Source organism: Pseudarthrobacter linnaei (assembly GCF_055412825.1).
Genome location: NZ_JBVAYX010000012.1, coordinates 57,672 through 105,864 on the forward strand (window position 1 = coordinate 57,672; position 48,193 = coordinate 105,864).

The following is a 48,193-nucleotide window of genomic DNA, read 5'->3' on the forward strand; positions in this document are numbered from 1 at the left end:
ACGACCCAAAAGGTAAGCACTCGGTGAGTAGTCCCTCAACGCTTGCCGGCGAGGTTGATCCCGCTGTCATCGCAGTAATGATCTCCTATGCGGCACCGTACGCTTCGGCGCCGAAGGGCAAGATTGGGTTTACAGTGCGTAGCCAGAAGAAGGCAACTGCCGCGATCCTCTCCGCGGGTGATGAAGGCTACAACCTCAGCGACCACGAGGCCAGGCTCGCCGCCGGCTAAAGCTGCACGGTGTGTGGCGGCCGGCGTGCCGCCACACACCGCAAGTTGCGTGGCGACCGCGACGCGCAACCGGGACGTGCCTTCAACGTAACGGATCTCCCCAAGTGAAAGGATCTCCGTGGACACTCACCTCAAGAACTTGCAGCAGGTCTTTCAGGCAGGTCAACGCTTACTGGTTCCTCTCTTTCAGCGGCAATACGTCTGGAACGAGGAGCGACAGTGGGCGCCCCTTTGGGAGGATCTCGAGCGCTTAGCGGAGGCCTACGAAACTGAAGACGCGAAGGTCGAACCGCACTTTCTCGGCGCTGTTGTGCTCCAAAACGTGGCAGGCTCGGCCATGATCCAAACTCGCACGATCATCGACGGCCAGCAACGCCTGACGACACTCCAGCTGCTGCTACATGCTGCCTGGACCGTTATGTCGGCACGAGGCATTCCAGAAGCGCCATATCTGCGGTCACACTTCCGGAACAACGAGGACTACCTATCGGATTCTGACCGTTACAAACTGACACCCACGACGCGGGACCAAGATACGTACCAGGCGATCATGAACGCAACATCTACTAACGAATTCCACAAGTCACACTCAGCAAGCCTCCTAGCGAAAGGTCACCGATTCTTCGGCGAATCCATTGAGAAGTGGATACTATCGGGTGACCCGGTCCTGCGCTCTCGAGTTCTTGTGTCTGCACTTCTCCATAAGGTCACGGTGGTGGCCATCGAACTCGAACACGATGAGGATTCACAGCTGATCTTCGAGACTCTCAATGCCCGAGGCACGCCTCTAACAGGGGCTGATTTGATCAAGAATTTTGTGTTCCAGAGACTCGAGCTCAATAAAGCCGATACTGAAGCCATGTACACCAAGTATTGGTCGATGTTTGAGACGCCGTTCTGGGAGGCCGAAGTGAAGCTCGGCGGCAGCTCCGCTCCTCGAATTTCAAACTTCTTGGCCCAATGGATAACGGCGCAAACTGGAAGAGATGTTCCCAGTCGCGAAGTTTTCCGAAAATTCAAACAGTACGCGGAGCATTCAGCCGATCGACCTATGGCGGCGCTTCTTCCCGCTTTGGATGCTTCGGCTTCCCGCTATCAGGGGTGGACAATCGAGGCTGAGACTAAGGATGGCGACCTCGATCTACTCGCGCTGTTCGCATACCGCACGTCGGCGCTGGGAACTCAGAGTGCTGGGCCGTTGCTTATCTGGGCGACTGACCCGTCGAAAACCCCTATCCCCAACATGCAGATGAAAAGATTCGTTGCGTCCCTCGAGAGTTGGCTTGTCCGTCGTGCACTCATGCGATCTGGCAATGCGGGGATCGGATCGTTTGTCGCTGACCTCATCAGTCAACTCAACGATTCATCGCGAGACTTCGCAGGGGACGTCCTGACAACGCTTCTGGCGGAAGTCGGCACCACCAACTTTGCATGGCCCACGGACGACGAGTTGAGGCACGAGCTAAGAGACTTGGCCGTCTACTCACGATTTCGAAAGCCTCTGATCCGGCTGGTGCTGGAGTCCGTGGAAGACCACTATCGAGGCTACGGCGGGTTCAAGAATTCCTATTCTGAGGGGCGCGTCACCCGCGGCAGACACTCCATTGAACATTTGATCCCACAGAATTGGACTGAACACTGGGGAGTTGGATCCGACACCGCTAGGCAGGTCCGCCGAAGCGATCATGTACATCTCTTGGGTAACCTAACCCTGGTCGCTGGTGGACTCAATAGCAAGATTTCCAACGGTCCGTGGCTCGGCAGCCCTGGAAAGCGCCAGTCACTTAACGAACACAGCATCCTTCTCATGAATCAGCGCATTGCTGAAGAAGGCAGGGATGGGTGGGATGAAGACGCAATTCGGCTGCGCGGTGAACTGCTCATCACGGCGATTCAAACGATCTGGCCGGTACCAGTCGAAGCCAAGGGCGCGACGAAGGCTGGACACGCGAAGAGCCTCGATCACGAGGTTGGCCTCGCCGATCTTATAGACGCCGAACTTCTCGCACCTGGACAAACTTTGCTGGCACGTAGTACCGATCCTTCTGGTCTCGCAACAGTTTTGCCCGACGGTGCGCTTCTAATGAACGGTCAACGGTTCGAGTCACCATCGGGCGCCGCTAAAGGGCTGCGCCAGAAGGCAATAAATGGCTGGAAGTTCTGGTTCGTAGACCGAGATCGCGGCATCACACTCGATCATCTGCGCCGCAAGCTAATTGACTCCAGGCTAGAACTCTTCGATGCACCAGAGACGGAAGTGGCCGAACTCTTCTAAGGACTTCGGGCATTTCGTCAGCCTAAAGCGCATCATGTCGCGGGCTGCAGAGATGCCTAACCAAACTGCCTAAATGATGTCGAGTGTCGCGATGGCTGTAACCATTGGCTTTCGGTTCCATTCGGTGAGGTGATGCGAAACTGTGGTAATGACAAACCGCGGATCCTCGCGACGGGCTTCATGTAGCTGCTCCTCCAGATGGCGGCGGACCGATTCAAGCGCCTGAGCGGGACTCTCCGCAAGATATCCAGAGACTGATGAAATGACGCGCTGCAAGTGTCCATTGTTAGACTCCACGATTTCCTTTCATGGAAGGATTGACCCGAAGACATCGCCGATCATGGGAGTCATTCTACGAGAGTGCACGTTGTACCGCTCAAGCAGATTGACGGTTCCTTGTGAGAGGCGGACTCTCCCATCCGAGTTCAGGAATGCCACGTGCTCCGCATCGCGAGTCAAATGCCAAGCTCCGTCAGATACTGGATCCGCGGTCACAAAGTCCCAGGTCGCTTTATCGCCCACCGTAATCGCCATAATGTGCGCCATCGCTCGATACATGATGGTCCGCTCCGTCGTAGCCGCCGCATGCTTCCTGACGGGGAGCCCCAATTTGGCTTCAAGGTCTTCGACGATCTTTCGCTTGTCATCCGCAGCAAACATCTCTGCGGCATTGACCACTTCCATTTCTCCAACCCGGACGGAAGCACGTCGCGAGATGTGAATGGGAGCTCCCGAAGAACTTACCAGTCGAAGGCCATGGACTCCGTCCGCAATTAGGACATAGTGAGGATGGCGGCGAGCAAGCTCGCCTGCAAGCCAAAAGGCCGCAGCGTTTGTGTGTCGAACCGAGAGATTCTCGCGAGCCGAGCGCGTTGTTGCTGGTCCACAAGTCGACGACAGCCGGCGTACAGGACCGCGCAGCTTGCTGTGGCCCAAGATGTGGGCTTCATGGGAGCCTGAATACCAGAGTCCGGTCAGCTGGGACCTCGAGAATGTGCCAAGGTTGCCCAACGGTGGTGCGATCACTGTTACTTCGACTCTTGGGTTCTCAAGCTCAGCCGCAATACTGTCGCCAGCAGTTTGAAGTTGTGTGTGCCACGCTCTCATTGCATCAAGCTTAAGAACGACCCTTCGACGATCGTCCGTCTCGATGAATGCGGGCAGGCGAACGTTTTCTGGCATTTCTTCACCGCACATCTGCCACTGCAAATGGACTTGTATATGAAGCCCACCGCAGCCCGCGAAAATTTGAGCGCTTTCCCGCTCCTCGAAGATACGGCTGAGTTGACTCCCTGATGTGCGCGGTGTGAAGCCAAGACTCCCTGGAAACTGCGGAATCCAGTCCATCTGGGGATGTGAGAAATACATGAGCGCGGAAGGACCCCAAACGCGCGCCAACAACGATAATTCGGGCGTCGTCTGCGGCATGCCCATGAGGATCCAGCGCGCCACGCCCATGGCGGGATCTGACCATCCAAGCGGCCCCAGTGCGAGGTGTGGAAGTGGTGTCCAGTAGCGAACCCTGTCCAAAAGTTCATCTTCGAACATCTCCGGTGCCATCAACCATGCTGAGTCCCAACCGCCGAGAGTCTGGAACATGGGACCAATCCCCCATGTCCATGGCGCGCAGTCGCCGAGAAGGGCTGGGTCGTGAGCGTTCCAGTCACTTGATATCGGAGTACAAACCTCTGGTGGTTGAGTCTCCCTCGGTTTGGAAACGAGTGAATCAACCAACCGTCCGATTTCGCGCCATGCCTTGTCCAGCACTCCGCTGCAGAATAGGTCGGAGATAACCGGGGACGATGCCGTGGACTTTTCAATTGCGAGGTTGAGCAGACCGACAGCAGCACGGACACTGTGTGAGTCGCCCTGCGGGTTTGCCATAATTCCAGACAATTCTCCCATTGTCTCGTTGAACGAATTCAGCCGCCCCCTGCTTACCGCCGAGGGCAGCACAAGCCCCGTCACTCGCAGCATGTCATTGAGCATGTCGAATCCCCTCGCGACTTCGCGGGCGATATCTACTTCCCCGCGCAGACGGTACTGCACAGCCCCCCATGTCTCGATCGCCGCGTTCAACTCATCGATCCTGTGCTTCGCCGCCAACGACAGAATTGCAGCTGACTCCAGAGTCAGAAGATCGTCATCAAGACATTCGAGCGGCGTCCAGGCATCAAAAGACATAACTCGACCTTATTCGGTGCTTCGTTAATTCTGCGCCAGTGTTCGCCGTGGTTTGGCGGGGACTCTTTAAACCGGTGTCACTGGGACGGCTGCGCCAGGAATCGGCGAAGCAAAGCCCTTGAAGGTGGATGAAAGACACTGCTACGGCTACGTCGTCTGGCTAGAACACATTGGTCCTTCAGACGAGGCGCCCATTTCATGCCGCGCCCCGCACCCACAACCGTGACGGCCTCCCCCGTGTCCCGTCGGACATCTGCCCGGTCCCCGCCAGCTTCGGCTCCATGAACCGCCGGAACGTGTCGCGCATGAGCGCTTCGCCCGCCACAGCCTCGTGGAGCTCGCGGAGATCCTTCAGCGTGAACGGCTCTTCCAGGAGCTCCCCGGGATCCGGGGCCTCCGCATAGGCGGCCCGGAGCCACTCGACCGCCTTCGCCACAATCTCCGCATGGCCGTACGGCAGCCCCGCGATCAGCTCCGGCTCCCCGCCCACCGAAGCCAGCCGGACGCCGTCGGACGTCAACGCCTCCTCCAGCGCCGCCAAAGGCACCACATCCACATGCGCCACGGACAACACCCAGCCGCGGTCGTCGCGCCCGGGCTCGTCGAAGACCTGCAGCTGGCGCGGCACCCGGCCGGAGATGCCGGCCTTCTCCCGCAGGGACCGCAGCACCGCGTCCGCGAGCGTCTCGCGTTCGCGCAGGAACGTGCCGGGCAAGGCCCACCGTCCGTGCTGGTCCGGTTCCTCCCGCTTCACGAGGAGCACACACACGCTGCCCTCTGACACCGTCAGCACCGCCGTATCCACCGCCACCGAGGGGCGCGGGTAGTCGAGCAGGGACGTTCCGGGGCCGTTCTTCGAATCCTTCACATCATTATTTATCGCAGTCTTGCGCTAAAGATGCAAGCCGTGCATACTGAAGTCAATTAGCGCAGAAGTGCATTAAATCAACGGGAGGTCCATCATGAAGGTTCCACAGCTCCACGTCGGCGCCGGCGCCTGGCTCGGGCCGCTTAGCATCTTCCCCGTCTGGACCTCCGGGTCCGGCAGCCTGGGCATCAGCACCGGCACCCACGCCGACGTCGCCGTCACCGAGCTCGCCAGCGGCCCCCAGGTCGCCCGGCTCACCGTCACCAACAACGGCCCGCACCCGGCCCTGCTGCTGGAAGGCGAGCTGCTCGAGGGCGGACAGCAGCACCGGACCTGCGCCCGCGACGTCGTCCTGGGTCCCGGCGAAACCCGCGACATCGACACCTTCTGCGTCGAGGCCGGCCGCTGGGAAGCCGGGGAAACCAGCCACCGCCGGCAGGCACGGCGCGCCCCGCTGAACGTCTGGTCCGAGCTGGCCAACGGCCCCGGCGGCCAGCGCGGCGGCAACCGGCAGGACCGCATCTGGGAGCGGGTCAGCCGCTTCGACGCCGCCCGCGGCGCCTCGGTGAGCAGCTCCCTGCTCGACTACATGGACCTCTTCAAGGAGGGCCGGAACGTGCGCAACCGTTTCGACGCGGCGGACGCCCCGGACGCCATGGAAGGCCAGCGCGGCGTCGTGCTCGGCCTGGGCCAGCAGCCGCTGCTCCTGGAGGTCTTCGGCACCGGCACGCTCTTCCGCCGGCACTACCGCCAGCTGATCGATTCCGCGCTGCTTGATCTGGAACTCCTCTCGCCCCAGGCGCTGGCGTCCGGTCCCATGCCGGGCCAGCGGGCCCGCGACTTCGCCGCCCAGGCCCAGGCGATGGACTTCGGCACGTTCGACGGCGGCGCCGCGGCGGTCGAGGTCCGGAGCCACGGCTCCTTGCGGAGCCGCAATGTCTCACGCGCCGCCGGCACGGTTTCGGCGGCCGGCGTCGCCGTCGAGCTCCCCAAGCGCCGCCCCCAGCTGGCCCACCTGACCGGCTGGAACACCCGACACCCCCTGATGGAGATGGCATGAAACTGACCCCCTTGCAGAATGACCGCGCGGCTGGCGTCCTCGTCGCCCTGGCCGCCGGTGACGCCCTCGGCGCCGGCTACGAGTTCGGCGCGCCGCTGCCGGACGGCGCCGAGGTGACCATGAAGGGCGGCGGGCCGTTCGGGTTCGCGCCGGCCGAGTGGACCGACGACACCTCCATGGCCATCCCGATCGCCCAGGCCTTGCTGGCGGCGGCGTCCGACGCCGGGTCCTCCTCCCCTGCGGCGCTCACCATGATCGTCCGCGCCTGGACGGCCTGGGCCGCCGAGGCCAAGGACGTCGGAGCCCAGACCAGTTCCGTCATCGCGGCCGCCCGCCGGCTTGCCGCGGCCATCGGCCGGAGCAAGGTCCACGCGGCCGACTTCAGCGCCGCGGCCGCGGACTTCCATGCCCGCACGGGCCGCAGCGCCGGCAACGGCTCGCTGATGCGCACCGCACCGCTGGCCCTTGCCTACCTGGACCGGGACCCGGCCGGGCTCATGGCCCAGGCCGGGGTGCTCAGCGCGCTGACCCACGCCGATCCGGACGCGCAGGAGGCCTGCGGTCTCTGGTGCGTGGCCATCCGCGCGGCCGTCCTGACCGGGCGGTTCGACGTCCGGGCCGGGCTGCCACTGCTGTCCCCCGCCCGCTCAGCGGTGTGGCTGGAGCGGATCGAGGTGGCCGAGCGCTCCCGGCCCCGGGACTTCACCAACAACGGCTGGGTGGTCGAGGCGTTCCAGGGCGCCTGGAGCGCCATCCACTACGCAGGCTTCTCGGCGTCCGGCCCGGCGCACCTGCGGGCCGCGCTGGAGGAGGCCGTCCGCGGCGGGCGGGACACCGACACCGTCGCCGCGATCGCCGGCGGACTGCTGGGTGCCGCCTACGGCTACACAGCAGTGCCCTTCGAGTGGCGGCGGGGCCTGCACGGCTGGCCCGGGCTCCGGGTCCGCGACCTGATGATGCTCGGCATGGAGCTGGGCCGCGGCGAGGGGCGCCGGCCCGCGTCCTGGCCGCGCGCCGAGCGCCAGGACTACAGCAGGTGGGGCCGCACCGATGTCCTCGTCCAGCACCCGCACGACGCCGGCGTCTGGCTGGGCGGCGTGGGTTCGCTCGGGCGCGTGCCGGAGCTGGGGATCGACGCCGTGGTGTCCCTGTGCCGGCTGGGGACTTCTGATGCGCCTTCGGTGGCGCCGGACGACCATGCCGCGTTCTGGATCGTCGACTCCCCGGTCGTGGATGACAACGCCCATGCCGCGTTCGTGCTGCGGGACGCCGCAGCCGCCGTCGAACGCTTCCGCGCGGAGGGCAAGACGGTGCTGCTGCACTGCGTGCGGGCCGAGTCCCGGACGCCGACCGTGGCGGCGCTCTACGGGGCGCAGGCTGCGGGGATTACGCCGCTGGAGGCGCTTGAGGACCTGCGGCGGGTCCTGCCGGGGGCGAATCCGAACCCGCTGTTTGTTCGGCTGCTCGGCGCGGTGCCGGCGGACCGAGTGAATAGTGTCACACCGGCCACGTAGTCTGCTTTCACGAGCTTGAACAGTCCAAATGGGGGATGAATTGACTGACCTGATCCACGAGGTGATGAATGGGGACTCCGAGCCTGCCGCGGCCGCTTCTGTCCCCACTTCTTACGACTACGCCTTCTTGTACTCGTGGCAGCAGGAGGCGCTTAAGGCCTGGCACTCCAATGCCCGGCGCGGGGTCGTGGAGGCCGTCACCGGATCAGGCAAGACACGCGTCGGCATCGCTGCTGCATTTGAAGCTGTCCGCCAGGGAATCAAGGTATTGATTCTCGTCCCCACCGCGGAGCTCCAGCGTCAATGGCTGTCCTCGATCCAGCGCGACCTCCCCCGGGTCCGCCGGGGCGCACTGGGCGATGGCCGCACAGATTCACTGGACCATGTGGACATCCTGGTGGCGATTGTCCACTCGGCGTCCAATCGCGAGACGCTGCGGAGCCACAAGGCCGGGCTGATTATCGCGGACGAATGCCACCGCTACGCCGCCCCCATGTTCACGGGGGCGCTTCAAGAGGGATTCGCCTGGCGGCTCGGGCTGACCGCCACCTACGAGCGGTCGGACGGAGAGCACGAGACGGTCTTGTCGCCATATTTCGGCGGAGTCGTCTACAAGCTCTGGTACGACCGGGCACTGAAAGACAATGTCATTGCCCCGTTCGATATCGCCCTCGTCGGTGTTGAACTCACGCCCGCGGAGAGGGTCAACTACGACGATCTCTCGAACACCATGCTGGAAGCGGCGCGCAACCTGGAGACCTACGCCGGAATCCCCCGACGCCCGTTCCACCAGTTCATCGCGGCAGTCGCCTCGCTCGCTGGGTCAGATTCCATCACTCGGGAATCGACGATTGCCCGGAAATACATGCGGGCGATGGCGTCCCGGCTCACGTTGCTGGCGGAGGCCCGGACCAAGTACCACGCCCTGGCCGCGCTCAAGGAGACCGTGGACCAGTCCCGCGGCACGCTGGTGTTCACCCAGACTCAAGAATCTGCCCGGCGGGCCCAGGAGCTGTACACGGCAATGGGTTCCAAGGCTTCGGCAATCTTCAGCGGGATGGCCAAGGATGAACGCCGGCAGGGCATGGAGGACTTCCGCAACGGCACGTCGCAGATCCTCGCCGCGCCGAGACTGCTCGATGAAGGCATCGACGTCCCGGAAGCTGACCTCGGCATCATCGTCGCGGCCAATCGCAGCCAGCGCCAGATGGTCCAGCGCCTGGGACGCGTCATCCGCAAGAAGGCCGACGGACGGGCCGGGCGTCTCGTTGTCCTGTACTCGAAGGACACTGTCGAAGATCCCAATGTCCAGGGCGAAGAGTTTCTGGGCCGGGTGCTTCCGTTCGCCCGCAACGTCGAGTTCTTCGAGATCAAAACAGACTTGGACCGGCTGCAGAGCTTTCTCCACCAGGTTGTGGCCGAACCGAAACCTGAGCGTCCGCCGTCCGGCGAGGTAGAGCCGATTGCCGGTCTGGAGCTGCCTCAGGTGTTGCCCGAGCCGCCCGCTGAAGAACCCCAGGACGATGCCGAGCCGGTGGGTTTCGATTTGGAAGACGATGAGTGGCCTGAACAGCTTGCCGGCAGCGAGAGCGTCACCGACGACGCCGTCGCGGACTACCTCCGGCGGCTGAGCCGGTACGAACTGCTGACCGCTGAGCAGGAGGTGGAGCTGTCCCAGGAGATCGAGGCCGGGCTCTTTGCGGCGCATCTCCTGGGCGAAAAGGAGTCGACCCGGCCGCGGCGGCAAATCCGGGAACTGGAGTTTCTTGTTCTGCTTGGCAAACGAGCGGTCGAGACGCTGCTGAATGCGAATCTTCGTTTGGTCGTGTCGATCGCGAAGCGCTATATCAACCAGGGGCTCGACTTTCTGGATCTGATCCAGGAAGGCAACGTGGGGCTGCACCGGGCCGTCTGCAAATTCGATTACTCCAAGGGCTTCAAGTTCTCGACCTACGCGACATGGTGGATCCGCCAGGCCATCACCCGGGCTCTGGCCGATCAAGCACGGCTCATTCGGTTGCCGGTGCATGTGGTCGAGCAGGTGCAGGTACTTCAGTCGGCGCAACGAACTGCTGCAACGAATGGATCCTCCTGCACGAATAGAGATCTTGCCCGGCTCACGGACACCTCAATCGAGAAGGTCGACCACCTCTTGAACTTGGACAAGGCGATCTACTCGCTGGATCTGCAGGTGCCCGACGGTCGAGGAGGAACCGAAGCTTTTGCCGAACGGCTGGCCGATCCGTTTGATCTGGATGTGAATGAGTCGCTCTTTCAGGAACAAATGAAAGAGCAGGTGCATGCCGTTCTGGACACACTGGAGGAACGTGAGGCCGGCATCATTGCCCTGCGCTTCGGCATGGCTGATGGCCAGGAAAAGACCTTGGACGCCATCGGTCAGGTGTATGGCGTCACCCGTGAGCGAATCCGGCAGATCGAAGTCAAGACGATGAAGAAGCTTTGCCATCCATCACGATCACAGGTACTGCGGCAGTACATGTTTGACGGCTACGACTCGCAGGACAAGAAAGCTGTCGTGGAGATGGGAGCCGACACAGCCGAGAGTATCTAGGCGATGCCTTTCCGCGGCCGCGGAGGAAACCATCATCACCTGCCCAACAATGTCGGGCGCTACTGGTAGGAATGTGATCATGACTACAACTCCTGGGGGAAAATAACTTGCGGGCAGCCGAAACAACCCATTGCTTCCGTCCGCCGGAAACAATGCGCAGTGAAATGGCAAAAACCGCTTATGCCGCCGGAGAACCTCTCCGAGCCACCGCCGCCAAATTGGGTTGCACTGTCGACGAGCTCTGCGATTTGTTGGCCAAGCTACCAACCACGGGCATCGAGCTTGAGCGCGCCCGTTGTGTTCGGCAGCGGAGCCTGGCTACGAACGAAGTCATGTACGAGAACCGCGGCCTGCTGTACCGGCTGAACGACGAGGGCATCGAATGGTCTGATACGCCGAAGGTTCTCAAGGCGCTCGAGACTGACATTGACGTCGAAGTCGCCGTCGAACTCGTCAACATTCCCGGGGTCACTTCCGATCGGATGGAGAGGGCACTGCCTTCGCGGACCTTGGGCGACCAGCTCAGTCTTTTGTACGTTGCAGGCAAACATCACGGAATCGAACCGGACTATCAGCTGGCGCTCGGCACCATGCCGATCCAGGAGTTGGCCGCACTTCGATCGCTCATGCAGCCCAACTTTCCGCCGCGTCGCCTGGCGGAGTTCGCCGCCGTCGCGGAAACCACCAAGCTCGCCATCCGCGCCAAGGCGGTACAGACCATCTCCTATGCGGACTACGCGAAGACGGCTGCGACGGTTTCTTCGCGACTGGGAAACACCAGAGTTGCCCCCGATGGCCAGTGGCCGGTGCCGGGATCCGTGCTGCTACGCCGTTACGGTCATGGCTTCTGGGACGATGCACTGCGGGCGGCCGGCCTGAGCCTGCCAAGTTCCGAGTCCAGGTTTACCGACAACGACTTTTTCGATGCGCTCGACGGTTTCACGGAGGAATGCATCGGTTTCGAGCACCCCATGAGCATTGCAATCTACGACCGGTGGGTTTACTCCGAAGCGTCCATGAGGAATGACCGCCCTTCGGCGGTGGAAATCGTCCGTCACTACGGCAGCTGGGCTTCCGCAATGGGGGTTATCCTTCCGCAGGAGGATGAGGATGAGGATGAGGATGAGGATGAGGACGACGACGTGCTCGAAGAGGCAATCGAGCCGGGCGTGCTGGTCGGCTTGCCATCCGCCGTCCGGCGCGCAATCCACCCGCCGCAACAATCACTGGGGTTTTGAGCGTGAGCACACCATCGTCCGAGGCTGACGTTCCCCCGCGCGACGTGATTGGGCAGGTGACCAGATCCTTCCTGGCCGGGGATCCACTGCGGCGCATCGCGGAAGCCGCGAACACGAGCAGCTGGGAGATTCTGCGCCTCCTCGGTAGTCGAGTCGCGGACCGGGGCGAGGCGCAGCGATCCAGGGCACTCCGGAATCGATGCAACGCCACGTTGGCAACCCTTTACCAGGAGCGAGAACGCTTCGAGCAGCTCAACCGAGCCGGTATCGATTTCGTGGATATACCCAAGGTTCTCGCCGCGCTCGGAGCACCCGTCGACGTCGACATTGCCGAGGAAATGCTCCGGACTACGCACACGTTCAAGGAACTCGCGCACCGTGCCTACCAACTACATAGGGGTGAGGTGGAGTTTGTTCCACCCATCGAAATGCTCAGCTTGCTCTATGTGACGGGCCGCCACCGCGGAGTCCAACCCGATTATGAAATGGCTCTGGGGATGATGCCGCTCTCATCGGTCGCCGAGATCCGGAACTTCCTGGGTCCGGGCGGCCCCTACGGCCAGTCAGCCGAAATCCTGGCGGTCATTGAAACAACAGCGCAGGCCATCCGCGCCGGCGATGACGCCGGAATCTCGTACTCAGACTACGACGAGATAGCGGAGGCAATCTCGGCCGACCTTGGAGACGAACTGCCCGGTCGCGGAGACCTTTGGCCGATACCGGCACGCACGGTGCGGCGCCACTTGGGCCAAGGGTTCTGGGACACCGCGTTGGCTTCCGCAGGGCTGCAGCCGGCATCAGACCCACTTAGCTTCAGCGCACCTGATTTCGTTGAGGCGGCCAGAGGATATGGAAACGATGGCCACTACTTCGGCTCTCCGAAGGACGTGGCGACCTACGACAGTTGGGTGACTGCCGAAATGGCCGCCGGCCGCCATCGCCCGTCCGTAGTCGCCATTAGAAGGCACTTCGGCGCCTGGGAGTCGGTGATCGGCGCCGTGATGCCGTCGGAAGTCGAGGATGAGTACGAGGGCCTTGACAACCACATCAGAGCCGGGAACGACATCCAGGAAGGCTGGGCGAAATCAGGCGAACTGATCAGCGAGCTCCTGGCCAACATGCCGTGGAACTCATTCCTCAGCATTCAGTACGCTGACGACGACACCGAAGGACTGACGCCGTATGCCCAGGCAGTTCCCAGCGCCGACGGGGTCTGGTTCGAAATCGTGTCCGAGAAGTATTTACCCGCGGACCAATGGTCCATAGATGCCGGCTACCTGACCGGGAATGGCTGGTCTGCTCCCAATAACGATTTTCCGAACTGGTACAAAGACGGTATCCCGCACATTGAAGCGGGGCACCAGATACTCGAAGGCTTTAGATATGGCCGGGACTGCGAGGACGCCAGCAAGCTTCGATGGCATACGGGCGAATTCCCAAACGGACCGGGCCCGGACGGTGGCGTCACCCTTGATGACGCACTGAAAGGTATTGTGCAGACACTTAGTAACGCTGCCTAGCCAAAATCTGAGTTGATGGAGCCCCGATGAAATGCATTCCGGAAGAACCCGAATTCGGCGATGGCCAGGTGGCCGAGAAAGCGGTCTGGGATGCGCTGAAAAACAGCCTCCCGGACGACGCCGTCCTTGCCCACTCAGTCCAGGTGCGCGACGGACGGGCAGAACACGAAATCGACATCCTCGTCCTGTGGCCCGGCGTCGGCATGGCCGCCATCGAGGTGAAGGGCGGGCGCGTCTCTGTCGAAAACGGGCAGTGGCTGCAATCCGACAGGTCCGGAGTTCACAAGATACAGAGCCCCGTTGCACAGTCGCAGGGATCGCTCCACGCCTTCAAGCACTGGATCGGCCGCCAGCTGGGTACACCGCTGACGAGCCGCTTCGCCTACATGGTCAGCCTTCCCTACACCGACGTGCCCCGTGACTGGGAGATGGCAGGCTGCCCGCGGTCCCTGGTTCTCGACAAGGAAGACACCGTGTCGGCGGCCGACCTGGTCCGGACCGCCATCGAGCGGGAAGGCGGTGGCGCTTCGTCGCTGGCGCCGGCGTTCATGGAACGAATCGTCCGAGTACTCAACGGGACTATGGGTCACGATGGCACCAAGCCACTGGACCCCAAAGAATCGGAAGACGTCCAGGACCATCTCACCGAGCGGCAGTCGGTGCTGTTGAAGGCCACACGGTCTCTCCCCCGGATCCGGTTCACCGGCGGGGCTGGAAGCGGAAAGACTTGGTTGGCCGTGGAAAAGGCCCGGCTGCTCTGCAAACAGGGCAAACGGGTCGGCCTGTTTAGCTACAACAAGGGTCTGAGCCAGTACCTGCAGGACCGGGTTTCGACTTGGCGTCATGCCCAACCCGCCTTCACCGGTGAATTCCATGAATACGCCCGGAGCCTTGGGGTGCCGGACGGCACGGGACCCGCCTATTTCGAAGAGGAACTGCCACAGCTGCTCAAGGATCTCGCGGTCAGTCTCCAGCCTCATCAGCGGCTGGATGCCATCATCGTTGATGAAGCCCAGGACTTCGCCCCGCTCTGGTGGGAAGCGCTGCTGGCCACCACCACGGGCGACGCCGAGATCTACGCCTTCCTGGACGACCACCAGGACGTCTACCGGCGTTGGAGCAATCCCTCGACGGGTGGCGCAAGCCCGCTGGAAGACCTAGTGACGATCCACATCGATGAGAACCTGCGCAACACGAGGAAGATCGCCGACACCTTCAAATCCTTCGCGGGCGATCATTTCACGCCCCGGGGCAGCACCGGACTGCCTGTCCGGCGGGTCCAATGCGCCACCGAGGACGCCCTCGACGTAGCGGGAGACTGCATTGATGCGCTGATCGAGGAGGGATGGGCAAACAACCAGATCGCCATGCTGACGACGAAGGAACGCCACCCAATACATAAGGAATTCTTCGAGAGCGGCACCACCGCTGACTACTGGCGCGAGTTCCATGCCAACGAAAACGAGTTCTACGGTCACGTTCTGGGCTTCAAGGGTCTGGAACGGTCCGTGATAGTCCTGTGTGTCAACGGTTTCAAAGACCTGAGCCGAGCAGCCGAGCAGCTCTATGTTGGCCTGTCCCGGGCTCGAAGTCTCCTCGTGGTTGTCGGCGACTCTGATTTGCTGGAGGAGGCCGGCGGCCGGGATCTGAAGATGGCCCTGTCGCGCGCCCAGGCTTGGGCGCCGGCGACGCCCGTCGATCGCTGAGAATGAGCGCGTGGGTGCAGCACTCTAGGCGGCCCGTCTTTATTGTCGGTGCGGCAGTGCATGCTTCTTTTAGCAGTCAGAAGAATTTCGCCTACCTGGGGATAGGCTTCCGAGGGTCTCAGGACTCAATGAAGAGTTCCACCGGCAGCACCAGCTCGGTGCCGAGCACAACAATTTGGGGGAAACATGACAGTTCCGGACATTCTGGATGATGGTCACGTCGACGAGGCAGCCAAACTGCTCGGCGCCTACTACACCGAACTCTTCGCATCCGAAATGCCGCGGACCGGTTGTCGATTCGACAGCTGGGCTGGTGGTGGGGACGCGCCGGGTGTGGCCAACCGCGTGACGGCCGATGACCTTGTCGCAGTGTCGTTTCTCTCCATGAAGATTCCGGGCCGCGCCGCTTTCGGTATGCTCGAAACGCATGCGCTTGAGATTTCTAAACATCTTGAGCAGTTGCCACTGAACGTCAACATGGCTGATCTGAGTCCCGTTGAATTCGAGCGATATTTGGGCAAAGGTAGTCCTGGCAACCGCCTATGGTGTGTCCTTCGAGCCGAGGAAACCGGACGATGGGGAATTGGCGAAACCAAGGCAAGTAAGATCATGGCACGAAAGCGCCCCCAGCTAATCCCGATCTACGATTCCGTCGTGGGTCCGCTGATGGGACTGCCCAAGAACTCCGTCGGTCAGTGGAAGAAGTGGCACTCGGCGTTGACGGATGGCACAGGCCTCCCCCAGCGGCTCCAGGAGATGCGCAGGGTCTCAGGACTCTCAGATCCCATCTCCGATCTCCGTGTCATGGATATCGTGCTCTGGATGTATGGCAAGCAGAAACTAGCTTCATGACCGGCAGCAAACGGGAGCCCGCGGCGCCCAAAGACAACTACGCACAGTTCATCGAGCAGCTCGATGCCGCGTCGAGGAATCTGACCGCTCGCCGCGAACCGCTGACGCGAACGCTTGAGATTCTGGACGTGCTGTTCAGGCAAAACAACCTTGGACTCAAGCTGTGGGAAGAGCGGAGCACCAAAGTCAGCATGCTAGTAGCCAAGGAAGTTAAGTCAGCGGACAAAAATCTAGCGCTGAGTGAGCTCCACGAGGTATCTCGGCGGATGGAAGGGATGTTCCTGAACCGCACGCAGCGCATCGGAGAAAAGCGAGCTTCCGTTCAGGCCCGCCGGGAAGAAATCAGCAAATCCCTTCTCGAGCTGGACCGCAGCAGGCTTAAGCTGACGTCGTCCAGAACACTGTCCCGAGAACGTGAAAATCTGAACAATGCCCTTGCTGACCTTGTGGGGACCCCCCAGGGCGCGACCACCGGTTCGGCAGATCCGGGCCTGCGCGCAGACCTTAACGAGGCTCGAAGGGCGATAGTCCTTGCCGAGGCTCTCATGGAAGTGAAAGGGAGATGACCGTGCCCGAATGGCCCATGGAGAAGCGCGTGATCAGAACTTTCACTTCTGCGCAATGGGACGGCAAACGTGGTTTCAAGGCGAGGAGCCTTCTTGCCAACTTCACTGCTAAACGGTTCTTGGTGGGCTTCGTCGTTCTCGCAATCCTCACCAGGCTTGGAGCATTCGGTACGGTGGCCATAACGCTCGGTTTGGTCGCCTTACTCCTGTGGATTCTGTCGGAGGACAAGGTCCGACAGAAATTTGCGGACGAGCTCATTGCAGATGTCAACGAAACCATCGTCGGCCTCACCGGGGACGCCACCGCTGGGTTGTCCATAAAGACCTTTGAATCGTTGTGCTCCTCCGGTGGGCGCATTCCTCTGCCGGTAAACGGGGTGCCGGGACTCGAGCTAGGTGTCATCAGCGACAGGCCAGCTGCGGAACGCATAGCAGCGATAGCGCGGGTGGACGAAACGGTCCGCACGAGTCACGTCACGGTCTTCGCTACGCCGCCCGACTACGGCACCGCCAGCTTTGACCGGTTGCTGCAGGCCACCCTCGAGACCGACTGACCGGAGGACCCGCTATTCGGTGAGCCCAACGCGTCGCACCGTCCATTGTCCGACCCCGCCCATATGATCTAGGAACTGTCGGTCCTACACGTCCAGGGGGACGATGTGAACGTCTTGTTTGGCTTGTATCTGGACCGCGCTCCGTGGGCGTACCGCGATTCCGCACTTGGCGTAGTCCGTCTTGGTCCGTTGGGGTTGACCCAGCTCCTGCAAACCCGGCTCGGGCTGACCGGACCCGATGCCCGCCACTCAACTCGGATCCGCCAGTACATGGCGCGCCTCGCGGACCAGGATACCCCGGCGGCCTGGTTCCACGGATCATTCTCCGTGGACACCTGGTCCACGGCCATCGACCTGCTGAACCTGCGCGACGAGCTCGTGGTCAACGGCTGGTCCGGCTTGGTCCCGGGTGAACCAAGCGCCAAGCTGAGTGCCCTCGCTGCCCTGGAACAGAGCCAGCTTCCCCTCGACCGGGCATTCGCCGACTATCCGCTGGAACTCATCCACGAACTCGAGAGCGATGCCACGTCTAACTGGCCGCTCGGAATCACCCGGCTTGAACTCCAGCACCCCCGCAGCTCCTTCCCCGCGATCTGGGGCCGCCTTATCAGCGCCCTCGAACGGCACGGAGTCAACGTCATAGAGCCGGCTCCCCATCCCGGGCCGGTGGGCGACGTGACCGTCGTCGTCGCCAAAACCGAGTGGGAAGCGGCCGAGCACACGGCCCGGTGGCTCGCGTCCGCTGCAATCCCCCGCACGGACCGCTCCGCCGTCGTCGCCTCCGCAAGCACGGCCTTGCTGGACCAGGAACTGCAGCAGCGCGGACTGCCCCGGATCGGCGTCAGCAGCCGCTCCCGGTGGCGCGCCGTGGACCAGATCATTCCGCTGTTCTTCAACGTGATCTGGGCGCCGGTGGACGTCCAGCTGCTGGGCGAGTTCCTGAACCTCCCGGTCAGCCCCGTCCGCCGCGGAGCAGGACGGTATCTGCTGCGCGCCCTCGCCGCCCAGCCGGGCACAGGCGGAAAGGAATGGCTTGGCGCGCTGCAGAAGATCAGCAGCGACGAGACCCTCGGCCCCGACGTGGCATCCGAGCTGGACCTTCTGCTCAGCACCGGGCTGCTGCCTGACGACGGAATCGTCAGCGGCAGCGCCGTCGTCGAACGCGCGCTGTGGCTGCGCACCCAGCTCAGCCGCCGCGTGCAGCTCTACCCCCAGCTGGAGTCCGTGCTCAGCCAGCTCAACGAATTCACGGCCCTGATCGACGGGCCGGAGCCTGTCACCCGCAAAACCATTGCGCGGATCCTGGAATCCGTCATTCCCGCCAGCGGCAGTCCCCTATCCGGCGGCGAGGCCGCGCCCTGGGTCACGCTGCGCAGCCTCTCGGAACTTTGCGACGACGTCGACACCCTGGTCTGGTGGGGGTGCCAGGATGACGGCCAGGCCCGGGCCCGCCACTGGGACACCGCGGAACTCCAGGCGCTGCAGAGCATGGGCGTGGATCTGCCGGATCCTGCGGCACTTGCCGAACTGGAACTCTCCGTAGCAGTGGAAGCGGCCAGGCGCTGCCGGCGACTGTTGCTCGTGCGCGCCGCCGAAATCAGCGGGGAGCCGACGAAGGCACACCCGGTCCTGTCCTCACTCGCTTTCAGTGTCCTTCCCGTCCCCCTGCCCGGAACCCCGGATGAGAACAAAAAGGCCGTCGAACACACCATCAAGGCCTTCACCGTTACTCCCGCCGGCCTGGGGCACGACGGCGTCTGGCACCTCGCCGGCCGGACCACGGCGCTCACGCCGGTGCAGCCCTCCCCCGCCCAGCCTGTCCCGGCCTCCCACGAGCTGGGCCCCCGTCCGGCCTTTATGCCCGAAACGCTCTCCTACTCGCAGCTCAGCAGCCTGATCGGCTGTTCCCTGAAATGGGTACTGGAAAAGAAGGGCCGGCTGAAGGTAGGCGCCGCGCAATCCGTCCCCACTGGGAACACCATGATCGGCACCCTCGTCCACAGGGTCGTCGAGGAACTTTTCGGCGAGCTCCACGCCTCAAACCGGGCGGTGCCCGAGCCGGCGGAAGTCCAGGCCAAACTGGACCAGCTCGTGCCGCACTATGCCTCGGAGCTGCTGTTGCCGGGCAGGGGTAGTAAACTCGCCGGCCTCCGGCCCATCGTCGAGCACTCCGTCATCAAACTGTTCCAGACCCTGCAGACCCAAGGCGTCTACATCCGCGCCACCGAGCACAAGTTCGACAAGCCCGCCTCTTTCAACGTCAACGGAGCCCAGACCGAAGTGCAGGTTTCCGGCTACATCGATGTCCTGGCCGCTGACCAACAGGCTGAGCCCGTAGTGATCGACCTCAAATGGACCAACCGCTCGAAGTACCGGCGGGAAGAGATCGCCGAGGGGAACGCGCTGCAGCTCGCCCTGTACCACTGGGCTCTGGACGACGGTCCGAACCCCATGTCCACCGTTGCCGAGGATGCCGCGATGTCCTACTACATGCTCAAACAAGGCGAGTTTGCCTCAACCAGCACACTCTTCGGACCCGCGCTGGCCAGCCCGTCTTCCAGCCGGAGCACCTGGCAACGGTCCGTGCGAGCCGCCGAATTCTCCATCTCGGAAGTCGTTGGCGGACGCGTCCTGGCGGCAGGGCGGCAGGAGCTCGGATCGTCCGACGAGCAACGGGAGACGGCGACGGCGGACGGCAGGCTGTACCAGAAGCCGCCCTGCAACTTCTGCGACTTCTCCGCACTCTGCGGCCTCAAGGGGGACCTGTCATGAACCACGCACTGAGCAACGTCACGATGATCACGGCAAGCGCCGGGACCGGTAAGACGTTCAGCCTGATGGGCGAAATCGCCCGTGCCATCAACGCCGGCACCCGGCCCAGCCAGATCCTGGCCACCACCTTCACGAAGAAGGCCGCCGCGGAACTCATTGACCGGGTGCAGGCCGAACTCTTCGGCCAGGAACGTCCCGATGCCGCCCGGCAGATGTCCGTCAGCATGGTGGGCACCGTCAACAGCGTGTGCAGCCGCCTGCTGCAGGAATACGCGGTCGACGCCGGGCTCTCGCCCGCACTGCAGGTCATCGCCGAAGACGAACAACTCCGGATCTTCCAGCTGGCCACCGACGATGTGTTCGCGGAGTTCACGCCGAGAATCCAGCCGCTGGCGCGGCGCCTTGGGTACGACGGCGAATCGGACATCCGGGGCAGCGACCCCGACTGGCGCAAGATCGTCCGCGACATCACAGATGCCGCCCGCGGCAACACCATTAACCCCGCGGATCTGGCGCACTCCGCTTCCTTGTCTTGGCAGGGACTGCATCAGGTCCTCGGCCCGGTGGGTCTTGACGACCGAGCGTCCTGGTCCAATCAGCTCCTTCAGGGCCTGATGAGCTTGCGCGGGATGGCCGCTGACAGCATCGACGGCGGCAAGACGCCGCCCAAGAACCTGATCGCGTCGATCGCCCTTCTGGAGCCTGTCCTGTCCCACGCCTCCCCGGAGGACGCTCCGTGGCGCTTCTGGATCGATGCGGCCGGGGTCTCCAACGCGGGGGCCAAACGGCAGCTGGAAAGCTACATTTCGGCGGTCAACATGGATCTGGTGGCCAACCCGGCCTTCCAGACCGAGCTAAGGGAATTCACCGAACTCGTGTTCGCCTGCGCCGCTTCCTGCCTGGTGAGGTTCGCAGAATTCAAGCGGGAATACGGGCTCATCGACTTCGCCGACCAGGAAACCCTGGTCCTGGACCTGCTGGAGAACAACCCGGAATTCCGGGCCTCCATCAGAGGACGGATCAAGTTCATGGTGGTGGACGAGTTCCAGGACACGAGCCCGCTGCAGCTCCAGCTGTTCATCAAGTTCGCCGAACTGGTGGACAAGGTTGTCTGGGTCGGAGACGCCAAGCAGGCCATCTACGAATTCCGCGGCACGGACCCGGAGCTGATGAAAGCCGTCGCCGCCCACATCGAGCACAAGACCCAGCTGACAGAGTCCTGGCGGTCCAAGGAAGCGGTCATCGACCTCTCCAACGCGATCAGCCTCGCCATGTTCCCGGAGCTGGGCGAGGAAGAGGTGAAGCTGGCGCCCCCGGAGGCCCGCCTGGAGGCCGCCCATGCCAAGAGCGCCCTGGGCGGTTCCCGGGAGGCATGGACCCTGGCGGCGAAAACGGTTCCGGAACAGCGCCGTGCCATCGCCGCCGGCGTCGTTGACCTGATCCAGCGGCGCGGATTCAAGCCGTCCGACGTCGCTGTCCTTGCCCGGTCCAACGCTGCAGTGGAGGCTATCGCCGCGGAACTGACCGCGCTCGGGCTCAAGGCGACAACGAACACCTCCTCACTGTTCGACGCACGGGAAGTCCAGCTGGTACGCGCCGGGATGGCCTTCGTGGCCTCCGACGACGACACGGTGGCGTTGGCCGAGCTGGCCCATCTTCACCCCGATCACACCGCATTCGGCCGCTGGGTGCCCGCCTTGTTCGACGCCGCCGAGCCCCAGTTAGAACTTAAGCGCTGGGCCGTAGACCCCTTGGTGGCCGGGCTGCTCGAACTGCGCGGCCTGGCCAAGCTCTGCACTCCCACGGAAATCATGGAGGAGGTCACGGCCCGGCTCGGCGTTGCCCGCCTCATCAAATCGTGGAGCAACCCCGGAACGCGGCTGAAGAATCTCGATGCGTTCCGCGCCCTCCTGGAGCGCTACTACGAATCGTGTGCTGCGCTTTCCAAACCGGTCACGCTGAGCGGCTCGCTCAAGTTCCTTGCCGACGCCGACAGCGCCGGCAGTGAGAACTTCGGCGACGACGTCGTCAACGTCCTGACCTATCACAAGGCCAAGGGGCTGGAATGGCCGGCCGTGGTTCTGGCCAGCCTGGACACCGCTGTTGCAGCAGCGCCGTGGGGTGTAGCGGTCGAAGGCGTCGCCGAGATCGACGTCCGGAACCCCCTCGCCGGCCGGTGGGTCCGCTTCTGGCCCTGGCCGTTTGGCGGCAAGGGCTTCAAACCGCTCTCCGCAGCGGCGGACGAGTCGGCCGTCGCCCAGCGTGTGCTGGCGCGGCGACAGGCGGACTCGGCGCGGGTGCTTTACGTGGGTCTGACCCGCGCCATCAGTGTGACGTGCCTGGCGGCCGCCAAGCCGGCCCCGGCCTCACTGAACACCCTCGCGCCAGGGCCGATCGTGGAATGGACCGCGGATGACGGCAACGACGGGAAGTTAGTCGTCCAAGGCCGGCCCGGCGACAACGAACGCCGTCTGTCCGTAGAAGCCTTCAGCTACGAGGCTGCCGATGCGCCCGCAACGGACGGGAAGAGCGCCGCCCGGGAATTCGCCGACGGTCTGGCCGTGTCCGGCCCGGTGGCCCACAAGCCTGCCCGGGTGACAGCGAGTTCGATGCAGAGTTTTGGCTTCGTCGCCGATGTCACGGAGGCCGCAGTCCTAGGGGCGCAGCTGATCCCGCACGGCGCCGCCAATTGGGATCACGTGGGCTCCGCGATCCATGGTTACTTCGCCCTGCCGCTTGTCGAGATGGACAGCGGGGTCAGGCTCCTGGCGGCGCAACGGTTGCTGGACCTCTGGGGTGCCGCGTCCGCCGTCGACGCCGCCGTAGTGGTGGAGGCGGGCGACCGGATGCTCGCCTTTTTCGCCGAGCAGTACCCGGGCGCCACAGTGATCACCGAACAGTCCGTGGCCTGGCGGAACGCAGACAACCAGCTGATGGAAGGCTGGATTGACCTTCTGCTGGAGACACCTGCCGGATACGTGCTGGTGGACCATAAGTCCTATCCGGGCACGGACCCGGTCGGTCACATCAAGGACAAGTACGTGGGGCAGATGCGCGGCTACGCCGAGGCGATTGAGTCGATTACCGGGCGGCCCGTCGTCGCGACCCTGATCCACATGCCCGCGTTGGGGAAGATGTTCCGGATCAACTGAGCCTTACCACCAGCGGTGGCGGCACTCCGGGTTCTGGCACGCCCATTTGGGTATGCCGATTTCGACCTTCCCGGTCGCGGGGTAGATGCGCTCTTCTTGCACGATCATGCAGCCCGCGAACTCAGTCTTGGGCATCTCTTCGCGGGCAGACGGCATGATCATTCCGTAGCCAATACGCCAGGCCTCGCTGCCGCAAACAGGGCACTTCCGCGAGACGACGCGCTTCGTCTTCGATTTCGGTTCGGGGATTGTTTCATCGTTAGCCATGGCAGCACCGTAGTCCGCCGCTCTGACATCCCGTGGCATTCTGGGATTTACAAAGAGTTTCTTAGGTGCCAAGAATTTTTTGTAACTTCGGCGCGAGATGTCGCCTACCCGTGCGAGAGCCAGGCTCTACGGAACGATCTTAAGCGGGAGACCGTAAGAGTTGCGTTTCGGTGGACATCGCCTGTCCTGCAGTTTGGTGCGCATCGGCTCGTGGCCGCATATCCAGGATCGGTAGGGCGCGCCATAATCGGCCAGTCTCCTAGTTGCGTATATGGTTCGAGGGGACTTGGCGCAACGCTCTGATTGTGGTGGTTCCAAATCGCTGAATTCCGGGGGCGTTTCGACGTCGCACCAAACTGGAGACTTACCCGTCATGAACTTTTTCAAGGCAGTCGTGAACTTTTTCAAAACGCGTGTTCTGCTTTGGCCTGTCCTGCTGCTCAATGTACTGCTTGTCGTAGGAACGGGCGCCGTTTTCGCATTCGGTGGACTCAATGCTCTGGGTCTCAGTTCGCTGTTCTCCAGCAGTTCGAACGAACGCGATTCGCAGGTGGTTCAGGCCGTCACGCGCGTGCAGGAAGTCGCCTTGCTTAGCCTTCACATCGAGGGTGTCGCGAGGAACGAAAGCAATGGCGAGATATTCGGCGTCGCAGTACCCGAGAGCAAGAAAACGACGCTGATCCAATACAAGTTCGACGCCAAACTAGGCATCGATGGAACACAGGTGAAGGTTGAGCCCACCGGCCCAGATTCGTTTCGGGTGACCATCCCCAGATTCATCGGCATCGGCTTCGACAATCCCAAGTTCGAGGACCACCTCGAGAGCAGCGACGCGCTTAGCTGGCTGACACCGTCAGCCGTTCAAACTCGCATGATGAACAACGTTCTCAGTGACGAGAACAAGCAGAAGTACATCACCCAAAACGAAGCAGCGCTGATGGAGCAGGCCAAGGCGTTCTACTCCGGAATCATCGCAAGCGTCGCTCCCGATATCACCCTCGACTTTGAGTTCGCAGGGTAGATGCCCACAGCGATCCGTCTTCCCCGCATGATCCCGAGGTGACTCCCGTCCACGCCACCGGCGGCCTCTTCGAGGACAGCTGAGCTCCAGGTGCTCGGCGTGAACGGACGCAACCCGCCACCGATCGATTTCACGCTCGGCACGGACAGCTCGGCAAAACAATGCCCGAGGGCGCGCCCGGTCAGACCGGACGCGCCCTCCGCGTGCACCGGACCCTCTGGGCGGGTCCGCATCCACTGTCAGTCGATCAGCGCGGGCTCCTTGGCACGCTCCGCAGATTCCACAACCGGCGGAACCTTTCCGTTCCGCTGGTGCAGCCAGTTCGCCACCGCCAGCAGCGCCACAAGCGAGAAAGTGCTCAGCAGCTGGGGGCGTGAGTCCTCGCCGATGAAGCCCACCGTGAAGATCGCCGCGAGGATGAGCAGGCCAAAGCCCGTCAGCCACGGGAAGCCGGGCATCCGCAGGGGAAGCTCCGTCCCCTCGCGGTCGGCGCGGAGCCGCAGCGCGAGCTGGGCCAGGAGCGCGGACGTCCACACCAGCAGGCAGGTCGAGCCCACAATGTTGAGCAGGACGGGAAGGACCTGATCGGGGAACGCCAGCTCCAGCCCGACCGTAACAACGCCGAAGGCGACGCTGGCCAGGACTGCGATAACCGGGACCCGTGCCTTGGACACCGAGGCGAGCAGGCGCGGCGCATCGCCCCGCTCGGCGAGGGAGAACGCCATCCGGGAGGCGCCGTAGAGGTTGGCGTTGAGTGCGGAGAGCAGTGCCACCACGGCCACCAGGGTGATGGCGGTGGCTGCGCCGGGCATGCCGGCGGCGTCCAGTACCGCCGCGAACGGGCTCTTCAGCCCCGCCGAACCCACGGGAACCACGGCCGCAATAATGAAGATGGAACCGATGTAGAAAACCAGGATGCGCCACAGCACCGTGCGGACCGCTTTCTTCACGCTGCGGGCCGGCTCGGCGGTCTCAGCTGCCGCCACGGAGACAATCTCGGTGCCGCCGAACGCGAAGGCCACCACGAACAGTGCCGTGGCAATCCCGGCGAAACCGCTGGGTGCGAAGCCGGCACCGGTGAAGTTGGACAGGCCCGGCGACTGCACTCCCGGCAGCCAGCCGAAGAGCAGGGCTGCGCCCACCAGGAGGAACCCGACGATTGCTGCCACCTTGAGCAGGGCGAACCAGAACTCGAACTCGCCGAAGTTCTTCACACTGGTGAGGTTCACGGCGGTGAGCAGCACGATGAACACTAAGGCCATCAGCCACACCGGCAGGGCCGGGAAGATGGTGGCCAGCAGGCCTGCCGCGCCGAGCGCTTCGGCGGCGATGACCACCACGAGCTGCAGCCACCAGAGCCAGCCCACCGTGGCACCGGCCACCGGCCCGTAGGCCTTGGCGGTATAGACGGAGAAGGCTCCGCTGTCCGGGTTGGCGGCGGCCATCTCGCCGAGGGCCCACATCACCAGGATGATGAGGGTGCCGGCCACGAGGTAGGAGATCAGCACGGCCGGGCCGGCGGCCTGGATGCCGGCCCCGGAGCCGATGAACAGGCCCGCACCGATGGCGCTTCCCAGGCCCATCATCGTGAGCTGGCGGGGTTTGAGTGTGGTGCCGAGCGGGCGGCCAGACGTCTTTGTCTGTTGTTCCATGGGGAGTCCTCTGGTTGTGGAACGGATTGATAAGGGTCAGAAAGTTCCTAAGCTGCGTGGGCTTCCAAAACCCGGAGCACGCGGTTGTTGGCGGCGGGGCCGGCAACGGTGATCCGCACCCCGTCACATTGGTAGGCCCGGACCATGATGCCCGCGCGGTCAAACGCATCCACGAGCCTTGCCTGGAGGCTCTCATCCGCACGGATCCACAGGAAGTTGCCCTGGCTCGGCGGCAGCTTCCAGCCTTGGGCTTCGAGCTGCGCGGCCATCCGGGCGCGCTCCTGCGTGACCGCGGCCACCCGGGTTTCCATCTCCGCTCCGGCGTCCAGCGACGCGACGGCGGCCTTCTGGGCCAGCGCGCTCACGGCGAAGGGAAGGGCGGTCCGGCGCAGTCCCTCAGCGATGGCCGGCGCCGCCACGGCGTAGCCCACGCGCAGGCCGGCGAGGCCGTAGGCCTTTGAGAAGGTGCGGAGGATGCAGACGTTGGGGTACTGGCGGTAGAGCGCCAGGGAATCGGGGCCTCTGCCCGCTTCGGCGTATTCCACGTACGCCTCGTCGATCACCACGAGAATGTCGGAACGGACAGAGTGCAGGAAGGCCTCGATGCGTTCGTGGCTGATCGGCACGCCGGTCGGGTTGTTGGGGGTGCAGAGCAGGATCACCTTCGTGCGGGCGGTCACGGCCGCAGCCATGGCATCAAGATCGTGGCCTTCAAAGATGTCCAGCGGAACGCGGACCGGCCGGGCGCCGGCCAGCTCCACCAGGATGGGGTACGCCTCGAAGGAGCGCCACGCGAAGATCACTTCATCCCCGGCATCGCACAGGCCGGTGATGATCTGCTGGAGGACGCCCACGCTGCCGGGTCCCACCGCGACCTCTCCGGCGGTGACGCCGAAGTGGCTGGCGATCCGTTCACGGAGTTCGACGGCGGCACTGTCGGGGTAGCGGTTCATGGTACCGGCCGCTGCGGCCACCGCGGCGGCGGCAGCGGGCAGCGGCTCGTAGTGGCTTTCGTTGCTGGCAAGGGCAGCAACGTCCATGCCGGCGCTGCGCCGGCCCGGGACATACGGCGGGAGGCCGGACACAGCGCCACGAAGGGCGGGGAGTGCGGCGTCCGGTGCGGTGAGGAGCTGATCACGGGTCATGAGGACTGATCATGGTTGTGACTCCGCCCACAATGCAAGGTACGCTCAACCCATTGGGACTTCTGCTCAACTTCTACTGTCTCTGGTGAAAATATGACCATCCTGCACCCCCGCACCCTGGATTCACTCGATGGCAGGATCATCCTGGCCCTGGATAAGGATCCGGAGGCCAGCGCCCTGGCACTCTCCCGGACACTCGGCGTCGCACGGAACACGGTCCACGCCCGGCTGGCACGGCTCGAGCGCAGCGGCGCCCTCCGCTCCTTCAGCCGGCGGCTGGATCCCGCCGCACTCGGCTATGAGCTGATGGCTTTCCTCTCCCTGTCCATCAGCCAGACCCGGACAGGTGCGGTGGAGGACGGGCTCGCCGCGATCCCGGAGGTCATCGAGGTGCACGCCACTACCGGCGACGCGGACCTCATGGCCAAGGTGGTGGCACGCGGCACGGCGGATCTCTATCGCATCACCAACCAGATCCTGGAAATCGAGGGGATTCAACGGACCAGCACGGCCATCTCCGTACTGGAGCTCATGCCGCCCCGCTACGACGGCCTGCTGAGCCGGCTCTCCGAGCAGGAGCCGCACACTGCCGGCTAAGTGCGGGTGACGCGGGCCACAATTGGTCATATTTTCAGTTAAGCCTCTTGTGCTTGCCAAATCTCCTAGCCAGACGTGACTCCCTTGCCTATTTGGGGACCAGCGCACAAGATTCCTGCATGACTACTCTCACCGTGTCCGGCCGTGTGGCGCAGATTCTCAGCAGCTATCTCAGCGATGTCTTCGGCGTCATGGGCAACGGAAACGTCTACTTCCTGGACGCCGCGGAAAAGCTGGGCCTCCGCTTCTCCGCCGTCCGCCATGAAGGCGCCGCCATCGCCGCGGCCGACGCCTACTACCGGACGTCGGGACGTCTCGCCGCGGGCACCACCACCTACGGCCCCGGCTACACCAATGCACTGACCGCCCTCGCCGAGGCGGTCCAGGCGCAGATCCCCGTCGTGCTGGTTACCGGGGACGCCCCCACCACCGGCGCCCGGCCCTGGGACGTGGACCAGGCGGCCATCGCCGCAGGCCTCGGCGCCGCCACGTTCACCGTCACCCGCGACGCCGCGGGTTCCATCACCCGGCAGGCGGTGGAGTACGCACTCACCAAGCGCACCGCCGTCGTGATTGCCATCCCCTATGACCTCGCGGCCCTCGAGGCTGCGGACGAGGAACTTCCGGCGGCACCGGCACGAATGGTGACGGACGACGTCGACGGCGGCCTTGGGCAGGTAGCCCGCCTGCTCGCCGGGGCGAAGCGGCCGCTGATCCTCGCTGGCCGCGGCGCGCACCTCGCCGGAGCCAGCCCGGAGCTGCGGGAGCTCGCCGACCGCCTCGGCGCCGTGACCGCCGGAACCGCCTTGGCGCTCAACCTCCTCGAAGGCGAGGGGTACCTCGGCGTGGCGGGCGGCTTCGGCACTGACACCGCAGCCGGGCTCATGGGTGAGGCCGATGTGGTCCTCGTGGCCGGGGCAAGCCTGAGTGCCTTCACCATGCGGTTCGGGCACCTGCTCGGCCCGGACAGCACCGTCATCCAGATCGACACCGCCCTGCAGCCGACGCACCCGCGGGTGGATACGTTCGTCAGCGCGGACGCGAAGTCTGCGGCCGGACACCTCCTGCGGATGCTGGAGGGCGCGGCCTCGCCGGACGCCGGCCGCGGCGGAGCGTGGCGCGCGGAAGCCCGCAAGCGGCTGGCCGAAGGACCGGCCCACCACCCGGGCTCCGAGGAGACCGCGGACGGCCGGCTGGACCCGCGTTCCCTGGCCACCGCGTTGGACGCCGTGCTGCCGGAACGGCGCACGGTGGTCCAGGACGGCGGGCACTTCCTCGGCTGGGCACCGATGTACTGGAACATCCCCCGGCCCCAGGACCTGGTGATGGTGGGGACCGCCTACCAGACCATCGGGCTGGGCCTCGCCAGCGCCGTCGGGGCAGCCCGCGCCGTGGAGGAAGGCCGCACCCTGGTGCTGGCCTCCGGCGACGGCGGTTTCCTGATGGGCCTGTCCGACCTCGAATCGCTCATCGGCGCGGCAACCAGCGCCGTCGTCGTGATCTACAACGACGCCGCCTACGGCGCCGAAATCCACCAGTACGGCTCCCAGGGCCTGACCGAAAAGCCCATGCTGATCCCCGAGGTGGACTTCAGCGGCGTCGCCCGCGCTTTGGGTGCCGAGTCCGCGATCATCCGCTCCTTGTCCGACCTTTCCGCGTTGCAGGACTGGATCGATGCCGGCGCGAAGGGAACCTTCGTGGCCGACTGTCGCATCACCTCCAGCGTTCGGGCCCCGTGGCTGAGCGAGTGGATGGAGGCCTCGCGGGCGGCGAAGGCGGCGGTGGCTAGCTAGTCAGCCCGGCAGGCCGGGAAGGAATCAGGCACGCCGGGCGGGTCCGTTTCCCGGCAGGAGTCTGCAGTCACCTCAGACACCTCGGCGGCGGCCCCGGAGGTTTCATGCCTGGGTTCCTTCGGCTGGAACCCACGCGCCGCCGTCGTCCGCCTCTCCCGGGACCACGCCCTTAAGGCGTCGGCAAGCGCGATCCTCTGAAGGACGGGCGGTGATGGGCCCACGGGATCAGGGCCTCGATGGCCGCGCCGACCCGGAACACGCTGCCCTCGGCGAACGGGTGCCCCACCACCTGCACGCTTGTGGGCACGCCGTCGGCCGCGAAGCCGCTGGGCACAGCGAGCACCGGGCACCGGTTGGCCACGTTGAACGGGCTGGTCAGGTGCGCCTCCCAGTAGTGCTCCAGGTGCCGCCCGCCGGCGTCGATCCCGGCGAGGTAGTCCCCCGCGGCGTCCAGCGACGCGACGCCGGACGTCGGGCACAACAGCGCGTCGAACCCGGACATCGCCGCGGCGAGCTCTGCCTGGATCCGTGCGTCCATCGCCAGGCCCTCCGCCAGCGTGTTCCGCGCCGCGGCGGCCGCTGCGTCGGCGATGAACCGGGTGGTGTAGGCCGCCACCGGGGCGTCCCCGCCAGCGAGCTCCGCGGCCATGGCCGGTCCCAGGATGTGGCCGAAGTGCGTGAAGATGGTCTCCCGGACCCGGTCCGTGGTCCACGGCAGCGCGACCTCGACGACGTCGGCGCCGGCGTCGCGCAGGGCGGCGGCCACGGCGCGGGTGTTGGCCTCCACGGCAGGGTCGATCGGGAAGTCGCCGAGGGTCACACTCAGCGCGATCCGCATTCCTGCGACGGGCGCGTGGGCTGACGGGATCGGCTCCCCCGCCGGGACCGTGGAGTGGTCCCCGGCGTCGGGCCCGGACATGACGTTGGCCAGCAGCGCGGCGTCGGCGACGGTGCGCGCCATCGGCCCGTCCCCGCGGTACCAGTCCGCGGACAGCGGCGGCGCGCCGGGCACGCGGCCGTAGGGCGCCTTGTACCCAACCGTGCCGGTGAAGCCGGCGGGGATGCGCGTGGAGCCGGCGATGTCGCTGGCGGTGGCCAGCGGCGCGAACCCCGCGGCCAGCGCCGCGCCGGCACCGCCGGAGGAGCCGCCGGGCGAGCGGTCCAGGTTCCAGGGGTTGCGGGTCACGCCCCACAGCGGGCTGTGCGTGACGGTGGCGCAGCTGAACTCGGGGGACGCGGTGCGCGCGTGCACGATCCCGCCCGCGGCCCGGATCCGCGCGACCACCGGGTGGTCCGCGGCAGCGATCCGGCCGCGATGGGAGCCCAGGCCCTGTTCGATCGTCCGCCCGGCGAGCGCATGCTTCTCCTTCGTCGCCACCGGCAGGCCCAGCAGCGCGGGCAGGGCGCCGGCGTCGTCCGCGGACCGGGCGTAGCGCGCCTCCGCCAGCCGCGCGGCGGCGAGCGCGTCGTCGAAGAGCGTCTCGGTGAGCGCGTTGACCTCGCCGTTGACCTCCCCGGTCCGGGCGATGACCGCGTTCATGAGCTCCACGGGCGAAAGCTCGCGGGCCCGGAACAGGCGCAGCGCGGTGGCGGCGTCGAGGTAGTGGAGCTCCTCCATTACGCGCCGGCCCCGCTCGCGGCCTCGACCGGCTCGCGGTCCCCCGCGAGCGCGCCGAGGACCATTTCCCAGACGACGCCGGTAATCGCGTCGACGCCGGCGACCATGTCCGCGTCGGTGGTGAATTCCCGCTCGCAGTGTGAGACGCCGTCCACGGACGGACAGAACAACATGACGGTGGGCACGATCCGGTTCAGGGCCACCGAATCGTGGCCGGCCATGGTGCGGATGCGGCGCGCGCGCAGGCCTAGGTCCGCGGCAACCTTCTCCGCGAGCTCGAGGCCCTCCTCCGGGTAGCGCTGGATGCCGCGGACATCGAAGTCCTTGACGTTGATGCGGATCTCGTGCTCCGCCGCGAGCGCCGCGATCTGCTCCAGGAGCGTCGCGCGGGCCGCCTCGACGGTCTCCGGGCTGGCCGAGCGCAGGTCCGCGACCAGGTGCACGCGGCGCGGGACCACGATCGGGGAGTTGGGTTCCAGGGTCAGCTGGCCCACGGAGGAGACCAGGGCCTCCTCCTCGAAGTCCCTCGTGACGTCGTGGACCATGAGAACGATCTTCGACGCGGCGACCAGCGCGTCGTGCCGGTCCGCCATGGCGGTGGCGCCGGTGTGCGACTGCTCGCCGAGCACCTCGATGTCCAGCTTCTGCGTGTGCCAGGAGTAGTCGACGGCGCCGATCGCGTAGCCTTCGCGCTCCAGGATCCGGCCCTGTTCGATGTGGATCTCCGCGTAGCCGGCGACGTCGGGGCGCTCGTCCGTGCCGAGGTAGCCGATAGCCTCCAGCGCCTCGCGGACGCTGGTGCCCTGGAGGTCCTGGACCGCGAGCATGCGCTCCTGGTCCATCAGCCCGGCGAAGACCGAGCTGCCCATGATGGAGGGGGCGAAGCGGCCGCCCTCCTCGTTGAACCAGTTGACGACGGCGAGGTTGAACGGTGGGCGGGCGCCCTCCGCCCGCACGCGCTCCGCCACCCGCTCCGCGGCGTGCAGCCCGGCGATCACGCCGTACGCGCCGTCGAACCGGCCGCCGAGGGGCTGGGAGTCCAGGTGCGAGCCGATGAGGATGTACGGGGCTCCCGGATGGAACTCGATGAGGGCGAACATGTTGCCGATCCCGTCCACCCGGGTCTCCCAGCCGCGCTGCCCGGCGAAGGCGGCGAACCAGTCGCGGCTGATCTTGTCCTCGGCGGTGGCCGCCTGGCGGTCGACGCCGTGGTTCTCGGTGGCCCCGAAGGTGGCGACGTGGTGGAAGTCGATCAGGAATGCTTGGGCGTTCACGGTGGTTCTCCTTGTGCGTGAGGTGCGTTCGGAAGGGTGCAGGCTTGCCTGCCGCTAGTGCAGGTTGCCGCGCGTCTCGGGGACCTTGGTCAGCGTCAGCAGCAGCAGGACGATCACAGCGGCCACGGCCAGGTAGATGCCGGGGGCGAGGTTGTTGCCGGTGGCGCCGATCAGCGCGGTGCCGATGAACGGCGCGGTGCCGCCGAACAGGGCGTAGGCCAGGTTGTAGCTCACGGCCGCGGAGGTGAAGCGGGTGCGGGTCGTGAAGATCTCGACGAAGAAGGTGTAGCAGCCGCCGCCGTAGATGCAGAGCGGGACGACGAACAGCAGCTGGCCCAGGATCGCCAGCGTCAGCGAACCGCTGGTGACGAGCATGAAGCACGGGACCGCGAAGACGGCGATGGCCGCGGCGCCGGCGATCAGCATGGGCTTGCGGCCCACCTTGTCGCCGATCCTGCCGCAGATCGGCAGCAGGATCGCGTAGAAGAGCAGCGCCGCGGCGTTGGCCATGAGCGACTGTTCGCGGGTGAGGTTGCCGCTGGTCTGCACGAACGGGACGAAGTAGCCCACCAGGAAGTAGAAGCCCATGGCGGTCAGGCCCATGACGAACACGACCTGCACCATGCGCAGGCGGTTTTCGCGGAAGGCCTCGCGGACCGGGCTGTACTCCTTGGACTGCTCGGCTGCGGCGACCTGCTTGAACGCCTGCGACTCCTCGGTGCGGGAGCGGATCCAGAGGCCGAACACGGCCAGTGGCAGGGCCAGCAGGAACGGCACGCGCCATCCCCAGTTCATGAAGGCGTCGGCGCTCATCGACTGGCTGAGCACCAGGATCAGGATGCCGGCGAACACGGACGGCAGCGCGGTGGCCGCGAGCGTGATGTTCAGCCAGAAGCCGCGGCGGTCGACGGGGGCGTGCTCGAACACGAACGCCGGGGCGCCGACGGACTCGCCGCCGGCGGAGAAGCCCTGCAACAGGCGGCAAAGAACCAGCAGGATCGGGGCGAGCGCGCCGATCTGGTCGAACGTCGGGAGCAGGCCGATGCCCGCAGTGGCGACGCCGATCGTCAGCAGCGTGATGTACAGGACCTTGCGCCGCCCGATCTTGTCGCCGAGGGCGCCGAAGAACAGACCGCCGAGCGGGCGGATGAAGAACGCGACGCCGAACGTCGCGAAGACGGAGAGTAGGGCGACGACCGGGCTCTGGCTGGGGAAGAAGAGCTGGGAAAGCACCACGGCGGAGAGTCCGTAGAGCGAGAAGTCGTAGAACTCGATGAACTGCCCGACGCTCCCTCCGGCGAGGACGCGCTTCTGCAGACCGGTGGACTTCCGTCCCGTGTTGAACTCGACGGTGGGCGCGGAGCCTGAGCCGGGGCCGGTCGCGGGGGCTGGCTGCTGTGTGGTTGTCATGGATTCAACCGTACGGAGGCGCGGTTACCGGGGGCGCCCACGGTGTTTCGGGATGGTGAATTTGTCGGTGCGTTGTTGTTTCGCGTTCCGGCGCTGTGGCCGGGGGTTCGCGAAACACCGTGGAAACGGTGGTCCTGCTCGGGCATCGTGGTCTCCTGGTGGGGTGGTGGCCCTTCCCGGTGCGGATCCGCGCCGTTGCGGCGTCCGCGCGGTGCCCGGCTGCGCCGGGTCCGGGAAGGGGAGTCGTTGGTCAGCCCAGTCTGCGTGACCCCGGTCACACGTGTCTAATTGATTCTCTAGCTGGTTCGCATCGAGAAAATCGATGACTGGGCGGGCTCCAGGTCAACCGCGGGTGGCCCCGTAAAGCCGAAGGCACACCTCCTCGAAGGCGAGGGCGCGGCGAGTTGGGCGGACGCCGTCGGGCCGGACCAGCACCACGGCGATCGACGGCAGGTCGTCGGCGAGCGTAAGCGGGACGATCCGGTCACCGACGTAGGTCAGCTGGTGGTGGATGCGCTGGTTGAGTACGGAGTAGCCGTGCCCCTTCCCGACGAACGCCCGCACCGTCTCGTACCCCGTGGCCCGGTGGCGGATCCGAGGTTCGACCCCGGCCAGGCGGAAGAGGTGCAGGAAGTACTCCCGGGTGTGCGGCAGGTCCAGCAGGATCAGCGGCTCGGTGGCCAGCTCGGAGAGCCACACCAAGCGGTCCGCGGCGGCGGCCAGCGGATGCCCCGCATGGACGATCACGTGCGGCGGGACGCGCTCGACGACGTGCGTGGTGAACCCCGCCTCCAGTCCGATGTCGTACATCAGCGCCACGTCGCAACGCCCCTCGGCGAGGGCCCGCTGGACGAACTCCTGGTCGCCCTCGAGGAAAGAGACGTGCACGCGGGGGTGGCTGCGCTCGAACGCGGAGAGGATCACCGGGGCGCGGAACGGCGCCAGCGGGGCGAACAGGCCCACGCGGAGCTCGCCTTCGAGCGCGTCCGCCTCCCCCGCGACCAGCGCATTGATCCGGTCGGCCTCCTCGAGGAAGGGGCCGAGCTCGCGGGCCAGCCGCCGGCCGGCGTCGGTCAGGCGCAGCCCGCGCCGCGGCACCCTCACGAACAGGGACGCGCCGACCTCGCCCTCGAGCTGCGCGATCGCGGAGGACAGCGTGGACTGGGTGACGTTTAGGCGCAAGGCCGCCTCGGTCATATTCTGCGTCTCGGCGACGGCGGCGAAGTAGCGGAGCTGGACGAGCGTGAAGGGCTTGGTCACTCCCCCATTGTGCCCGTCACCGCGCGCCGGGCTGCGCACCGGGGTGCGAGCCGAGCCGCGAGACCAGGACGGCGACATGCAGGGAGGCGCGGGATTCGGCGTCGTCCAGGGGTACGCCCAGGCGGCGCTCCAGCCGGTCCAGACGCGCGTAGAGCGCCGGGCGGCTGACCAGCTCCCCGCGCGCCAGCGCTGCCTTGTTGCCGCCGGCGGCCAGGAACCGCTCGAGCAGCCCCAGCTCGGCCGGGGCCAGGCCGGCGAGCTCCGATTCCGCGAAGGCGCGCACGCGCGGGTCCTCGCGCAGGACGGCCAGCAGCCCGCGCAGCCGCACGTCCGCGGAGCGGTGGTACGGGCGCCGTGCGCGCTCGGCGGCGGGCAAGGAGGCGGCCCCCTGCGCGACGTGCCCCGCCTCGTCGAGACCGAGGGCCGCGTCCAGCAGCGAGGCCTGCGTACGCCCGACGCCCACGGTCCACCAAGGACCGCCGCCGGGACCCTCTCCGGCGCGACCCGCGCCGCCCGCTTGCCCCGAACCACCGCTTGCGTCGAGGTCGGTCCGCGCCAGGCCGGCGCAGACGCGGGCCAGCAGGGGGTCCTCGAGCTGACGGGCCGGCAAGGCCAGCAGCAGCCCGACCTGGTCCGAGTGCAGCCGAGCCACCAGCGCCGAGGCCCGCGCGGCGGACACCACCCGGGCGAGCGCGTCCATGACCAGCCGTCCGCGGCGCTGGGCCTCGAGCGGCCCGCCGCGTCCGGCGTCGAGCGCGAGCACCACGGGGACATACGCGACGCCGGCGACCAACCCCATGGCAGCGGCCCGGTCCAGGGCCTGCTTCTCCGTCAGCGTCCCGGGCTGGCGCAGCTCGTTGACCAGCACGGCCTCGGCCTGGCGGGCCACCTCGCGCTGGTCCCGCTCGGCCATGTGGTGGATGGCCAGGGCCTGGGCGGCGCGCTGGAGGACCATGGCCGCGGCGGCGTCGTCCGGCGGGGTCCCGGGGGCGGCGAGGCGGCCCCAGTCCTGCCCGGCCCCCACGACCGGGGCGGTCAGCGTGTCCGCCGTGGCGGCCCCGGCCCGGCGGCTCGCCCAGTCCGCGGCGAGCGCGCCGGCGCCCTCCCCCGCGTGCAGCACGGTCCCGTCCGGGGACTCGAACAGCACGGGGCGCCCCGCCAGCCCGGCCGCGGCGGCGACGATTTCCCCGGCCCCGGCGTTCTCCACGCTGAGGGCGGTGAAGGCCTCGTGTACGCGGCGCGAGGCCTCCAGCTGCCGCACCTGGTCCGCGACGATCATGCGGTGGACGGTCTCGGTGACGCCGACGAACCGGATCCGGCGGCGCAGGAGCACCACGGGGAGCCCCGCCGCCCCCGCGACCCCGCGCAGCAGCGCCGCCGTCGCCGGCCGGTCCCCGAGGATCTCGAAGGCGATGCCCGCCGCGCCGGCCTCGCGGAAGCCGCGCAGGTGCGAGACCATGGCGGCCGCGCTTAGCGGGGTCCCGCCGTCGAACGCCTGCCCGGTGCTGAGCACGAACTCCCCGCCCTGCAGGAGCACCGACGCCCCGGCCTGCTCGGAGACGTGGACCCAGCGGACGGGGGCGTCGAGGCCCTCGGCTCCGGCGAGGAGCTCGGGGTCCGCGGCCTGGAGTTCGGGGAGGGCGAGGAGGGTCCGGACGCTGAGCTGCATGGACACAGTGTAACTATTCTTCGCGGATTTCCGACACAGTGCCCGTTGTGTGGGGCGGGGCCGGCGGACAGGATGGGTGCAGGGCCGCACGGCCGAACCCCACCCCCGATCCCCAGGAGTGACGATGACCATCACCCAGCAGTCCGCCCGCCCCGAGGCCACCTCCGGCGCGCCGACCATCCTCCACTGGATCGGCGGCGCCGCCACCGCAGCTGGCTACGAGCGGACCGCAGCCGTCACCAACCCGGCCACCGGCGAGGTCTCCGGCCGCGTGGCGCTGGCCCGCAAGCAGGACGTGGACGCCGCCGTCGCCGCCGCGGCCGCCGCGTTCCCGGCTTGGCGCGACACCTCCCTGGCCCGCCGCGCGCAGGTCCTCTTCTCCTTCCGCGAGCTCCTGAACTCCCGCAAGCACGAGCTCGCGGCCATCATCACGGCCGAGCACGGCAAGGTCCTCGACGACGCGCTCGGCGAGGTCACCCGCGGCCAGGAGGTCGTCGAATTCGCCTGCGGCATGCCGCACCTGCTTAAGGGCGGCTTCACCGAGGGCGCGTCCACCAACGTCGACGTGCACTCCCTCCGCCAGCCGCTGGGCCCCGTGGCCATCATCTCCCCCTTCAACTTCCCGGCCATGGTGCCCATGTGGTTCTTCCCGCTGGCGATCGCCGCTGGCAACACGGTCGTGGTCAAGCCCAGCGAGAAGGTCCCCACCGCCACCGCGTGGATGGCCGAGCTGTGGAAGGAGGCCGGGTTGCCTGACGGCGTCTTCAACGTCGTCAACGGCGACAAGGAGGCCGTGGACGCGCTCCTGGACAACCCCTCCATCAAGGCGGTCTCCTTCGTCGGGTCCACCCCGATCGCCCAGTACGTCTACTCCCGCGGCACCGCCAACGGCAAGCGCGTGCAGGCCCTCGGCGGCGCCAAGAATCACATGGTGGTGCTGCCCGACGCCGACCTGGACCTGGCCGCCGACGCCGCGGTCAACGCCGGCTTCGGCTCCGCGGGAGAGCGCTGCATGGCCGTCTCCGCGCTGGTCGCCGTGGGCGACATCGCCGACGAGCTGGTCGCCAAAATCGCCGAGCGCACCCGCTCCCTGCGGACCGGCGACGGCCTGCGCGGCTGCGACATGGGGCCCCTGGTCACCGCGGCGCACCGCGACCGCGTGGCCGGCTACATCGACGCCGGCGAGACCGCCGGCGCCACGGTGGTCCTGGACGGCCGGGTCGACGCCGCTGCGACGGACCAGTTCGACGCTGAGTCCACACCCGAGGGCCCCTCCGGATTCTTCCTGGGCCCCACGCTGTTCGACCACGTCACCGTCGAGATGCCGATCTACACGGACGAGATCTTCGGCCCGGTGCTCTCGGTGCTGCGCGTGGACGCTTACGACGACGCCGTGCGGCTGGTCAACGACAGCCCGTACGGCAACGGCACCGCGATCTTCACGAACGACGGCGGCGCCGCCCGGCGCTTCCAGAACGAGATCCAGGTGGGCATGGTCGGCATCAACGTCCCCGTGCCGGTGCCCATGGCGTACTACTCCTTCGGCGGCTGGAAGAACTCGCTCTTCGGCGACACCCACGCCCACGGCACCGAGGGCGTGCACTTTTTCACCCGCGGCAAGGTGGTCACCACGCGCTGGCAGGACCCCAGCCACGGCGGCCTGAACCTGGGCTTCCCGCAGAACGACTAGCCACCCACCCACACTGCGCCCCGAAGGAGCACCATGACCGAGACACTGATTTCCACCACCACCGGCGCCGGTTCCGCTGGCACCGGGCCCACGGATGCCGAGCTGGCCGCCGGGCGCCGGGCCCACGAGCTGGACCGCGCGCACGTGTTCCACTCCTGGTCCGCCCAGGACAAGATCAACCCCATGACCGTTGTCAAGGCGGAGGGCACCCGCCTCTGGGACGGCGAGGGACGGCGGCTGCTGGACTTCTCGTCGCAGCTGGTAAACACGAACATCGGCCACCAGCACCCGAAGGTCGTCGCCGCGATCCAGGAGCAGGCCGGCAAGCTGTGCACCATCGCGCCGCAGCACGCCAACGACGCCCGCTCCGAGGCCGCCCGGCTCATCGCCGGGCTGACCCCCGGGGACCTGGACCACGTGTTCTTCACCAACGGCGGGGCGGACGCCGTCGAGCACGCGATCCGCATGGCGCGCCTGCACACCGGACGCAAGAAGGTGCTCTCGGCGTACCGCAGCTACCACGGCGGCACGCACCTGGCGATCAACGCGACCGGCGACCCGCGGCGGATCGCCAACGACTACGGGGATTCCGGCGTCGTGCACTTCTTCGCGCCGTTCCTGTACCGCTCCTCCTTCCACGCGGTCACCGAGGCCGGAGAGACGGAGCGGTCGCTGCGCCACCTGGAGGACATCATCCAGTTCGAGGGAGCGGCCAACATCGCGGCGCTGCTCCTCGAATCGGTGCCGGGCACGGCGGGCATCATGGTCCCGCCCGCCGGGTACATGGCCGGGGTGCGGGAGCTGACCCGCAAGTACGGGATCATGTACATCGCCGACGAGGTCATGGCCGGGTTCGGGCGCACCGGCAAGTGGTTCGCCGTCGACCACTGGGACGTGGTCCCGGACCTGCTGGCTTTCGCGAAGGGCGTGAACTCGGGCTACGTGCCGCTCGGCGGCGTCGCGATCTCCGGCGCGGTGTTCGACACTTTCCGCGAGCGGGCGTACCCGGGCGGACTGACCTACTCGGGCCACCCGCTGGCCTGCGCGGCGGCCGTCGCGACCATCAACGCCATGGCCGACGAGCGCATGGTGGAAAACGCCGCCGAGCTCGGCGAACGCGTGGTCCGGCCGGCGCTCGAGGACCTGGCCGCCCGCCACCCGTCCGTCGGCGAGGTCCGCGGCGTCGGGATGTTCTGGGCGATCGAGCTGGTCAAAGACCGCGGGACGCGCGAGCCGCTGGCCCCATACGGATCCTCCAGCCCGGCGATGGACGCCGTCGTCACGTTCTGCAAGGACAACGGGCTGCTGCCGTTCGCGAACTTCAACCGCCTCCACGTGGTGCCGGCGCTGAACATCAGCGAGGAGGACCTGCGAGAGGGCCTGGCGATCCTGGACCGCGCGCTGGACGTGGCGGACGGCTTCATCGACGCCCCATAGGCGCGTGGAGCCTCACCTGCCGGTCGAGTCCGTCGAGCCCGTGGAGACCCCCGGGATTTCGGCGGGCTCGAAGCCGTGGGGTGTAGCCGTCGAGGGCGTCGCCGAGATCAACGTCCGGGACCCTCTCGCCGGGCGGTGGATACGCTTCTGGGCGTGGCCGTTTGGTGGCAAGGGGTTCAAACCGCTCTCCGCAGCGGCGGACATGTCCGCCGTCGCCCGGGGTGTTCTGGCACGGAGCCAAGCGGACTGGGCGCTGGAGAACCACGACATTGTCCGTTCCGTGACACGCTTCGGCGGCGGCGAGATGGGCGCGCTGCGGGCCCGCGCCGCGCTGGTGGCGTTGCTGGGGCCCCCCGGTCCGGCGTACCTGTACCAGGGCCAGGACCTCGGCCTGCCCGAGGTGGACGTCCCGTTCGAGTCCCGGGTGGATCCGATGTGGGCCCGCGGCGGCGTCAGCCGGGACGGCACCCGCGTTCCGCTGCCCTGGACGGAAAACCCGTCACTGAGTCACGGCTTCTTGCTGGCTGAAGCTGCCGCGGAGCCGTGGCTCCCGCAGCCCGCCGGCTGGAGCACGCACGCGGTCGAACGCCAGCAGCGGGACCCGGAGTTCTCGCTCTCGCTGGTGACAATGGCGCTGGAAATGCGCCGGCTGCTGTGGAAGAACGAAGTGTTCGGCCCGGACGACGGCGGTATCTGGCGGATCGAGGCCGGGAACCTGCTGATCTGCGAACGCAGCGCCGGCTTCTTCGCCGCCGTGGCCATGGGCACCGAACCGGTGCGACTGCCGGCCGGATCCGTGCTTTTCACGAAGTCGCACTAGTGTCAAGAGAGGCCGCGGCTTTAAATGGCCTCCTTCTAGATTTGAGCTTGAAGCGCCTACCACCCCATTGGTCAACCGAATGTGGAGTACCGGACCGACGGTTACGATCTGTCGGTCTTCGCAACCGTTGCACCGTCGTATGCCAAAGTGCTCGAGGTCCGGGCCGGCCGGGCCGCCATGGTGCGGGGTTTCCTCGCCACTGTTACCCCTGCTGAGCTGTCCACGGCCCGCCGCAACCCGTGGGCCCCCGAACAGCCGGTGACTGTCCTCTCGTGCCTTCACACCATCCTCAACGAGGAGTGGGAGCACCACCGCTACGCCGTCCGTGATCTGGAAGTGATCGAGGCGGGGTCGCACCTGTAGAGCTGGCTTCGGCGACCACCCGGCGATGAAGTGTTCACCCGGGGTCCAGTTCCCCGGACACGGCAGTCCATCTCGCCTCACTAGTGTTGTCGGGTCGCCGGCGCAGCGCCGGTAACCGACACCCAGGAGGAACCAGCACCATGCGCACAGTCCTGACTGCCGCGGCCACCGCCGCGCTCATCGCCGCTCTGGCGGCCCCCGCCGTTGCCGCTTCACACGCCGAAGCCGGCTCCGCGCCGTCGTCGAACGCTGCAGCAACGGCTGCCGCAAAGGCAAAAGCCAGCATCAAGACCAACGAGAGCAACGGTTCCTTTGACCTCCAGTCGCACCGGGGAGGCCGCGGCGAGTGGACCGAGGAATCCCTGGCCGCCTTCGCCAACTCGCTGAAGCTGGGAGTGACCACCCTGGAACTGGACACCCACCTGACCTCGGACGGCAAGACCATCGTCTGGCACGACGACACCATCCAGGCCGACAAGTGCGTGGACACGGCACCGGCCGCACCGGGCGACGCCGCTTTCCCGTACGTCGGCGACCGGGTGGCCGAGCTGTCGCTGGCCCAGATCAAGACGCTGGACTGCGGATTTATACCGCTGTTGGGGTACCCGGAGCAGGACGTGATCGAGGGCAACCGGATCGCCGAGCTCAAGGACGTGTTCCAGCTGGTGCGCGACGCCGGCGCCAAGAAGGTCCGTTTCAACATCGAGACCAAAGTGGAGGACGGGAAGTCCGGCGGCGAGGGCATGGTGGCCCTGACCACGGCCGTGGTCGCCGAGATCCAGGCCTCCGGCATGGCGGAGCGCACCACCGTGCAGTCATTCGACTGGTCCTCGCTGAACCTGACCAAGAAGATCGCCCCGGAGCTGCCGCTCGTTGCCTTGTCCAGCGGCGACGCCTGGCTCCAGGTCGGCCGGCCCGGCGCCAGCCCGAACCTCGGCGGCATCGACATCGACACCTACGGCGGATCCCTCGCCAAGGCCGCGGCAGCCCAGGGCTACGACGTCATCTCACCCGCCTTCCGCTCCGTCACCCCCGGCATGATCGCGGAGGCCCACGAACTTGGCCTGCCGGTCATCCCCTGGACCGTGAACACCACGGCGGACATGCACCGCCTGATGGACCTCGGCGTGGACGGCATCATCAGCGACTACCCCACCCGCCTGCGCACCGTCATGGAGGAGCGCGGGCTGAAGCTGCCGAAGGCCTACGCACCGAAGGCCTAGAAGCACGACGGCGGGAGGTCACCCGCCAAACTCCTCGTACGAGGGGGCTGTCCGCGTTTCCATGGGGAAACGTGGACAGACCTTTCTGTGTCCGGTGGCGGTCTTGGCGACCGCCGTCGTACTTCGGTACCGCTCAGCCAACAGCCACGGCGCCGATCTGTTGCATGAGGCTCATGTTGTACGTTCTGCCCCAGCGCTCGGCCACCCTGCCGTCCTCGACACGAATGATGTCAGTGCAGTCGAAATCGACACTCTTGCCCGTTGCCGGGACGCCGGCCAGCTCCCGATGGGTGCCCGTCAGGACCACGTGGCACCCCTCCATGTTTCCGGCGCTCGACGAGGGCGCGATCCCTTTGACCTTGATATCCGGGAAAGCCGACCGCATCGTGGCCGTGCCGGCCACGCCCCAGTCCAACGGACGACGACGGCAACCACCGGATGCTGGGTCGGTTAGGGCCACCCCTGGCACCGTGCGCCATTGTTTTCCCCTTGGCCCGGCCCTACCGTGAGGGGACGGTCAGCCGAAGTGCAGGTGCGGGCATGCGGATTTTATCCTGGTCATCACTCTGGCTCCTGTTGTGCTTCCTGGCCGCGGGCATCCTCGGCGGCGCCAAACCGCCGGCACCTGCCCCTTCCGCTGCGCCGGCCACCGGACCCCCGAATCCCGAGCAGGCCTACGCGGAGTTGGACGCCTTCCTTCAGGAGCAAATCGAGGCCCTCGGAATTCCGGGCGCCGCTGTCGCCGTCGTCCAGGACGGGGTCCAGGTGCACGCCGCAGCCTTTGGCCGCGCCGATGACACCGGACGGCCGATGACCGCGCAGACACCGGTACTGCTGGCCTCCACCAGCAAGACCCTCACCGCCATCGCCGTGATGCAGCAGGTTGAGGCTGGACGGCTGCGGCTGGATGAGCCAGTGCAGACCTACCTGCCCTGGTTCACGCTGGACGACAGCCGCTCACCAACCATAACCGTCCGCCACCTGCTCCATCAGGCCAGCGGCATGGCCTCGAAGGACACGGCCTTCGAGGCCTCCGACGCGCAGGAACCGGAAGCCCTCGAAGCAGGCGTGCGGGCCCTGGCAGAATCGCCGCTGGCCGGCGAACCGGGCACGGGCTTCCGGTATGCCAGCGCCAACTTCAACATCCTGGGCCTCCTGGTGCAGACGGTCTCCGGCCAGCCGTTCGGCGACTACCTGAAGCAGCACGTCTTCGGCCCCCTGAAAATGGCGAACAGCCATCCGACGCGGGCGGAGGCCCGCGCGGACAACGCGGCTGCCGGCTACTCGCGGTGGTTCGGCGCGTGGTGGCGCCAGACCGACGTCCCCGCTCCCACCACCGGAATGCCGTCCTCCACGATGCACTCCTCGGCCAAGGACCTGAGCCACGAACTGATGGCCCTGCTCGACGGCGGCCGCTACGGCGACGCCCGGATCCTCCAGCCCGAGAGCATTGAGGCGATGTTCGAGCCACGGGTGCAGGTGAGCCAATCCCAGCGCTACGCCATGGGCTGGTTCACCCGGCCGCTGGTGGAGTCCGCCGATCCCGCAGCACCTCGCGCCCCCGATGAGACGTTGCCACTACTCCTGGAACATCAGGGGGAATGGGGCAACAGCCACACCTACCTGGCCCTGGTTCCGTCCACCCGTCTCGGCGTCGCCCTGGTCATCAACGGCAATGACACCGCTGCCCCGTCCCGGCTGAAGGCGATCGACACCAACCTCCTGCGGATTCTCCACGGCCACGCGCCGGTACCGGCGCTGGTGCACGAGGACTGGCTTCAGCGCTACAGCTGGGCGGTCGCGCTCGGACTCCTGCTGGCGGAGCTGCTGAGCCTGTGGCTGGCACTCCGGTTCCTGTTGCCGCGGGGACATGCCCCTGCCGGGAAGCGGCGGGCTCCCCTGGCCTGGGCCGCCGCGGCCCTCGCCCTCGACGGGTTTGCGCTGTGGCTGTGCCTGATCTACGCCCCCGCCCGGTTCGACACCCACCTGTTCGTCATCCTCCGCCAGTTCCCCGACGTCGGCGTCTCGCTGGTGCCGGTCCTTGCACTGACTATCCTGTGGCCGGTCCCGCGAACAGTGTGGCTGCTCCTGAGGATGCGGGCGCACACTCCCTGAGAAATCCCTAAACACGTGATCCATCAGTCACCTATTCTGGAACCGTGGACGCCGTATTCAAGGCCTTGGCCGACGCCACCCGCCGCGATCTCCTGGATGAGCTCTTCAGGAACGACGGGCAGACCCACGCCCTGGAGGCCCGCTTCGAGATGACCCGCTACGGCGTGATGAAGCACCTCAGGGTCCTGGAGCGGGAAGCGGCGTCGGAGCGGCCTCTCGACCAGGCAGCCCACGCCCGTGAGGCCCGCGCCACGGCGCAGGCCGCCCCTCACCGGTCGAACCGGAAGAAGCCTTCGACGACGATGCCCGCGCCATGCAGATGGCGGCGGCCCAGCTCCGGGAAGTCACGGACCGGCGGCAGGCCAAGGTGACTCCTGAATGGGTCAAGGCCCTCGCCAGGGAACAGCCCCCAGCCAGACCGCCTGAGCGCTGCCGGGCCCTGTCCGCGGCCACGCGCGGGCGCCTGACTGCTATCGTGAGCAAAAGAGACTGTTTGTCCGCTCATTGAGGAGCACCCATGGCGCGCACAACCCGGACCACCGACGAGCGCATCCGCCGTCTTCGCCCTTACAACCTTGTGGCTGGGTCTCTTCACCTCGTCCAGGCCATCGGCTTCGCGATCATCCTCACCATGCTGAGCACCCAGGTGACGTTCGGTGTGACCGCGGACTATATGGCAGGTCCTCCCGGCTTCCCGGTACCACCCGAGCGCGTGGAACTCTTTGCCGTCAACGTGGGTGCGGGTGTTGTCGTGTTCCTCGCCCTCTCCGCGCTGTTCCACTTCGCCGTAGCGTCGCCCATGTTTTTCCCGCGCTACGGTGCCGGGCTCCGGGCGAACCACAACTACTTCCGCTGGGTCGAATACTCGCTCAGTTCGTCCGTGATGATCTGGCTCATCGCCCAGACCACAGGGATCACCGACATCGCCGCCCTGATCTCACTCTTCGCCGTCAATGCCGCGATGATCGGCTTCGGTGCACTGCAGGAAAAATACGAGAAGCCTGGCAGCGGTAATTTCCTGCCCTTCATTATGGGCTCCATGGCCGGGGTGGTGCCCTGGATCGCGATCCTGATCTACTTCCTTTCCCCCGGGTCCACGAGCACGGTGGGGCCGCCCGCCTTCGTCTACGGCATCATCGTCTCGCTGTTCCTGTTCTTCAACACCTTCGCGATTAACCAGTGGCTCCAATACCGCCAGGTGGGTCCGTGGCGCGACTACCTCTACGGCGAACGGGTCTACATCACGCTCAGCCTCATCGCCAAGACCGCCCTCGCCTGGCAGGTGTTCTCGGGCGCCATCATCCCGGCATTGACCAGCTGACCGCACCGCGGGCGCTGGCCTCATCCTCGGCGCACCCATCGGCAACTCGTTCGGGCGCCGCCGTCGCCGTCGTCCGAGCCGCGGCCTAAGCTGGTCGCATGCCACCGACTCCGTCTCCGACGCCCATCGAGGTTTCCGTGCACACCGGCCCCGCCGAGTGGTGGCAGATTCTTGCCGCTCTGGGCCCGCTGGCGGTGCTCCTCGGGGCCCTGGTCGCCGGGGTAATCGGCTGGTGGACCCTGAAGCAGAAAGCTGAATCGGACAATCGCGCCGAGTGGTGGAAGCGGACCCAGTGGGCCCTGGACGCCGTCTACTCCGGGGACAAGAAGCGCGGCACGATCGGGCTGAAAGTCCTGAAAGTCCTGGCTGAAAGCGAACTGGCAGGCGACGGAGAGCTCGCCGTCCTGGAAGCCGCATCGGAGAGGGCACCCCACCCGGTGAAGCCCGGCGCACACGCCGTCCCCTCACAGAACGAGCCAGAAGAAGAGTTCGACGACGATGAGCTCGCCTTGCAGACTGCGGCGGCCCAGCTGCGGGAAGTGACGGACCGCCGCCTGGGCAAGGTAACCCCTGAACGGGTCAGGGCGCTCGCCCACGAACAGCCCCCCAGCCACACCGCCTGAGTCCGGCCGACCGGCTGCGGCGCGTGGACCCTGCCACGTCACGGCTGCAGGCGATCGAGAGTGCCGCTTCTAAGATGAGGCATGGACTTCGAAGGCACGCTCTGGACAATTTTGGGAGCCGGGCTGGTTCTGCTGATGCTCGTCGACGTCTTTCGAACGCTCCTTTACCCGCACGGGTCCGGTCCGGTAGGCCGGGCGATCATGCGCGGATTCTGGCTGATGTCCAGAAAACTGCGGGGCCGGGGCTCCTTCATCGCAGCACCTTTGGCCATGGCCGCTGTCATTGGCGCCTGGGCAGCCCTGGCGGCCGTCGGGTGGGCCCTGCTCTATCTGCCGCACCTGCCGGCCGGCTTTATTCATGGAGCCGGGGTGCCACAGCGGGGTGATTTTGGCGAAGCGCTCTATATCTCCCTTGTCACTCTTTCCACGGTGGGGTTCGGCGACATCGTGCCGGCGGATCCGGTGCTCAGGCTGGTTGTGGCCCTCCAGGCCGTCACCGGTTTCGGCTTGCTGACGGCAACGGTCACGTGGATCCTGCAGATGTACCCGGCCCTGAACCGCCGCCGGGCCCTTGCCCACGAGCTGAACCTGTTCAGGGAGGCTGCAGGTCCTGCAGGGGTGCTGTCCCTGGATCCCCGGCATGCCGCCGGGCTGCTGGAGTCGATGGCGGGAAACGTATCTTTGGTGAGCATAGATCTGCTGGCGTTCCACGAAACCTATTACTTCCGTGAAGTCGAGCAGCGCGGCTCCCTGCCGGCTACGGTGGCCTACGCCCAGGAGCTGGCAGCCCATGCCCAGCGCAGCGACAGCCCTGAACTCCAGTTCGCCGGCCGGATGCTCCACGCGGCGATGGACGGACTGGCGGACGTCCTTCGCGGCAAATTCGGCCATTCAGGGTCCACGTCTTCCGATGTGTTCGACAGCTACAAGCTGCACCACCGGCACGTTCGGCCTGGGGAACAAGACACAAACCAGCCCTAGACATGTGACTAATCAGTCACCTATTCTGGAGCTGTGGACGCCGTATTCAAGGCCCTGGCCGACGCCACCCGCCGCGATCTCCTGGATGAGCTCTTCAGGAACGACGGGCAGACCCTCCACGCCTTGGAGGCCCGCTTCGAGATGACCCGCTACGGCGTGATGAAGCACCTCAGAGTCCTGGAAGACGCCGGCCTGGTGGTGACCCGCCGTCGGGGGCGGGAGAAACTCCACTTCCTGAATCCGGTGCCCATCCGGCTGGTCCACGACCGCTGGGTCAGCAAATATGCCGAACCATGGGCCGCTGGCCTCAGCGACCTCAAAACCAGATTGGAAAGTCCCATGGAAAAGATCTTCGAAATCTATATCAAGACCACCCCGGAGCGGCTCTGGGAGGCCATCACGGACGGCGAGATCCGCAGCAAGTACCAGTTCGGGTCCGTCATCACCTCGGACTGGACGCCGGGATCCCGGTTTGAAATGGCACCCAGGGGCGGGGAACCCCTGGGCGAGGGCGAGAACCTGGAGGTGGACCCGCCCCGCCGGCTCGTCCAAAGCATGCGCGCGCTCTGGGGCGAGGACGTCAAGGCCGAAGGCACGTCCCGGGTCACCTGGGAGATTGAACCGGTGGGTGATTCCTGCCGCCTGACCGTCACCCACGACCAGCTCCGCGCAGGCGCCAACGAACAGCTCTACGGCGGCTGGCCGATGATCCTCTCGGGCCTGAAGACTTGGCTGGAAACCGGCGAGCTCCTCACCACTCCGGGCTCCCTCATGTACACCTGAGGCGGGCGCGACGCGGACGCCGCCGCGGCCGCCGGCGCGGGCGCCGGGCGCAACGCGGGCGCCGGGCG

The 48,193-nt window shown here is 66.1% G+C and carries 37 protein-coding genes and 1 pseudogene (1 of these 38 running past the window's edge); 27 read left to right on the forward strand and 11 right to left on the reverse strand.

Features of this window, described 5'->3' with window-relative positions; genetic code table 11:
* Nucleotides 1–230, forward strand: partial view of a Z1 domain-containing protein gene (locus ACZYZ3_RS12365; RefSeq protein ID WP_463964114.1) — the final stretch only. Its footprint begins 2,872 nt before the window's first position; 230 of the gene's 3,102 nt are visible here — the last part of the coding sequence; its start codon lies off the left edge, out of view; the stop codon is at nucleotides 228–230.
* A gap of 118 nt (nucleotides 231–348) precedes the next feature.
* Nucleotides 349–2,505, forward strand: a complete 2,157-nt coding sequence (locus tag ACZYZ3_RS12370; protein ID WP_463964115.1) for a GmrSD restriction endonuclease domain-containing protein — start codon at nucleotides 349–351, stop codon at nucleotides 2,503–2,505.
* Nucleotides 2,506–2,811: 306 nt separating this feature from the next.
* On the opposite strand, the gene ACZYZ3_RS12375 is transcribed toward ACZYZ3_RS12370, so the two are convergent.
* Together ACZYZ3_RS12375 and ACZYZ3_RS12380 are read right to left on the reverse strand one after the other, a co-directional pair.
* Complete coding sequence (locus ACZYZ3_RS12375; RefSeq protein ID WP_463964116.1) at nucleotides 2,812–4,689, reverse strand: TY-Chap2 family putative peptide chaperone; 1,878 nt, start codon at nucleotides 4,687–4,689, stop codon at nucleotides 2,812–2,814.
* A gap of 196 nt (nucleotides 4,690–4,885) precedes the next feature.
* Complete coding sequence (locus ACZYZ3_RS12380; RefSeq protein ID WP_463964117.1) at nucleotides 4,886–5,557, reverse strand: NUDIX hydrolase; 672 nt, start codon at nucleotides 5,555–5,557, stop codon at nucleotides 4,886–4,888.
* Nucleotides 5,558–5,651: 94 nt separating this feature from the next.
* Between ACZYZ3_RS12380 and ACZYZ3_RS12385 the strand changes: the two genes are divergently transcribed.
* The 11 genes from ACZYZ3_RS12385 (at nucleotide 5,652) to ACZYZ3_RS12435 (ending at nucleotide 23,063) form a co-directional block, all read left to right on the forward strand.
* Nucleotides 5,652–6,617: an ARPP-1 family domain-containing protein gene (locus ACZYZ3_RS12385; RefSeq protein WP_463964118.1), complete on the forward strand. Its 966-nt coding sequence runs from the start codon at nucleotides 5,652–5,654 to the stop codon at nucleotides 6,615–6,617.
* Nucleotides 6,614–8,131: an ADP-ribosylglycohydrolase family protein gene (locus ACZYZ3_RS12390; RefSeq protein WP_463964119.1), complete on the forward strand. Its 1,518-nt coding sequence runs from the start codon at nucleotides 6,614–6,616 to the stop codon at nucleotides 8,129–8,131. Before ACZYZ3_RS12385 ends, ACZYZ3_RS12390 begins: the two co-directional genes overlap by 4 nt.
* 40 nt (nucleotides 8,132–8,171) lie before the next feature.
* Nucleotides 8,172–10,703, forward strand: a complete 2,532-nt coding sequence (locus ACZYZ3_RS12395) for a sigma-70 family RNA polymerase sigma factor (RefSeq protein ID WP_463964120.1) — start codon at nucleotides 8,172–8,174, stop codon at nucleotides 10,701–10,703.
* A 164-nt stretch (nucleotides 10,704–10,867) separates the two neighbouring features.
* A complete protein-coding gene (locus tag ACZYZ3_RS12400) occupies nucleotides 10,868–11,941 on the forward strand; it encodes a hypothetical protein (protein WP_463964121.1) in 1,074 nt (357 codons plus the stop codon).
* A 2-nt stretch (nucleotides 11,942–11,943) separates the two neighbouring features.
* The gene (locus ACZYZ3_RS12405) at nucleotides 11,944–13,461 is read left to right on the forward strand and encodes a TY-Chap domain-containing protein (protein WP_463964122.1); all 1,518 of its coding nucleotides are present in this window, start codon (nucleotides 11,944–11,946) and stop codon (nucleotides 13,459–13,461) included.
* Nucleotides 13,462–13,487: 26 nt separating this feature from the next.
* Nucleotides 13,488–15,167, forward strand: coding sequence for a nuclease-related domain-containing DEAD/DEAH box helicase (locus ACZYZ3_RS12410; protein WP_463964123.1), 1,680 nt, complete (start codon nucleotides 13,488–13,490; stop codon nucleotides 15,165–15,167).
* A gap of 186 nt (nucleotides 15,168–15,353) precedes the next feature.
* Entirely contained in the window at nucleotides 15,354–16,019 is a 666-nt protein-coding gene (locus ACZYZ3_RS12415; RefSeq protein ID WP_463964124.1) for a DUF6308 family protein, read from the forward strand.
* A complete protein-coding gene (locus ACZYZ3_RS12420) occupies nucleotides 16,016–16,585 on the forward strand; it encodes a hypothetical protein (protein ID WP_463964125.1) in 570 nt (189 codons plus the stop codon). Before ACZYZ3_RS12415 ends, ACZYZ3_RS12420 begins: the two co-directional genes overlap by 4 nt.
* A gap of 2 nt (nucleotides 16,586–16,587) precedes the next feature.
* Entirely contained in the window at nucleotides 16,588–17,139 is a 552-nt protein-coding gene (locus tag ACZYZ3_RS12425; RefSeq protein WP_463964126.1) for a hypothetical protein, read from the forward strand.
* A gap of 195 nt (nucleotides 17,140–17,334) precedes the next feature.
* Nucleotides 17,335–19,911 carry a PD-(D/E)XK nuclease family protein gene (locus tag ACZYZ3_RS12430; protein WP_463964127.1) on the forward strand — a complete coding sequence of 859 codons (2,577 nt, stop codon included), beginning with the start codon at nucleotides 17,335–17,337 and terminating at the stop codon, nucleotides 19,909–19,911.
* Nucleotides 19,908–23,063 (forward strand): UvrD-helicase domain-containing protein, encoded by a 3,156-nt coding sequence (locus ACZYZ3_RS12435; protein WP_463964128.1) that lies wholly within the window; start codon nucleotides 19,908–19,910, stop codon nucleotides 23,061–23,063. The genes ACZYZ3_RS12430 and ACZYZ3_RS12435 overlap by 4 nt, the downstream gene beginning before the upstream one ends.
* Before the next feature lie 3 nt (nucleotides 23,064–23,066).
* Here the strand turns inward: ACZYZ3_RS12435 and ACZYZ3_RS12440 are convergent, their stop codons facing one another.
* Nucleotides 23,067–23,330: a hypothetical protein gene (locus ACZYZ3_RS12440; protein WP_364747780.1), complete on the reverse strand. Its 264-nt coding sequence runs from the start codon at nucleotides 23,328–23,330 to the stop codon at nucleotides 23,067–23,069.
* A 373-nt stretch (nucleotides 23,331–23,703) separates the two neighbouring features.
* Between ACZYZ3_RS12440 and ACZYZ3_RS12445 the strand changes: the two genes are divergently transcribed.
* Complete coding sequence (locus ACZYZ3_RS12445) at nucleotides 23,704–24,351, forward strand: hypothetical protein (protein ID WP_463964129.1); 648 nt, start codon at nucleotides 23,704–23,706, stop codon at nucleotides 24,349–24,351.
* 239 nt (nucleotides 24,352–24,590) lie between these two features.
* On the opposite strand, the gene ACZYZ3_RS12450 is transcribed toward ACZYZ3_RS12445, so the two are convergent.
* A complete protein-coding gene (locus ACZYZ3_RS12450) occupies nucleotides 24,591–26,003 on the reverse strand; it encodes an amino acid permease (RefSeq protein ID WP_463964130.1) in 1,413 nt (470 codons plus the stop codon).
* Nucleotides 26,004–26,050: 47 nt separating this feature from the next.
* A complete protein-coding gene (gene hisC, locus ACZYZ3_RS12455) occupies nucleotides 26,051–27,148 on the reverse strand; it encodes a histidinol-phosphate transaminase (RefSeq protein ID WP_463964131.1) in 1,098 nt (365 codons plus the stop codon).
* A gap of 93 nt (nucleotides 27,149–27,241) precedes the next feature.
* Here hisC and ACZYZ3_RS12460 point away from each other — a divergent pair, with 93 nt between their 5' ends.
* Nucleotides 27,242–27,745 carry an Lrp/AsnC family transcriptional regulator gene (locus ACZYZ3_RS12460; protein ID WP_463964132.1) on the forward strand — a complete coding sequence of 168 codons (504 nt, stop codon included), beginning with the start codon at nucleotides 27,242–27,244 and terminating at the stop codon, nucleotides 27,743–27,745.
* Between the two features lie 119 nt (nucleotides 27,746–27,864).
* Complete coding sequence (locus ACZYZ3_RS12465; RefSeq protein ID WP_463964133.1) at nucleotides 27,865–29,538, forward strand: thiamine pyrophosphate-binding protein; 1,674 nt, start codon at nucleotides 27,865–27,867, stop codon at nucleotides 29,536–29,538.
* A 169-nt stretch (nucleotides 29,539–29,707) separates the two neighbouring features.
* Here the strand turns inward: ACZYZ3_RS12465 and ACZYZ3_RS12470 are convergent, their stop codons facing one another.
* The 5 genes from ACZYZ3_RS12470 to ACZYZ3_RS12490 form a co-directional block, all read right to left on the reverse strand.
* Entirely contained in the window at nucleotides 29,708–31,156 is a 1,449-nt protein-coding gene (locus ACZYZ3_RS12470; RefSeq protein ID WP_463964134.1) for an amidase, read from the reverse strand.
* Nucleotides 31,156–32,430 (reverse strand): M20 family metallo-hydrolase, encoded by a 1,275-nt coding sequence (locus tag ACZYZ3_RS12475; RefSeq protein WP_463964135.1) that lies wholly within the window; start codon nucleotides 32,428–32,430, stop codon nucleotides 31,156–31,158. Before ACZYZ3_RS12475 ends, ACZYZ3_RS12470 begins: the two co-directional genes overlap by 1 nt.
* Nucleotides 32,431–32,484: 54 nt before the next feature.
* Nucleotides 32,485–33,840: an MFS transporter gene (locus ACZYZ3_RS12480; RefSeq protein WP_463964136.1), complete on the reverse strand. Its 1,356-nt coding sequence runs from the start codon at nucleotides 33,838–33,840 to the stop codon at nucleotides 32,485–32,487.
* A gap of 342 nt (nucleotides 33,841–34,182) precedes the next feature.
* Nucleotides 34,183–35,100, reverse strand: a complete 918-nt coding sequence (locus ACZYZ3_RS12485) for a LysR family transcriptional regulator (RefSeq protein ID WP_354172070.1) — start codon at nucleotides 35,098–35,100, stop codon at nucleotides 34,183–34,185.
* Nucleotides 35,101–35,116: 16 nt separating this feature from the next.
* Entirely contained in the window at nucleotides 35,117–36,769 is a 1,653-nt protein-coding gene (locus ACZYZ3_RS12490) for a PucR family transcriptional regulator ligand-binding domain-containing protein (protein WP_463964137.1), read from the reverse strand.
* Between the two features lie 124 nt (nucleotides 36,770–36,893).
* On the opposite strand from ACZYZ3_RS12490, the gene ACZYZ3_RS12495 reads away from it, so the two are divergent.
* The 5 genes from ACZYZ3_RS12495 to ACZYZ3_RS12515 all read left to right on the forward strand — a co-directional run bounded on the left by ACZYZ3_RS12495 (nucleotide 36,894) and on the right by ACZYZ3_RS12515 (nucleotide 42,302).
* On the forward strand, nucleotides 36,894–38,459 hold the full coding sequence (locus ACZYZ3_RS12495; RefSeq protein WP_463964138.1) for a CoA-acylating methylmalonate-semialdehyde dehydrogenase: 1,566 nt from the start codon (nucleotides 36,894–36,896) through the stop codon (nucleotides 38,457–38,459).
* A 33-nt stretch (nucleotides 38,460–38,492) separates the two neighbouring features.
* Nucleotides 38,493–39,896, forward strand: a complete 1,404-nt coding sequence (locus ACZYZ3_RS12500; RefSeq protein WP_463964139.1) for an aspartate aminotransferase family protein — start codon at nucleotides 38,493–38,495, stop codon at nucleotides 39,894–39,896.
* A 4-nt stretch (nucleotides 39,897–39,900) separates the two neighbouring features.
* Nucleotides 39,901–40,716, forward strand: a complete 816-nt coding sequence (locus tag ACZYZ3_RS12505) for an alpha-amylase family glycosyl hydrolase (RefSeq protein WP_463964140.1) — start codon at nucleotides 39,901–39,903, stop codon at nucleotides 40,714–40,716.
* Between the two features lie 81 nt (nucleotides 40,717–40,797).
* Nucleotides 40,798–41,079, forward strand: coding sequence for a DinB family protein (locus ACZYZ3_RS12510; protein ID WP_463964141.1), 282 nt, complete (start codon nucleotides 40,798–40,800; stop codon nucleotides 41,077–41,079).
* 140 nt (nucleotides 41,080–41,219) lie between these two features.
* Complete coding sequence (locus ACZYZ3_RS12515; RefSeq protein WP_463964142.1) at nucleotides 41,220–42,302, forward strand: glycerophosphodiester phosphodiesterase family protein; 1,083 nt, start codon at nucleotides 41,220–41,222, stop codon at nucleotides 42,300–42,302.
* 133 nt (nucleotides 42,303–42,435) lie between these two features.
* Here ACZYZ3_RS12515 and ACZYZ3_RS12520 read toward each other — a convergent pair whose 3' ends face one another.
* Nucleotides 42,436–42,771 carry an ester cyclase gene (locus tag ACZYZ3_RS12520; RefSeq protein WP_463964143.1) on the reverse strand — a complete coding sequence of 112 codons (336 nt, stop codon included), beginning with the start codon at nucleotides 42,769–42,771 and terminating at the stop codon, nucleotides 42,436–42,438.
* A 71-nt stretch (nucleotides 42,772–42,842) separates the two neighbouring features.
* On the opposite strand from ACZYZ3_RS12520, the gene ACZYZ3_RS12525 reads away from it, so the two are divergent.
* The 6 genes and pseudogenes from ACZYZ3_RS12525 to ACZYZ3_RS12550 all read left to right on the forward strand — a co-directional run bounded on the left by ACZYZ3_RS12525 (nucleotide 42,843) and on the right by ACZYZ3_RS12550 (nucleotide 48,125).
* Nucleotides 42,843–44,417, forward strand: coding sequence for a serine hydrolase domain-containing protein (locus tag ACZYZ3_RS12525; protein WP_463964144.1), 1,575 nt, complete (start codon nucleotides 42,843–42,845; stop codon nucleotides 44,415–44,417).
* 44 nt (nucleotides 44,418–44,461) lie between these two features.
* Nucleotides 44,462–44,608, forward strand: a pseudogene (locus tag ACZYZ3_RS12530) (ArsR family transcriptional regulator); the annotation flags it as partial.
* Nucleotides 44,609–44,934: 326 nt separating this feature from the next.
* The gene (gene heR, locus ACZYZ3_RS12535) at nucleotides 44,935–45,738 is read left to right on the forward strand and encodes a heliorhodopsin HeR (RefSeq protein WP_463964145.1); all 804 of its coding nucleotides are present in this window, start codon (nucleotides 44,935–44,937) and stop codon (nucleotides 45,736–45,738) included.
* Between the two features lie 98 nt (nucleotides 45,739–45,836).
* Entirely contained in the window at nucleotides 45,837–46,361 is a 525-nt protein-coding gene (locus tag ACZYZ3_RS12540; RefSeq protein WP_463964146.1) for a hypothetical protein, read from the forward strand.
* A gap of 81 nt (nucleotides 46,362–46,442) precedes the next feature.
* Complete coding sequence (locus ACZYZ3_RS12545; RefSeq protein WP_463964147.1) at nucleotides 46,443–47,342, forward strand: potassium channel family protein; 900 nt, start codon at nucleotides 46,443–46,445, stop codon at nucleotides 47,340–47,342.
* A gap of 33 nt (nucleotides 47,343–47,375) precedes the next feature.
* On the forward strand, nucleotides 47,376–48,125 hold the full coding sequence (locus ACZYZ3_RS12550) for an ArsR/SmtB family transcription factor (protein WP_463964148.1): 750 nt from the start codon (nucleotides 47,376–47,378) through the stop codon (nucleotides 48,123–48,125).
* The last annotated feature ends 68 nt before the right edge of the window (nucleotides 48,126–48,193 follow it).

Coding starts and splice junctions, on each gene's coding strand:
- ACZYZ3_RS12435 (WP_463964128.1), top strand. CDS start 19,908: ATGAACCACGCACTGAGCAACGTCACGATGATCACGGCAAGCGCCGGG.
- ACZYZ3_RS12440 (WP_364747780.1), bottom strand. CDS start 23,330: ATGGCTAACGATGAAACAATCCCCGAACCGAAATCGAAGACGAAGCGC.
- ACZYZ3_RS12490 (WP_463964137.1), bottom strand. CDS start 36,769: ATGCAGCTCAGCGTCCGGACCCTCCTCGCCCTCCCCGAACTCCAGGCC.
- ACZYZ3_RS12495 (WP_463964138.1), top strand. CDS start 36,894: ATGACCATCACCCAGCAGTCCGCCCGCCCCGAGGCCACCTCCGGCGCG.
- ACZYZ3_RS12465 (WP_463964133.1), top strand. CDS start 27,865: ATGACTACTCTCACCGTGTCCGGCCGTGTGGCGCAGATTCTCAGCAGC.
- ACZYZ3_RS12415 (WP_463964124.1), top strand. CDS start 15,354: ATGACAGTTCCGGACATTCTGGATGATGGTCACGTCGACGAGGCAGCC.
- ACZYZ3_RS12390 (WP_463964119.1), top strand. CDS start 6,614: ATGAAACTGACCCCCTTGCAGAATGACCGCGCGGCTGGCGTCCTCGTC.
- ACZYZ3_RS12470 (WP_463964134.1), bottom strand. CDS start 31,156: ATGGAGGAGCTCCACTACCTCGACGCCGCCACCGCGCTGCGCCTGTTC.
- ACZYZ3_RS12515 (WP_463964142.1), top strand. CDS start 41,220: ATGCGCACAGTCCTGACTGCCGCGGCCACCGCCGCGCTCATCGCCGCT.
- ACZYZ3_RS12385 (WP_463964118.1), top strand. CDS start 5,652: ATGAAGGTTCCACAGCTCCACGTCGGCGCCGGCGCCTGGCTCGGGCCG.
- hisC (WP_463964131.1), bottom strand. CDS start 27,148: ATGACCCGTGATCAGCTCCTCACCGCACCGGACGCCGCACTCCCCGCC.
- ACZYZ3_RS12460 (WP_463964132.1), top strand. CDS start 27,242: ATGACCATCCTGCACCCCCGCACCCTGGATTCACTCGATGGCAGGATC.
- ACZYZ3_RS12450 (WP_463964130.1), bottom strand. CDS start 26,003: ATGGAACAACAGACAAAGACGTCTGGCCGCCCGCTCGGCACCACACTC.
- ACZYZ3_RS12500 (WP_463964139.1), top strand. CDS start 38,493: ATGACCGAGACACTGATTTCCACCACCACCGGCGCCGGTTCCGCTGGC.
- ACZYZ3_RS12480 (WP_463964136.1), bottom strand. CDS start 33,840: ATGACAACCACACAGCAGCCAGCCCCCGCGACCGGCCCCGGCTCAGGC.
- ACZYZ3_RS12410 (WP_463964123.1), top strand. CDS start 13,488: ATGAAATGCATTCCGGAAGAACCCGAATTCGGCGATGGCCAGGTGGCC.
- ACZYZ3_RS12375 (WP_463964116.1), bottom strand. CDS start 4,689: ATGTCTTTTGATGCCTGGACGCCGCTCGAATGTCTTGATGACGATCTT.
- ACZYZ3_RS12445 (WP_463964129.1), top strand. CDS start 23,704: ATGAACTTTTTCAAGGCAGTCGTGAACTTTTTCAAAACGCGTGTTCTG.
- ACZYZ3_RS12400 (WP_463964121.1), top strand. CDS start 10,868: ATGGCAAAAACCGCTTATGCCGCCGGAGAACCTCTCCGAGCCACCGCC.
- heR (WP_463964145.1), top strand. CDS start 44,935: ATGGCGCGCACAACCCGGACCACCGACGAGCGCATCCGCCGTCTTCGC.
- ACZYZ3_RS12545 (WP_463964147.1), top strand. CDS start 46,443: ATGGACTTCGAAGGCACGCTCTGGACAATTTTGGGAGCCGGGCTGGTT.
- ACZYZ3_RS12420 (WP_463964125.1), top strand. CDS start 16,016: ATGACCGGCAGCAAACGGGAGCCCGCGGCGCCCAAAGACAACTACGCA.
- ACZYZ3_RS12540 (WP_463964146.1), top strand. CDS start 45,837: ATGCCACCGACTCCGTCTCCGACGCCCATCGAGGTTTCCGTGCACACC.
- ACZYZ3_RS12525 (WP_463964144.1), top strand. CDS start 42,843: ATGCGGATTTTATCCTGGTCATCACTCTGGCTCCTGTTGTGCTTCCTG.